The sequence below is a fragment of the Siminovitchia fordii DSM 16014 = CIP 108821 genome, assembly GCF_000374565.1.
GTDB lineage: Bacteria > Bacillota > Bacilli > Bacillales > Bacillaceae_C > Siminovitchia > Siminovitchia fordii.
Map to the genome: position 1 here is coordinate 207,982 of NZ_KB894687.1, position 57,671 is coordinate 265,652.

General features: G+C 41.3%; 61 protein-coding genes and 1 tRNA gene (1 of these 62 running past the window's edge). 39 read left to right on the plus strand and 23 right to left on the minus strand.

The window, feature by feature from the left end; genetic code table 11:
• The 14 genes from C509_RS0106785 to hisIE all read left to right on the plus strand — a co-directional run.
• On the plus strand, positions 1-876 hold the 3' portion of the coding sequence (locus C509_RS0106785; protein ID WP_018706162.1) for an ABC transporter permease. Its footprint begins 81 nt before the window's first position; only the last 876 of its 957 coding nucleotides appear in the window; its start codon lies beyond the left edge, outside the window; its stop codon occupies positions 874-876.
• A 214-nt stretch (positions 877-1,090) separates the two neighbouring features.
• Complete coding sequence (locus tag C509_RS0106790; protein ID WP_018706163.1) at positions 1,091-2,761, plus strand: peptide ABC transporter substrate-binding protein; 1,671 nt, start codon at positions 1,091-1,093, stop codon at positions 2,759-2,761.
• 133 nt (positions 2,762-2,894) lie between these two features.
• Positions 2,895-3,824 (plus strand): ABC transporter permease, encoded by a 930-nt coding sequence (locus C509_RS0106795; protein ID WP_018706164.1) that lies wholly within the window; start codon positions 2,895-2,897, stop codon positions 3,822-3,824.
• Positions 3,824-4,756: an ABC transporter permease gene (locus C509_RS0106800; RefSeq protein ID WP_018706165.1), complete on the plus strand. Its 933-nt coding sequence runs from the start codon at positions 3,824-3,826 to the stop codon at positions 4,754-4,756. Before C509_RS0106795 ends, C509_RS0106800 begins: the two co-directional genes overlap by 1 nt.
• 17 nt (positions 4,757-4,773) lie before the next feature.
• Positions 4,774-5,769, plus strand: a complete 996-nt coding sequence (locus C509_RS0106805; RefSeq protein ID WP_018706166.1) for an ABC transporter ATP-binding protein — start codon at positions 4,774-4,776, stop codon at positions 5,767-5,769.
• Between the two features lie 15 nt (positions 5,770-5,784).
• A complete protein-coding gene (locus tag C509_RS0106810; protein WP_018706167.1) occupies positions 5,785-6,777 on the plus strand; it encodes an ABC transporter ATP-binding protein in 993 nt (330 codons plus the stop codon).
• A gap of 212 nt (positions 6,778-6,989) precedes the next feature.
• The gene (locus C509_RS0106815; protein ID WP_018706168.1) at positions 6,990-8,114 is read left to right on the plus strand and encodes an ATP phosphoribosyltransferase regulatory subunit; all 1,125 of its coding nucleotides are present in this window, start codon (positions 6,990-6,992) and stop codon (positions 8,112-8,114) included.
• Positions 8,111-8,731 (plus strand): ATP phosphoribosyltransferase, encoded by a 621-nt coding sequence (hisG, locus tag C509_RS0106820; protein ID WP_018706169.1) that lies wholly within the window; start codon positions 8,111-8,113, stop codon positions 8,729-8,731. Before C509_RS0106815 ends, hisG begins: the two co-directional genes overlap by 4 nt.
• A complete protein-coding gene (gene hisD, locus C509_RS0106825) occupies positions 8,728-10,011 on the plus strand; it encodes a histidinol dehydrogenase (protein WP_018706170.1) in 1,284 nt (427 codons plus the stop codon). Before hisG ends, hisD begins: the two co-directional genes overlap by 4 nt.
• Positions 10,008-11,084 carry a pyridoxal phosphate-dependent aminotransferase gene (locus tag C509_RS0106830; protein WP_018706171.1) on the plus strand — a complete coding sequence of 359 codons (1,077 nt, stop codon included), beginning with the start codon at positions 10,008-10,010 and terminating at the stop codon, positions 11,082-11,084. Before hisD ends, C509_RS0106830 begins: the two co-directional genes overlap by 4 nt.
• Positions 11,065-11,652 carry an imidazoleglycerol-phosphate dehydratase HisB gene (gene hisB, locus C509_RS0106835; protein ID WP_018706172.1) on the plus strand — a complete coding sequence of 196 codons (588 nt, stop codon included), beginning with the start codon at positions 11,065-11,067 and terminating at the stop codon, positions 11,650-11,652. The genes C509_RS0106830 and hisB overlap by 20 nt, the downstream gene beginning before the upstream one ends.
• Positions 11,653-11,902: 250 nt before the next feature.
• Positions 11,903-12,601, plus strand: coding sequence for a 1-(5-phosphoribosyl)-5-[(5-phosphoribosylamino)methylideneamino]imidazole-4-carboxamide isomerase (hisA, locus tag C509_RS0106840; protein WP_018706173.1), 699 nt, complete (start codon positions 11,903-11,905; stop codon positions 12,599-12,601).
• Positions 12,598-13,359 carry an imidazole glycerol phosphate synthase subunit HisF gene (gene hisF, locus C509_RS0106845; protein ID WP_026319736.1) on the plus strand — a complete coding sequence of 254 codons (762 nt, stop codon included), beginning with the start codon at positions 12,598-12,600 and terminating at the stop codon, positions 13,357-13,359. The genes hisA and hisF overlap by 4 nt, the downstream gene beginning before the upstream one ends.
• Positions 13,343-13,999 (plus strand): bifunctional phosphoribosyl-AMP cyclohydrolase/phosphoribosyl-ATP diphosphatase HisIE, encoded by a 657-nt coding sequence (gene hisIE, locus C509_RS0106850; protein WP_033369790.1) that lies wholly within the window; start codon positions 13,343-13,345, stop codon positions 13,997-13,999. Before hisF ends, hisIE begins: the two co-directional genes overlap by 17 nt.
• A 286-nt stretch (positions 14,000-14,285) precedes the next feature.
• Here hisIE and C509_RS0106855 read toward each other — a convergent pair whose 3' ends face one another.
• On the minus strand, positions 14,286-15,419 hold the full coding sequence (locus C509_RS0106855) for a zinc-dependent alcohol dehydrogenase (protein WP_018706176.1): 1,134 nt from the start codon (positions 15,417-15,419) through the stop codon (positions 14,286-14,288).
• 121 nt (positions 15,420-15,540) lie between these two features.
• Here C509_RS0106855 and C509_RS26965 point away from each other — a divergent pair, with 121 nt between their 5' ends.
• Positions 15,541-15,702 carry a hypothetical protein gene (locus tag C509_RS26965; protein WP_245542444.1) on the plus strand — a complete coding sequence of 54 codons (162 nt, stop codon included), beginning with the start codon at positions 15,541-15,543 and terminating at the stop codon, positions 15,700-15,702.
• A 104-nt stretch (positions 15,703-15,806) separates the two neighbouring features.
• Complete coding sequence (locus tag C509_RS26970) at positions 15,807-16,115, plus strand: YetF domain-containing protein (RefSeq protein ID WP_018706178.1); 309 nt, start codon at positions 15,807-15,809, stop codon at positions 16,113-16,115.
• Positions 16,116-16,208: 93 nt separating this feature from the next.
• Here C509_RS26970 and C509_RS0106865 read toward each other — a convergent pair whose 3' ends face one another.
• The 5 genes from C509_RS0106865 to C509_RS0106885 all read right to left on the minus strand — a co-directional run bounded on the left by C509_RS0106865 (position 16,209) and on the right by C509_RS0106885 (position 20,007).
• Positions 16,209-17,099 carry a YitT family protein gene (locus C509_RS0106865; protein WP_018706179.1) on the minus strand — a complete coding sequence of 297 codons (891 nt, stop codon included), beginning with the start codon at positions 17,097-17,099 and terminating at the stop codon, positions 16,209-16,211.
• Positions 17,100-17,201: 102 nt separating this feature from the next.
• A complete protein-coding gene (locus C509_RS25465; protein ID WP_018706180.1) occupies positions 17,202-17,774 on the minus strand; it encodes a VanZ family protein in 573 nt (190 codons plus the stop codon).
• 13 nt (positions 17,775-17,787) lie between these two features.
• On the minus strand, positions 17,788-19,062 hold the full coding sequence (locus C509_RS0106875; RefSeq protein ID WP_018706181.1) for an FtsW/RodA/SpoVE family cell cycle protein: 1,275 nt from the start codon (positions 19,060-19,062) through the stop codon (positions 17,788-17,790).
• Complete coding sequence (locus C509_RS0106880; RefSeq protein ID WP_018706182.1) at positions 19,055-19,468, minus strand: PadR family transcriptional regulator; 414 nt, start codon at positions 19,466-19,468, stop codon at positions 19,055-19,057. Before C509_RS0106880 ends, C509_RS0106875 begins: the two co-directional genes overlap by 8 nt.
• A 2-nt stretch (positions 19,469-19,470) precedes the next feature.
• On the minus strand, positions 19,471-20,007 hold the full coding sequence (locus C509_RS0106885; protein ID WP_018706183.1) for a sigma-70 family RNA polymerase sigma factor: 537 nt from the start codon (positions 20,005-20,007) through the stop codon (positions 19,471-19,473).
• Between the two features lie 364 nt (positions 20,008-20,371).
• Between C509_RS0106885 and C509_RS0106890 the strand changes: the two genes are divergently transcribed.
• From C509_RS0106890 to C509_RS0106915, 6 genes are all read left to right on the plus strand, one after another.
• Positions 20,372-21,838 (plus strand): FAD-binding oxidoreductase, encoded by a 1,467-nt coding sequence (locus C509_RS0106890; RefSeq protein ID WP_018706184.1) that lies wholly within the window; start codon positions 20,372-20,374, stop codon positions 21,836-21,838.
• A complete protein-coding gene (locus C509_RS0106895; RefSeq protein WP_018706185.1) occupies positions 21,835-22,386 on the plus strand; it encodes an MFS transporter in 552 nt (183 codons plus the stop codon). Before C509_RS0106890 ends, C509_RS0106895 begins: the two co-directional genes overlap by 4 nt.
• Complete coding sequence (locus C509_RS0106900) at positions 22,367-23,833, plus strand: amidase family protein (RefSeq protein WP_018706186.1); 1,467 nt, start codon at positions 22,367-22,369, stop codon at positions 23,831-23,833. Before C509_RS0106895 ends, C509_RS0106900 begins: the two co-directional genes overlap by 20 nt.
• Positions 23,834-23,935: 102 nt before the next feature.
• A complete protein-coding gene (locus C509_RS0106905) occupies positions 23,936-25,324 on the plus strand; it encodes an alanine/glycine:cation symporter family protein (RefSeq protein ID WP_018706187.1) in 1,389 nt (462 codons plus the stop codon).
• Between the two features lie 118 nt (positions 25,325-25,442).
• A complete protein-coding gene (locus C509_RS0106910) occupies positions 25,443-27,041 on the plus strand; it encodes an FMN-binding glutamate synthase family protein (protein WP_018706188.1) in 1,599 nt (532 codons plus the stop codon).
• Between the two features lie 49 nt (positions 27,042-27,090).
• Entirely contained in the window at positions 27,091-28,233 is a 1,143-nt protein-coding gene (locus C509_RS0106915) for a DEAD/DEAH box helicase (RefSeq protein WP_018706189.1), read from the plus strand.
• A 217-nt stretch (positions 28,234-28,450) separates the two neighbouring features.
• Here the strand turns inward: C509_RS0106915 and C509_RS0106920 are convergent, their stop codons facing one another.
• Entirely contained in the window at positions 28,451-29,314 is an 864-nt protein-coding gene (locus C509_RS0106920; protein ID WP_018706190.1) for an endonuclease I family protein, read from the minus strand.
• Positions 29,298-29,570, minus strand: a complete 273-nt coding sequence (locus C509_RS23580) for a hypothetical protein (RefSeq protein WP_018706191.1) — start codon at positions 29,568-29,570, stop codon at positions 29,298-29,300. The genes C509_RS0106920 and C509_RS23580 overlap by 17 nt, the downstream gene beginning before the upstream one ends.
• Before the next feature lie 120 nt (positions 29,571-29,690).
• Between C509_RS23580 and C509_RS0106930 the strand changes: the two genes are divergently transcribed.
• On the plus strand, positions 29,691-30,944 hold the full coding sequence (locus C509_RS0106930) for a GTPase (RefSeq protein WP_018706192.1): 1,254 nt from the start codon (positions 29,691-29,693) through the stop codon (positions 30,942-30,944).
• Between the two features lie 576 nt (positions 30,945-31,520).
• On the opposite strand, the gene C509_RS26430 is transcribed toward C509_RS0106930, so the two are convergent.
• On the minus strand, positions 31,521-31,826 hold the full coding sequence (locus tag C509_RS26430; protein WP_169509187.1) for a hypothetical protein: 306 nt from the start codon (positions 31,824-31,826) through the stop codon (positions 31,521-31,523).
• Positions 31,827-32,055: 229 nt separating this feature from the next.
• On the opposite strand from C509_RS26430, the gene C509_RS0106940 reads away from it, so the two are divergent.
• Genes C509_RS0106940 through pabC form a run of 3 tightly spaced genes read left to right on the plus strand, consistent with a single transcriptional unit; the run spans position 32,056 to position 34,887 of the window.
• Positions 32,056-33,465 carry an anthranilate synthase component I family protein gene (locus tag C509_RS0106940; protein ID WP_018706194.1) on the plus strand — a complete coding sequence of 470 codons (1,410 nt, stop codon included), beginning with the start codon at positions 32,056-32,058 and terminating at the stop codon, positions 33,463-33,465.
• The gene (locus tag C509_RS0106945) at positions 33,462-34,043 is read left to right on the plus strand and encodes an anthranilate synthase component II (protein WP_018706195.1); all 582 of its coding nucleotides are present in this window, start codon (positions 33,462-33,464) and stop codon (positions 34,041-34,043) included. Before C509_RS0106940 ends, C509_RS0106945 begins: the two co-directional genes overlap by 4 nt.
• Position 34,044: 1 nt before the next feature.
• A complete protein-coding gene (gene pabC / locus C509_RS0106950; protein WP_018706196.1) occupies positions 34,045-34,887 on the plus strand; it encodes an aminodeoxychorismate lyase in 843 nt (280 codons plus the stop codon).
• Positions 34,888-34,926: 39 nt separating this feature from the next.
• Here the strand turns inward: pabC and C509_RS26045 are convergent, their stop codons facing one another.
• From C509_RS26045 to C509_RS0106975, 5 genes are all read right to left on the minus strand, one after another.
• On the minus strand, positions 34,927-35,082 hold the full coding sequence (locus C509_RS26045; RefSeq protein ID WP_018706197.1) for a hypothetical protein: 156 nt from the start codon (positions 35,080-35,082) through the stop codon (positions 34,927-34,929).
• Positions 35,083-35,195: 113 nt separating this feature from the next.
• Positions 35,196-35,336, minus strand: a complete 141-nt coding sequence (locus C509_RS26435) for a hypothetical protein (RefSeq protein ID WP_018706198.1) — start codon at positions 35,334-35,336, stop codon at positions 35,196-35,198.
• Between the two features lie 974 nt (positions 35,337-36,310).
• Positions 36,311-36,451 carry a hypothetical protein gene (locus C509_RS26050; RefSeq protein WP_018706199.1) on the minus strand — a complete coding sequence of 47 codons (141 nt, stop codon included), beginning with the start codon at positions 36,449-36,451 and terminating at the stop codon, positions 36,311-36,313.
• 188 nt (positions 36,452-36,639) lie between these two features.
• Positions 36,640-36,795, minus strand: a complete 156-nt coding sequence (locus C509_RS26440) for a hypothetical protein (protein WP_018706200.1) — start codon at positions 36,793-36,795, stop codon at positions 36,640-36,642.
• A gap of 12 nt (positions 36,796-36,807) precedes the next feature.
• Positions 36,808-37,014, minus strand: coding sequence for a YozQ family protein (locus tag C509_RS0106975; RefSeq protein WP_018706201.1), 207 nt, complete (start codon positions 37,012-37,014; stop codon positions 36,808-36,810).
• A gap of 1,705 nt (positions 37,015-38,719) precedes the next feature.
• Here C509_RS0106975 and C509_RS0106980 point away from each other — a divergent pair.
• The gene (locus C509_RS0106980; RefSeq protein WP_018706202.1) at positions 38,720-39,172 is read left to right on the plus strand and encodes a GNAT family N-acetyltransferase; all 453 of its coding nucleotides are present in this window, start codon (positions 38,720-38,722) and stop codon (positions 39,170-39,172) included.
• A gap of 371 nt (positions 39,173-39,543) precedes the next feature.
• Here C509_RS0106980 and C509_RS0106985 read toward each other — a convergent pair whose 3' ends face one another.
• The 4 genes from C509_RS0106985 to C509_RS27200 all read right to left on the minus strand — a co-directional run bounded on the left by C509_RS0106985 (position 39,544) and on the right by C509_RS27200 (position 42,567).
• Positions 39,544-40,086 (minus strand): hypothetical protein, encoded by a 543-nt coding sequence (locus C509_RS0106985; RefSeq protein ID WP_018706203.1) that lies wholly within the window; start codon positions 40,084-40,086, stop codon positions 39,544-39,546.
• A gap of 334 nt (positions 40,087-40,420) precedes the next feature.
• Positions 40,421-40,672 carry a GNAT family N-acetyltransferase gene (locus tag C509_RS26975; RefSeq protein WP_281168060.1) on the minus strand — a complete coding sequence of 84 codons (252 nt, stop codon included), beginning with the start codon at positions 40,670-40,672 and terminating at the stop codon, positions 40,421-40,423.
• Between the two features lie 18 nt (positions 40,673-40,690).
• On the minus strand, positions 40,691-40,849 hold the full coding sequence (locus C509_RS26980; protein WP_018706205.1) for a GNAT family protein: 159 nt from the start codon (positions 40,847-40,849) through the stop codon (positions 40,691-40,693).
• A 1,592-nt stretch (positions 40,850-42,441) separates the two neighbouring features.
• Positions 42,442-42,567, minus strand: a complete 126-nt coding sequence (locus C509_RS27200; protein ID WP_281168058.1) for a hypothetical protein — start codon at positions 42,565-42,567, stop codon at positions 42,442-42,444.
• A gap of 57 nt (positions 42,568-42,624) precedes the next feature.
• On the opposite strand from C509_RS27200, the gene C509_RS26445 reads away from it, so the two are divergent.
• The 4 genes from C509_RS26445 to C509_RS0107010 all read left to right on the plus strand — a co-directional run bounded on the left by C509_RS26445 (position 42,625) and on the right by C509_RS0107010 (position 45,060).
• Positions 42,625-42,858, plus strand: a complete 234-nt coding sequence (locus C509_RS26445) for a hypothetical protein (protein ID WP_169509189.1) — start codon at positions 42,625-42,627, stop codon at positions 42,856-42,858.
• A 348-nt stretch (positions 42,859-43,206) separates the two neighbouring features.
• Positions 43,207-43,821, plus strand: a complete 615-nt coding sequence (locus C509_RS0107000; protein ID WP_018706207.1) for a DUF3885 domain-containing protein — start codon at positions 43,207-43,209, stop codon at positions 43,819-43,821.
• Between the two features lie 425 nt (positions 43,822-44,246).
• Positions 44,247-44,471, plus strand: a complete 225-nt coding sequence (locus C509_RS24710) for a hypothetical protein (RefSeq protein ID WP_018706208.1) — start codon at positions 44,247-44,249, stop codon at positions 44,469-44,471.
• A gap of 238 nt (positions 44,472-44,709) precedes the next feature.
• Positions 44,710-45,060 (plus strand): DUF2200 domain-containing protein, encoded by a 351-nt coding sequence (locus C509_RS0107010; RefSeq protein WP_018706209.1) that lies wholly within the window; start codon positions 44,710-44,712, stop codon positions 45,058-45,060.
• Positions 45,061-45,446: 386 nt separating this feature from the next.
• Here C509_RS0107010 and C509_RS0107015 read toward each other — a convergent pair whose 3' ends face one another.
• Entirely contained in the window at positions 45,447-46,358 is a 912-nt protein-coding gene (locus C509_RS0107015; protein WP_018706210.1) for a DMT family transporter, read from the minus strand.
• Between the two features lie 491 nt (positions 46,359-46,849).
• On the opposite strand from C509_RS0107015, the gene C509_RS0107020 reads away from it, so the two are divergent.
• Positions 46,850-47,503, plus strand: coding sequence for a pyridoxine/pyridoxamine 5'-phosphate oxidase (locus C509_RS0107020; protein ID WP_018706211.1), 654 nt, complete (start codon positions 46,850-46,852; stop codon positions 47,501-47,503).
• 513 nt (positions 47,504-48,016) lie between these two features.
• On the opposite strand, the gene C509_RS0107025 is transcribed toward C509_RS0107020, so the two are convergent.
• Positions 48,017-48,089 (minus strand) — tRNA-Arg (locus tag C509_RS0107025).
• Positions 48,090-48,366: 277 nt separating this feature from the next.
• Here C509_RS0107025 and C509_RS0107030 point away from each other — a divergent pair.
• Positions 48,367-49,563 carry an iron-containing alcohol dehydrogenase gene (locus tag C509_RS0107030; protein ID WP_018706212.1) on the plus strand — a complete coding sequence of 399 codons (1,197 nt, stop codon included), beginning with the start codon at positions 48,367-48,369 and terminating at the stop codon, positions 49,561-49,563.
• Positions 49,564-49,665: 102 nt separating this feature from the next.
• On the opposite strand, the gene C509_RS0107035 is transcribed toward C509_RS0107030, so the two are convergent.
• On the minus strand, positions 49,666-50,244 hold the full coding sequence (locus C509_RS0107035) for a beta-class carbonic anhydrase (RefSeq protein ID WP_018706213.1): 579 nt from the start codon (positions 50,242-50,244) through the stop codon (positions 49,666-49,668).
• A gap of 685 nt (positions 50,245-50,929) precedes the next feature.
• On the opposite strand from C509_RS0107035, the gene queF reads away from it, so the two are divergent.
• The 5 genes from queF to C509_RS26055 all read left to right on the plus strand — a co-directional run bounded on the left by queF (position 50,930) and on the right by C509_RS26055 (position 55,417).
• The gene (gene queF, locus C509_RS0107040) at positions 50,930-51,427 is read left to right on the plus strand and encodes a preQ(1) synthase (protein ID WP_018706214.1); all 498 of its coding nucleotides are present in this window, start codon (positions 50,930-50,932) and stop codon (positions 51,425-51,427) included.
• Between the two features lie 11 nt (positions 51,428-51,438).
• The gene (locus C509_RS0107045; RefSeq protein WP_018706215.1) at positions 51,439-52,077 is read left to right on the plus strand and encodes a queuosine precursor transporter; all 639 of its coding nucleotides are present in this window, start codon (positions 51,439-51,441) and stop codon (positions 52,075-52,077) included.
• A 123-nt stretch (positions 52,078-52,200) separates the two neighbouring features.
• On the plus strand, positions 52,201-52,731 hold the full coding sequence (locus C509_RS0107050) for an NfeD family membrane protein (RefSeq protein WP_018706216.1): 531 nt from the start codon (positions 52,201-52,203) through the stop codon (positions 52,729-52,731).
• Positions 52,732-52,749: 18 nt separating this feature from the next.
• Positions 52,750-54,297: a flotillin lipid rafts scaffold protein FloT gene (locus C509_RS0107055; RefSeq protein WP_018706217.1), complete on the plus strand. Its 1,548-nt coding sequence runs from the start codon at positions 52,750-52,752 to the stop codon at positions 54,295-54,297.
• An 871-nt stretch (positions 54,298-55,168) separates the two neighbouring features.
• Positions 55,169-55,417 (plus strand): hypothetical protein, encoded by a 249-nt coding sequence (locus tag C509_RS26055; protein WP_026319741.1) that lies wholly within the window; start codon positions 55,169-55,171, stop codon positions 55,415-55,417.
• A gap of 35 nt (positions 55,418-55,452) precedes the next feature.
• Here C509_RS26055 and mreBH read toward each other — a convergent pair whose 3' ends face one another.
• Positions 55,453-56,460 (minus strand): rod-share determining protein MreBH, encoded by a 1,008-nt coding sequence (gene mreBH, locus C509_RS0107065; protein ID WP_018706218.1) that lies wholly within the window; start codon positions 56,458-56,460, stop codon positions 55,453-55,455.
• A 234-nt stretch (positions 56,461-56,694) separates the two neighbouring features.
• Positions 56,695-57,210: an acyl-CoA thioesterase gene (locus tag C509_RS0107070; protein WP_018706219.1), complete on the minus strand. Its 516-nt coding sequence runs from the start codon at positions 57,208-57,210 to the stop codon at positions 56,695-56,697.
• A gap of 186 nt (positions 57,211-57,396) precedes the next feature.
• On the opposite strand from C509_RS0107070, the gene C509_RS0107075 reads away from it, so the two are divergent.
• On the plus strand, positions 57,397-57,642 hold the full coding sequence (locus tag C509_RS0107075; RefSeq protein ID WP_018706220.1) for a hypothetical protein: 246 nt from the start codon (positions 57,397-57,399) through the stop codon (positions 57,640-57,642).
• Positions 57,643-57,671 lie beyond the last annotated feature (29 nt).

Consider the following 57,671-nt stretch of genomic DNA (forward strand, 5'->3'; position numbering starts at 1 on the left):
ATTTTGATTGCCAATGCTGGAATGACTAAGTATTTTGAAGGAAAAGAAAAACCGTCAGGAACGGACTGGAAGCAGGAATTGATGGCGGAAAACGAATCATTGCAGCAGGAATCAGAAGATATACAAATAATGACTCCGTCTATGAAGGAATTCATTCATAAACAGGTGGCTGTAAATGAATATCGGATTAAAAATAATATACCTCCAGCTTCTGGAAATACAGTTTGGACGTTCCTAAATGATTCGACGGCTCTGATTCCTTTTGCCGGATTGTTCGTGTTGATTATCGCAGCAGGAATTGTTGCCAACGAATTTTCATGGGGAACCATCAAAGTCTTGCTGGTAAAACCTTATAAACGGTGGAAAATACTGCTTTCAAAATATATAACAGTCAATTTTTTCCTGTTGCTCATGCTTGCAATATTGTTTGTTTTTTCTGGTATAGCTGGTGTTTTACTATTCGGAACAGGTGATGCAGCAGAGAATGTTCACTTGGTATATATAGACGGACAGGTCCAAGAGCGAAGTCTGCTTTTATTCTTACTCAAATCCTATGCTTTTAATTCTTTAAGTATCTTTTTGCTTGCAGCTATGGCTTTTATGATATCTGCGGTATTCAGAAGCAGTGCGCTGGCAATAGGTCTTTCAGTTTTTCTGCTTTTTACAGGCGGAACGGTAACGAATTTGTTGGCAAGTAAATTTGAATGGGCAAAATACAGCCTGTTCGCAAATACGAATTTGATGCAATATGTCGATGGGATGCCGTTGGTCGACAGCATGACGATGAAGTTTTCCGTGATAATTTTATTCATCTATTTTTCCATCTTTCACATTCTGGCATTTACGTGCTTTACAAGGCGTGATATTGCTTCGTAATCGTATAAAGTGTCCAAAATAAATTCTAGATCTATTACAAAATTTCAACGACAATTAATTTGATAGAATAATAAAATATTGGAAATCTTCCCCCTTTTTGTTATATTAGTGTTGTAACGAAAAAGCAAATGATTTGCAAATGGCATCATAGAATAGTAGTGGATAGGCAATTGTTTGCTGATCCGTTGCAAAATTTCGAAAAGGGGGAATAAACTTGAGGAAGAAGCGTTTTACATTATTCAGTTTTGTAACCGCATTCATTTTGCTTCTTGGCGGATGCTTCAGTGGCGAAACCGAGTCAAAGCCTGATTCTTCTGATGGAGAAAAATCCGGTGAAGAACAGTCCGATGGCAAAAAGGTTTTGAACCTGAACAACAATGAAGAGCCTGGTTCCTTGCATCCTGGTACAGCACAGGGAACACATGATTCGTGGGTCTTGGAGCATGCCTTTGAAGGGTTGACGAAGAAAACTCCCGAAGGAGAAATTGTTCCCGGAATGGCTAAGGATTGGGAGGTCAGTGATGATGGCATCACGTGGACATTCAATCTGAGAGAAGATGTGAAATGGTCCAACGATGACCCTGTAACTGCTCATGACTTTGAATATGCATGGAAGTATGCACTCAATCCTGATACCGCTGCCGAATATGCCTATCAATTATATTACCTTGAAGGCGGAGAAGAGTACAACAGCTCCGAGAACAAGGATGAGTATGCTGAGCTGGAAGAGAAAGTGGGGGTAAAGGCGTTAGACGACCATACTCTTGAAGTGAAGCTTGCAGAGGCGACACCTTACTTCCTTGATTTGACATCTTTTTATACTTATTATCCTGTGAATAAAAAGGTACAGGAAGAAAACCCTGAATGGGCACTGGAAGCAGACACCTATGTATCCAACGGTGCGTTCAAGCTGACTGAATGGAAACATAAAGAAAGCATGAAATTGGAGAAAAATGAAAACTATTACGACAAGGATAAGATCAATCTGGATGAAGTCAACTTTGTCATGATCGACAATGCTGATACTGCATGGCAAATGTATCAAGCTGATGAACTGGACCTTGTCTATCCATTGCCGCCGGATGTAACAGGTGAGCTGAGCAGCAAAGACGATCCAGAATTTGAACTTGCTCCGGATTTTACTGTTTATTATTATAATTTAAACAATGATGTAAAACCGTTTAACAATGTCAAGGTCAGAAAGGCGTTATCCATGGCTATTGACCGCAAGGCGATTGTTGAACACGTCCAACAAGGTGGACAGCAGCCTGCGTATGGTATCATTCCTCCCGGGATACCTGATGTTGAAGGAGATTTCCAGGAAAACTCCGGAGAATTGTTTAAGGAAGATGTGGAAGAAGCGAAAAAGCTTTTAAAAGAAGGACTTGCAGAAGAAGGCATGGATGAAATGCCTGAATTCAAACTGACATACAATACGGATGAAGGACATAAGAAAAACGCTGAAGCTGTCCAGGAAATGTGGCGCAAAAACTTGGGTATTAATGTCACATTGGAAAATGTCGAATTCCAAGTCAAGCTTGACCGAGAAAAAGCAGGGGACTATGAAATTTCCCGTGGAGGTTGGCAAGGAGACTATGTGGATCCAATGACATTCGTGGATCTGTGGGTAACAGGAGGCTCCTTCAACGATGCCAACTGGAGCAACGAAGAGTACGACAAAAATGTAAAAATTGCAAAAACTTCCATGGATCCAAAAGAGCGTATGGAAGCCATGCATAAAGCGGAAGAAATTTTAATGGATGAAATGCCTATTATACCGGTATATTTCTACACGATGCCTTTTACTGTCAAACCGCATGTAAAAGGGGTCTTTACACCGATCAACCGTTACCCTCAGTTTATTTATGCTGATATTGAAAAATAAACATGCATTGCAAAACTCGAGGTATGCCATTCTTGGCATACCTGGTTTTGGTCCAATTTTAGGGAAAAGACGGTTTTTGTTTCTTAGCTGCTGAATCATGCAAGAAATAAGCACTATGAAAGAGGTGTTAAAGATGTGGAAATATACACTAAATCGATTATTTTGGGCAATTGTCACAGTGTGGGTCATCATTACACTCACCTTTATCATTATGAAAATTATTCCGGGGAATCCATTTGCCAAAGAAGGACCGATGCCCCCGGCTGTATATAATAACTTGCAGCGCCATTACAATCTGGACAAGCCGGAAATTGTCCAATATGGTAACTATTTAAAATCTGTTCTCCAACTTGATTTTGGTCCATCGATGAAATCAAAGTCTATTACAGTCAATGATTATATTAAAAAGGGCTTTCCCGTCTCTCTACATCTGGGACTCCAGGCATTGTTGATAGCGGTTACGTTCGGATTGATCCTTGGAGTCATCGCCGCACTGAACAGGAATCGTTGGCCTGACTACACTTCAATGGTACTTGCCATCATAGGCTTGTCGGTTCCGAATTTTGTCTTGGCAACGTTTTTAATCCACTATGTTGCAGTGCAGTGGGAATTGTTGCCGGTAGCTACATGGAAGTCATGGGCGCATACAATACTCCCTTCGATCGCACTTGCTATGATGCCCATGGCTTTTATAGCCAGGCTCATGAGATCCAGCATGCTGGAAGTGATGAATCAGGATTATATTTTAACAGCCAAGGCAAAAGGTTTGTCGGGCAGTGTGATTATCATTAAACATGCGATAAGGAATGCCATCCTGCCTGTTGTGACCGTTCTAGGGATTCTAACTGCCAACCTAGTAACTGGAAGTTTTATCGTTGAGTATATTTTCGGGATTCCAGGCATGGGAGAAATGTTTGTAAAAAGTATCTTCAACCGTGATTACCCGGTCATATTAGGTTCTACCATCTTTTACAGCATCATTCTGATTGGATTGGTCTTTATTGTAGATATCGCCTATACATGGATTGACCCCAGAATCAAGATTGCAAGGGAGAGCAGCTGATGAGTAAGCAGGAACTGAAATTGACGGAAGAGATGTTTTTGCCCGCGGAAGACAATTATAAGGAAGCCGAGAAAATTGCCAGGCCTTCTGTTTCCTACTGGTCAGATGTATGGCAGAGACTGGTCGAAAACAAGCTTGCGATGCTCGGGTTGCTAGTGATTATTTTGTTGACCATCATGGCGATTATCGGTCCGCATTTGAACGGATTTACGTATTATGAACAGGATTTTACAAAAAAGAATGTGAGGCCTAACACTGAACATTGGTTCGGAACCGACTCAGCAGGAAGGGATCTGTTCACCCGGAGTTGGTATGGTGCAAGAATTTCACTGTTTATCGGGGTGATGGCGGCGCTGATCGACTTTATCATCGGTGTTGCGTACGGTGGTATTTCAGCCATTAAAGGCGGCCGCGTCGATAACGCCATGATGAGGATTGCCGAAATTCTTTATTCCATTCCATATTTGCTTGTCGTCATTTTAGTCATGATTGTCATGGAGCAAGGAATCTGGCCGATTATCATCGCTTTGTCGATCACAGGTTGGATTCAGATGGCCAGGCTGGTGAGAGGGCAGGTTTTACAGTTGAAGGAACAGGAATTCGTTCAGGCATCCAACGCAATAGGGGCGAAAATGGGCTGGATTTTACGAAAACATATGATACCAAATACGCTTGGTCCTATTCTTGTAAACATAACCCTTACCGTTCCGACGGCTATATTTGCAGAGGCGACCTTGAGCTTCCTTGGATTGGGAGTCCAGGCGCCGCAGGCAAGCTGGGGAACATTAGTCAGTGATTCGCTCGGAAGTATTCATGTAGGACATTTTTATCAGCTTTTCATACCAGCTATTTTAATCTCTTTGACGATGCTTGCCTTTAATGTATTCGGTGATGGGCTTCGGGATGCACTCGATCCTAAATTGCGAGAATAAGAGAGGTGGGGATCGATATGAAAAATATACTGGAAGTGAAAGACTTGCATGTTTCCTTTCACACTTACGCCGGGGAAGTGAAAGCTGTCCGCGGTGTCAATTTTAGCGTAGGACAGGGAGAGACAGTTGCCATTGTTGGAGAATCAGGATGCGGGAAAAGTGTGACGGCCAAATCGATTATGAGACTGTTGCCTTCGCCGCCGGTGCAATATAAGCAGGGATCGATAGAATTTCAGGGCAAGGACTTATTTGATGTTACCGAAAAAGAAATGCAGCGGATGCGCGGAAATCAAATCAGTATGATTTTCCAAGATCCCATGACTTCTCTGAATCCGACAAGCAAGATTGGAAGTCAAATTATGGAAGCTATTTTAAAGCATAATGACATCAGCAAAAAAGCGGCTATTGAAAAAGCCATTGATATGCTGAGCCTAGTAGGTATTCCTCAGCCGGATAAGCGGGTCCACCAATATCCCCATGAATTTTCCGGGGGGATGCGCCAAAGGGCCATGATTGCGATGGCGCTTGCATGCAATCCCCGTCTGTTGATCGCGGACGAACCGACAACAGCGCTTGATGTGACTATTCAGGCGCAAATATTGGAACTGATGAAAAAAATTCAAAAGGAAACGGGAACTTCCATTATTTTAATCACTCATGACTTGGGGGTTGTAGCGGAGGTTGCCGATCGCGTGGTCGTTATGTATGCCGGGCAGGTGGTTGAAACAGGGACAGTGAAGGAACTCTTTGCTAATCCGCAGCACCCATACACAATGGGATTATTGAATTCCATTCCACGATTGGACATGGATAAAAACCAGCCGTTGTCGCCAATTATAGGGACACCGCCTGATTTGATCGATCCGCCTGAAGGCTGCCCGTTTTATGCCAGATGCCAATATGCCATGCGTGTCTGCAAGAATAACGACCCTGATCTCGAGGAAGTGAGGACGAACCAATACGCTGCTTGTTGGCTTCATCATCCAATGGCCCAACAGAGAGCGAGTGTGTGACAAAGGAGGAAGCAGATGGCGCCGGAACTGAAAGAAAAACACTCTTTTGAACAGGGAAGCTCTTCTTCACCGTTGATTCAAGTGAAGAATTTGAAAAAATATTTTACAGTTGGAGATAAAAAATTAAAAGCGGTTGACGGTCTAAGCCTGGATATTTATCCGGGTGAAACCGTAGGGCTTGTAGGGGAAAGCGGATGCGGAAAATCAACCGCCGGCAGAACCATCATTAGACTTTATGAGCCGACATCCGGCGAGGTTTTATTTAACGGTGAAAATATCTATTCTAAAAATGAAAGGGAAATGTCAAAACTGCGAAGAGAAATCCAAATGATTTTTCAAGACCCTTATGCATCTTTGAATCCACGGATGACTGTCGAGGAAATCATTGGGGAACCGTTTGCGATTCACCATACAATGGGTGGAAAAAAGAAAAAAGAGCGCATCAAAGACCTATTGCGACTTGTTGGATTGAATGCCGACCATATTAGCCGTTTTCCACATGAATTCAGTGGTGGGCAGCGCCAGCGGATCGGGATAGCCCGTGCATTGGCCCTGGATCCGAAGTTCATCGTTTGTGACGAACCAATCTCCGCATTGGACGTCTCAATCCAGGCGCAGGTTGTAAATCTGCTAAAGGATTTACAAAGGAAAATGGGCTTGACCTATTTGTTTATTGCACATGACTTATCAATGGTCAAATATATATCAGACCGGATCCTTGTCATGTATCTTGGTAAAATGTTCGAACTGGCGGATAGTGAGGAATTGTATGATAATCCAATGCACCCATATACAAAAGCATTGTTATCATCGGTCCCGATACCCGATCCTGACTTGAGGCGTGAACGGATTATTTTAAAGGGGGATGTACCGAGCCCGATCGATCCCCCAAGCGGATGCGTTTTCAGGACGCGTTGCCCGGAAGCCATGGATGTTTGTGCAAATGTTTTACCCGAGTGGCAGGAAGTGAAGCCTGGCCACTATACCGCATGTCACCTATATCAATAATGCTTGTGGTGTTGGAGCGCGCCGAGCCCCCATCTTGGGGAGATGGCGCGCTCCACTTCATTGGTTATTTGTTTGTTTTTCAAATCCGACACGATTATTTTCCAATAAGAATTGACGAACAAATATTTTTTATGGTAAAGTAATACCAATTTACTGAAATCCTTTAGTTCGCTAGAGAGTTAAAGAATAATAGATTTGGGAAGTGACTTGTTATGTTTTTGCCAGCAGGAAGCAGGGATGAGATGGGGCCGGCTGTCAGCAATCGCTTTTCTGTTATGGAAAAGTTCAGGAAAGTGGCTGTATTGCGCGGATATGAACAAATATCGACTCCGGTCGTAGAATATGCATCGACTTTTACTAATGAATATGTGGATATGAAGTTGCAAAATATGCTGAAATGGTTCAATTCGGAAGGTGAGATCGAGGTATTGCGCCCGGATTGGACAACAGCTATTGCCCGGGCACTCTCTTCACAAGAGCACAAGCCTCAGAAATGGGCGTATCAAGGGTCCATCTTCAAGACTGACAGGCCGGGAATGGAAGACCATCAGGCTGGAATTGAGATCCTGCATATGCCGCCTTTGATGGGAGAGTGTGAAAGTCTCTTGATGGCTCATTCCTTTTTAAAATCCCTTGGAATAACGGAGTATGTGATTGAGCTTGGTCATACTGAATTATATGAAAGTCTTGTTCAGGAACTGGATTTGAAAACTGAAGATGCTGAACGCCTTCGCCAGGCTATGCATGATAAAAAACAGGATGAAGTATACGAAATTGCGTTTAACCATGGCGACAAGGAAGCGGCGAAAGAACTGGCGGCACTCGTTGATGCGTACGGCGGTATAGAAGTGATCAATGAATACGAGGAACGATGGAAAGACAAGAAAAATCTGATTGATATGCTAGCCCAAATGAAAAAGGTCGCGCAGATTTTGACCGAATCTGGGAGCAGCGATATCCTTGTCGACCTTGGCAGAGTGAAGAACCTGCCTTATTATTCAGGAATGCTGTACAGAGGGTTCTTGAAAAAAACACGAGCTGTCTGCTTCTCGGGAGGACGTTACGACAAGCTATATGACCGGTATGGGGGCGCTGTATCTGCAGCAGGACTCGCATTCGATGTGGATGTCCTTGCAGAACTATACAAGGATGAAGCCCCATTGGAAAGAATCTGCATAATTGCCGATTCAAATTCACTTGTTTTTGTCGAAAAATTGAGGCAGTCGTATAAAAATAGCATTGTAGATGTCCGGACGAAAGCGGCTGATGCGGATCAGTATGATAAGATAGTGGAAATAAAATTTATTGACGGAAAATATGAGGTGTTGGAAAAGTGAAACCGACAATCGCTTTGACAAAAGGGAGATTGGAAAAGCAATTTCTCGCATTTATACAATCTAAAGGCTACGATATCACTCCTTTGACCGATAAAGGAAGAAAACTTCAAATCGAGACAGATGATTTTTTTGCTGTTTTTGCAAAGGGAGTGGATGTCGCGACTTATGTTGAACACGGAATTGCCGATCTTGGAATTGTCGGGGAAGATATCCTGCTTGAATTTGAACCAGACGTCTATGATCTATTGCCGCTGCCATTCGGGAAATGCCGTTTGGCCATAGCCGGGGAACCTGAAGCGCCCCATTCATTCGGCAAGCAGAGGATTGCAACAAAGTTCCCGAACATTACAACGAAATATTTCAAGGAACGCGGAAAATCCGTTGACATTGTGAAACTGGAAGGTTCTGTTGAATTGGCTCCTCTATTAGGGCTGGCGGATAATATCGTGGATATCGTGGAAACGGGAAATACATTAAAGGAGAATGGACTTGTTGTCAAAGAGGAAATGATGTCTATTTCTGCACGCTGTATCGCAAACCGTAATTCTTTGAAACTGAAAAAATCCGTCTTAACGCCGCTCATCGACTCATTCCGTATCGGGGAGGCTGCCATATGATTCCAACATATACTGTAAGACAGTTCAAAGATACTTTTATTTCGACCAAAACAAAAAAACAACCTTTCGATGATAAAGTTTTACAGACTGTGAAAAACATCATGGAAGATATCCGGACTCGTGGAGATGAAGCGTTACAAGAGTACACGGAAAAATTCGATGGATACAGCGGTGACAAATGGGAAGTGACCAAAGAGGAAAGGAAAGCGGCTTGGAAGGAAGTATCCCCTGAAGTAATCGAATCGCTTGAAAGAGCGGCTGCAAATATCAAAAGCTTCCACTCTAAACAGCTTCAGCAATCGCGAATAATGGAGATGACAGATGACATCATTTCAGGACAGCTTTACCGTCCGATTGAGCGCGCGGGCATTTATGTTCCTGGCGGAAAAGCCAGCTACCCTTCTACAGTTTTGATGAATGCCATCCCGGCAAATCTTGCAGGGGTGCAAGAAATTATCATGGTTACACCTGTCAGAGGCGGAGACAGCATTCCTCCTGTTTTATCGGTTGCTGCCGATATAGCTGGAGTAAATAAGATCTATAAATTAGGCGGGAGCCAGGCGGTTGCAGCACTAGCATATGGAACGGACAAAATCCCTTCTGTTGATAAAATTGTTGGACCTGGAAATGCTTATGTAGCTGCTGCAAAATCACTTGTGTTTGGCGATGTGGGCATCGATATGATTGCTGGCCCTTCAGAAGTGGCGATTATTGCGGACGAAACGGCCAATTCCACCTTTATCGCAGCCGACCTGATCGCACAGGCTGAACACGATGAAAGGGCGCGCTCCTTCCTTTTTACAACTTCAAAAGAACTTATCGATGAAACGCTGGTAGAATTGGAGAAGCAATGCTCAGAACTTCCTAGAAAAGACATAGCAGAAGTCTCACTAACGAATGAAGGTGCCATTGTGTTAGTGGATTCTGTTGAAGAGGCTTTTGCATTGGTAAACGCTCTTGCTCCCGAGCATTTGGAAATCCAAGTGGAAAATGCACTACAACATTTGAGCAAAGTGAAAAATGCCGGTTCGGTTTTTATCGGTCATTACACACCTGAAGCGGTTGGCGATTATTTTGCCGGACCGAACCATGTTTTGCCGACAGTGGGAACCGCCCGTTTTTCATCGGGGCTGTCCGTTGATGATTTCGTCAAAAAAACAACGTACTTATATTATTCTGAAAAAGCATTGCGCAATGCGGCTCCATATGTGGAAACACTGGCCACAAAGGAAGAACTGGATGGCCATGCGCGTGCAGTGAAAGTGAGGCTGGAACTGTGAGAAAAACCCTTCAAGGATTGATTCCTTATAAAGTGGCGTCTGAACAGGCTGATGTGATCCGGCTTGACAACAACGAAGCATACACAAGTCTGCTTTCCTATATTGATTTTTCCGAGCTTGAACAAACGCTGTTGAACCGCTATCCAGATAAGAGCACGGAAGCATTGATCGAAGCGTACAGCAAATTTTCGGGATATCCCGCAGGAAACATTTTGGCAGGCAACGGATCGGATGAATGTATTACGCTGATTTCCCAATATTCCCTTGATCCAGGTGACTCTGTCATCGTTTTGGAACCCGACTTTTCTATGTATGAAAAAAATGCTCGGGTGATGGGGGCTAAAGTGGCGACCATCCAATTGAACGATGATTTTTCTTTACCGCTTGAAAAAATCAAAGCTGATATCCAAAGTTTAAAACCGAAATTATTATTTTTATCCAACCCGAACAATCCTACAGGCAGACTATATGGAAAAGAAGAAATCGAAGCATTGATCCAATCCATGAATCAGGCAGGCGGGATCCTTGTTCTGGATGAAGCTTATATGGACTTTGCGGGGGAATCGGCTTTTGCTAAAAAAGTGATTGATTATGACAACCTCATTATTTTGAGGACGGCTTCAAAAGCACTGGGTATGGCCGCACTCCGTCTCGGTTTCATTATAGCCAATGATCGGATCATCGAAGGAATCACAGCTGTTAAACCACCGTATAACGTAAACACTGTTTCCGCGCAGATCGGGACACAGCTATTGAAAAAACCGGAGCTTTTGGATCAATTTTTAATTATGCAGCTTGCACAAATTGCTGAGCTTGAAGAGATCATGAAAGAATTTACCGGTAGGGTGCCGGGTTCCATTTTATATCCGAGCAGCACTAATTTCATTTTAATGAGAACGGAAAGGGCCAAGGATATAGCCGATTTTTTATATGAAAGAAAAATAAAAATCCGTCTTTTCGACAATGGTTCTCTTGAAGCTGTCAGGGTTTCTGCGGGGACTGTGGAAGAACATTCGAAGCTCAAAGAGGCATTGATGAATTGGAGTGACAATCATGCGTCAAGCGTCAAGTAAAAGGGAAACAAGTGAGACGAAGATAGAACTTGCTGTTTGTCTAGATGACCCGACAGAGGTGGAGATCCATACAGGTGTTGGATTTTTTGATCATATGCTGACCGCTTTTGCGCGACACGGCAGAATCGGGCTTAAGGCCACTGTGGAAGGAGACCTGCATATAGACAGCCATCATACTGTGGAAGATACAGGGATTGTCCTGGGCAAAGCGATTAGAGAAGCGCTTGGCGATAAGCGGGGGATCGTCCGCTTCGGTACTTCTTATGTCCCGATGGATGATGCGCTAGGTTTTGTTTCACTTGATATAAGTGGTCGTCCGTTCCTCCATTTTGAAGGGGAATTTAACATGCAATCTTTGGGTAATTTCGATACGGAGCTTGTGAGGGAGTTCTTCCAAGCGTTTGCTTTTAACGCTGGAATCACGCTTCACGCCCGGGTTTTATATGGGGAAAACACTCATCATAAAATCGAAGCCCTCTTCAAAGCCCTGGGACGTGCTTTAAGGGAAGCAGTCAATATTGACCCCGAAATAAAAGGGGTTCTTTCAACGAAGGGCCTGTTGGAGTAAGAAAAGCCAAGGCGAATTATGAGGAGGCAAATCGACTTGGTCCTTACGCCGATGGCGCCTGGGCCATCTTAAAACGCCACATCCTGTGCGTCGCCTTAAAACGCCACGTTTTGTGGCATCGCCGACACTAGGGCTTCCTGTTGTCCGTTGGACTGGACATAACGGGGATACTTATTTCAAGAGAGGGATTAGCGTATTATATACATTCTTATTGTGTAAAGAATAAGCAAAACGATGGCAGGAGGAACATATGAAGATTTTACCCGCAATGGATTTAATCGATGGAAAATGCGTTAGGCTTTATCAGGGAGATTTCAACCAAACAACGCAGGTAGGGAGTGATCCCAAATCACAGTTACAGACTTTTATCAATGACGGGGCAGAAATCATCCATATTGTTGATTTAGATGGAGCACGCTCAGGAAAGCCTGAACAGCTGGAGTTAATCTCAAATCTTTGCGACAAGTCAACAGTACCCATCCAGATTGGGGGAGGAATCCGGAATTTGGAAACGGTTAAGGCGTATGTTGAAGCAGGAGCTGAACGAGTTGTCATCGGTACAGCAGCTGTAGAGGACGAAAATTTTTTAAAAGAAGCATTGAAAGATTACAAGAAAAATATCGTCATAGGAATCGATGCCCGCAATGAGAAAGTGGCTGTTTCCGGATGGGAAACCGAGACGGAAGTCGATTATATCGAGTTTGCCAAAAAGATGGAGGAACTCGGTGTCGAAACAATCGTTTTCACGGATATTTCAAAGGATGGTACAATGCAGGGCCCCAACCTTGCGCAGTTGAAAAAGATCAATGATGCAGTCGGATGTAAAATTGTTGCTTCAGGAGGAATCCGTAATCAGGCCGATCTTGATGCTATAGCAGAGCTAGGCATTGAGGAGGCCATCGTCGGAAAGGCTATGTATGAAGGCACGGTAAAATTAAGGAGGTCATGAAGATGAAAAAAATTATTCCTTGTTTAGACGTAAAGAATGGGCAAGTGGTGAAAGGAATCAATTTTGAAGGACTCCGCCAAATGGGCGACCCTGTGGAAATGGCCTCAAATTACTCCGAAAACGGTGCCGATGAACTGGTATTATTAGATATTTCAGCCACGACTGAAGGCAGAGACACGATGGTAGATGTTGTAAAAAGGGTGGCAGAGAAGATTTCGATCCCATTTGCCGTAGGTGGCGGAATCAAGTCACTGGAAGACATCGAACGAGTTTTGGGTGCTGGTGCCGATAAGGTTGGGATTAACTCGGCTGCTGTTGACCGCCCTGAACTGATTAAAGAAGCAGCTGAAACCTTCGGTTCCGAAAAGATTGTTGCTGCAGTCGATGCAAAGCAGTTCCCCGATGGCTCATGGCATGTCATGACCCACGGCGGATTGAAGGATGCTGGTCTCGATGCGGTTCAATGGGCCAAAATGCTTGAAGAGCTTGGAGCGGGTGAAATTTTACTGACGAGTGTTGACCGTGACGGTATGAAGGACGGGTACGACCTGGAATTGACAAAAGCGATCGTTGATGCGGTTGATATTCCGGTTACGGCTTCCGGCGGCTGCGGCAACACAGAGCACATTGTCCAAGTGTTTGAAAAGACGGATTGTGCTTCAGCCTTGGCTGCGTCCATTTTTCACGAAAATACAGTCAGCATTCCTGAGGTGAAAAAGCAATGCCGAGATAGGGGAGTGAATGTCAGTGACTCCTGACTTTTCCAAAGGACTTCTTCCGGCAATCGTTGTCGATGACAGGAGCGGTGAAGTTCTGATGCTCGCTTACATGGATGAGACAGCTTTTAATAAGACAATGGAAACAAAGGAGACTTGGTTCTATTCCAGGTCCCGTAAAGAATATTGGAATAAAGGGGCCACATCAGGAAACAAGCAGCGGGTCAAATCCATTCAGGCGGACTGCGACGGAGATACTTTACTTGTGAGGGTTGACCCGCTAGGCCCTGCATGCCATACAGGCGAAAAATCATGTTTTTTTGACACAGTCGGAGGCGAACATGAAAACCTGCCTTTGTCATCTGTCATTGCATCCCTTGATGATGAAATAAAAGAAAGAAAAGCAGACCCAGTTGAAGGATCTTATACAGCTTACCTTTTTGAAAAAGGAACGGATAAAATCGCCAAAAAGCTCATAGAAGAAGCTGGAGAAGTCATCATAGCTGCTAAAAATAAAGACAGAGAAGAACTTATCAATGAATTTGGAGACCTTTTTTACCATTGTCTTGTTTTGATGGCAGACCAAAATGTTCCGCTCGAATCTGTTTTGGCTGAACTGAGAAACCGCTCTTCCAGAAAGGGAAACTTAAAAAAAGAACGGCGTGAAATTCAAAAATGGTAACATGATCAGGTGAAGGGACCCCTTCACCTGATTCTTATTGGTTCTTTTGGATTTTTAAATAAACTACAAGGATCTGCAACCTGTCCTATCATTTTTCAAACCTGGTCGAGTCCGTCAAGTTTCGATTACGCTGGCTTCTGCGGTTATCAGTCATCGATGCGAGCAGTCCAAAGTTCAAAAATTGGTCATCGCTTCACTAGGCCAATTCCGGGGTCGACATCCCCTTTATCAGCCTTCGGAAAAGCCTGCCAAAGCAAACTTCATTTTTGAAGTGCCGCTCCCCTATTTACGGCTTTAGCACCACTTTTATACAATCATCTTCATGATCATTGAATATTTGATAGGCATGCGGTGCTTCTGTAAGCGGCAGCTTATGTGTAATGATGTCTGTAGGATCAAATTGTTCATGGGTGATTTTATCATAAAGCTCCGGCATGAAGTGTACGATAGGCGCTTGACCCATTTTCAATGAGATATTTCTTGAGAAAAGATCTCCTAATGGAAACATGTTATAGTTCATACCGTAGACCCCTGTGAGCTGAATAGTTCCAAACTTCCGTACTGCTTTTGTAGCGATTTGGATCGCACTCATCGTACCGCCCTGAAGCATCAACTTTTGCCCCACTTTTTCAAGGGGGGACTTTTTCCCATCCATCCCTACGCAATCAATAACAACTTCAGCACCGCCTCCAGTTAGGTCCTTCAATTCAAGCCCCATGTCATCATGTTGTGTAAAATTGAATGTTTCCACATGGTTCATTTTTTTGGCATGGTCAAGCCTATAGCCTACATGATCAATTGCAATGACTCGGTCTGCCCCCTCCATCCATGCGAATTTTTGAGCCATTAAACCGACAGGGCCGCATCCGAGCACGACAACCGAATCACCTTTTTTAATTCCTGCATTTTTCACGCTCCAATAGGCGGTGGGGAGAACATCCGACAAAAAGAGCAAAGAGTCATCTTCAAGTTCACATGACTCTGGAACGACAAATGGAAGAAAGTTTCCGAAAGGCACTCGCAGGAGTTCTGCCTGCCCGCCCGCATAATCTCCAAACCATTCGGAATATCCGAAATAGCCGCCAGTATCTTCAATGTCATTAGCATTATCGCATTGGCTCTCCATATTATTTTTACAATAAAAGCAGGTTCCGCAGGCAACTGTAAACGGAATGATCACCCGGTCCCCTTTTTTTACCTTTGTCACTTCAGGGCCGACCTCTTCCACAATTCCCATCGGTTCATGTCCAACGATGTAATCATCTCTCAGCTTGATGTTCCCGAGGTAAAGATGAAGATCCGATCCACATATAGCCGTTGAAGTAATCCGGACTATGATATCGTCCGGTCTTTCTATCTTGGGATCATCTACATTTTTAACTTCCATATTTTTAATGCCCTGGTAAGTTACGGCTTTCAATCGCTACACACCCTTTTATAAAATTCAAGCTTAGGATGCCCAACTTAATTTAGAACATGTTAATGGATGCATGATTTAATTGCCAATGCAAACAACAATGCCAGGGAATGGAGTTGATGGAATGAAGCTGTTTTGGGAGCCGCTCATTGTTCTTATAGCCGGATTGTTTTTACTGAAAGTGACCGGAAGAAAAGCGATTGCTCAAATGACTATGCCTCAGCTAATTGTCATGCTTTCTTTGGGGACCATTCTTGTACAACCCATGCACAGAAGGGAGTCGTGAAGACACTAGTTGTTGTGGGAATATTTGTTGTTACTTTATTTTTGCTGGAATAACTTCAAGTTAAAATAAATGGAGTTGAAACAATATTAACAGGTAAATCCAAAGTGGTAGTTCAAAACGGAACAATCAATGTACCTGAACTGCGAAAGCTCAGGATGAGCGTCGACCAACTGGAAACGAGGCTGAGGTTGAACGGCATTAGCTGTATTAGCAAAGTGGATGATATAAAAACTGCAACGATTGAGCCGAACGGGGAACTAGGGTACGAATTGAAGGACGAAGCCAAACGGCTTACAAAGAAAGAATTTAAAAAGTTGATGGATGAGTTCATGATCGGGGTGAAAGAAACACAAGCAACAGGCCCAAAAAGCAACGGACCAAATATTTTTGACGAGAATCAAGGGAGAGAATGACGATCATCCAAAGCAATTGCAATAGTAACCCTTAGAACATAAAAATCAGGCATTTTCCCTTTGCCTGATTCTTATTTTCTTGGTAATAGGTGCTTAGTGAATCCGCTTTTTCCTTGAAGGCCCACCGCGCACTTCGGAAATATTGCCGATTGCTAGAAAAGCAGCAGGATCATATTCATCGACAATTGATTTGAGCTTCGATTCTTCCAGCCGGGTGATAACACAAAAAATGACTGCTTTATCATTACCTGAAAATGCTCCTTCACCTTTCAAATAAGTGACACCGCGCCCCAGTCTCGCCATGATGGAATTTCCGATATGTTCAGCTTGCTCACTGATAATCCAAACCGATTTTGATTCATTAAAGCCCTCAACAACCAAATCCATCACCTTTGAAGCTATGTAATAGGTGATGATTGAATACATGGCACGATCCCAACTGAAAATGAAGCCCGCAGTGGCGAAGATGAAGAAATTGAAGAACATGACAACTTCTCCTACAGAAAATGGAAGTTTGTGACTCATCAGAATCGAGAGAACTTCCGTGCCATCAAGGGAACCACCGGCGCGAATTACAATGCCGACGCCTGTCCCCAAAATGATTCCGCCAAATACGGTATCAAGCAATAAATCATCTGTGACAACATAAGCATTGTGAAGGAGTACAGATGTTAAAGACAGGACAAAGATTCCGTATAGAGTGGCTAAGGCAAACGTTTTGCCGATTTGTTTATAACCGAGGTATACAAATGGAAGGTTTAATAAGAACAGGATAAAACCGACTCTCCAGTCTGTTAAGTAACTAATAATAATTGAAATGCCGGTTATGCCACCATCCAGAATATTGTTCGGGATTAAGAAAAGTTCAAGTGCAACAGCCATTAAAAAGGCTCCGATCGTCACGAAAATGACTCTCCAAAAAATCGACGTTTTTGATAGCTTTTTATGCTGTACCGCATTCAAAGCGGGATCGACAGATACCATATAATCAACCTTCCAATAAATTAAATTTATGTAAACAAGTAAACAGCATACTGTACCACCAAATGTGTATCTAGACACGAGTGCACTAAATTTCGTCAGCCTCTATTTAATAATTTTGTAAAACTTTCTTTCTAAATGCAACTTTTTTAACCCAATGCATAATAAAAAACCAATCATCCCTCCTGCTGTGTTTACGATCAAATCGTCAACATTGAAACCACGCGGAAGAATAAGTCCAAAATAACTAAAAAGAAGTTGGCAAGTTTCAATCGCCAAGCTTGTCAAAAAGACAAGGAGTGCCGCTATTTTTATATCATGTTTACGTAACAACAGGAAAGTATAAATGCCCAAGGGTGCCAGCATGATAAAATTGTAGAAGGTAAGCTTCACGGAATTCCAAAAAAACCAATCTGCACCGTTTATCTTATATAACCTGACCCAATCTGCAATGAAATAAAAAGGAACGGGCTGAATTTGAATTCCAGCATCTTCAGATAAAGGGGGAATGACGATTCCTCCCGTTGTAAGATCAAAGATGTTCAGCAAGTAAAAGATGAAGGTGTACAACATGATTCGCTGCATTAAATTATTCGTTCTATTTTTAATGAGGTCGTAAAAAACATAAATCATTAAAAAAATGGTGCCAAACGGCACCAATGGTATCGTATAAAACATGGATCATTCTCCTTTAGTTAATAGAAACGATTAGATTTTTCCGCCGGTAAACACTTAGCACGAGTCCGATCATGATTGAATTGATTACAATGGGTACTGCTCCGTAGCTGATAAACGGCAATGAAAATCCGGCAATCGGGACAAGGCCGAGCACCATTCCGATATTATATACAAACGGTACGGTGTATAGTGCTGCCGCTCCGACAATGAGGAGTTGACCGAAAGAATCACGAGTCTTACGGGAGATCCAGCACATTCTAACCATAACGACAGCGAGAAAAAGCACCATTACGACGGCAAATACCCATCCAAAGGAATAGGTTAGTGTGACAAAAACCATATCTGTATACATTTCTGCCATGTCAAATTTCTCCATTTGGGAAAATTGTCCAAACCATCCAGCTTCAGATAAATATTTTTTGAATTGTAAATAGAAATAGCCGTAAGTTGATTCGTATTGTTCTGGAAAAAGGAATCCCATTAATCTATCTCTCATATATAAGTTCTGCCAAAAGACAAGAAGGAACCCTGTAACCACGGTAAATAAGGCCGCAATGATTGAAGCAACCAGTTTTTTCGATTGGTTTCGTATTGACCAAAGATACATGACCACAACCATGACAACGTAGACAACTACATTAGTTACAGGACTGATAGGGATGTAAAAGACCAAAGATAAGAAGAATACCCCGGATATGAACAAAGTCCGGTTTGCATAACGGTGCAAAAATCCTGCCCATCCAATAAAAAGAAGCGGTATGACAATCAATGAATTTGCCAAAAGCGTGCCAAAGTGGGCAAATTGAACGCCATTTACGACCCTACTAGAAAAGCCAAGATGAAAAAACAGTACTAGTATAATCCCTGCTATGCTTAGCATAGGCCAATAAGTCTTCATAAGCTTTCTGTAATCAAACATCATCAATGTGAGCACAATCACGATTCCTAAAAGCACATCCAGTGATTTTTTGAATAAAGAAAACTGGAACTCATGATGAGTTATTAGCAAAGGCAGAAAGCCGACTAAGTATAATAGGAGAACGAGAGAAAGGAGGCTCCAGTCAATTTTGGGTCGATGCAGTTTGCCCATTTTGATTCCCAGTTTAACGGGGTCCCCCATCCGTTTTACTGCCTGACTTTCGGCTTCCTCACGGGAAAGCCCTGACTTTAACATGTTTCGAACCGCGGCTTCCAAATGCTGGTCGAGCTCCAAAGCGACAATCTTCTTGGCCTCTTTCGATTTAATCGGATCAGTCACTTGCTTTAAAAAAGCTTTTTTCTCACTCATACAAAATATCTCCCCCTAATAAATCTTTTAATGCCGGGGAATGTCTCTGTTGTTTCTCCTCCGCTTTCATCAATACCTTTCTTCCTTTATCCTGCAAATAATAGTATTTCAGATGATTATCCATCCATAAGGAGGCAATCCATTCTTTTTGTTCCAGCTCATGGAGGAGCAAATAGAGCGCCCCTTCTTGATTTATAAATTTCTTGATGTTCCGGCTTTCTAGCATCTGCAATAATTCAAATCCGGTTCTTTTTTCGTTCAGCAATTGGAGGGTGGCAATCAGAATCTCTTCATTGCTTTTTTGTTCTCTGTCAATGGCTTGATAAATGTTTTTGCGATGCTGCTCAGTAAACATCAATTCATTGGAAAGCTTCTTTTTCCCTAATCTTCTTAGTCTTTCTTCCATTTTTAAGAACCTCCTAAGCTGTCTTTTAACATGGCCGTTGCCCGACGAATCCTGGTTTTGACTGTATTTTTTTTAATACCCGTTAACATTGCTATTTCTTTGATAGACAGCTCTTCAAAATAATGCAGATAGATAGGTTCACGATATTTAACAGGAAGCTCTAAAACCGCCTTGATCAGATTTTTGTCTTCCTCTGAGCGTATGACCGCCCGTTCCACTGTATCGTATGAGGATACTGCTTCGGGTACTTTTTCATATGTAAGTAATACTTTTCGGTGATGCCAGCTTTTCAAATAATCCTTGCAATGGTTGATGGCGATTCTCCAAAGCCAGGTTTTGACGCTGGACCGGCCTTCGAACTTTGGAAGCGAATGATAGCATTTCACAAAAATCTCCTGTGTTAAATCTTCTGCAATTGCAGTGTTCACGACATACGAATAGGTAAGCTGTAAAATGTCCTGGCCGTAATCCGTCATGATCTGATCAAACAATATATCAATATCTGAAGTTTGGAGCCCTTCAGCAGCTATCTCATTCAAAGCTGTAACCCCCTTACCGTACTTAAACATTAGACGAGACGAATATATCGGTGGTTTCATTATAGCGGGTTATTTTTAACTTCATGTAGAAGTCTCCCAATTTTGTAAGTCCATTCAGTAGAGGGGCAATCCCGGCTGAATACTGTGAAAGCTTCCGGCGGATGCTACAGATTTTATTGAATGTAGCCCGGCAAAATGTATAGCAACTATGTCTTGGCACATTTGATTAAACCACATAACAAAACTAACGATAATTTCAAAGTATTACAATAAGGGGAATATTATGAGGAGCCCTTATCCAGATTGTTCCATATTTCTTTCTCATCAAGTAAACTGAATATAAGTGAAAATTGGGGATGTTAAAATGATGCGCGGAAAACAACTTCTCTTGAATAAAAAGACATTGGTTATACTACTCATTCTATTTATGGGGGGCTACGGTGCTTTTTTCGTGTACTCTTTTCAACATAAAGCTGACGATAAACATCTAATGACTGATGTGGGCCGCCTTGTTCCTGTTAAAGTGAGGGAAGTGGTTCAAGGACAAGAAGTCAGCCAGATGAAAGACCTTTTGATAGAGGCAGAAAAAAAGAATCTAAAAGTTTCAATTGCGGGCAAGCAGCACAGTCAGGGAGGCCACACTTACTATAAAGATGCGATTGTCATAGATATGACCACATTTAATAAAGTTCTTGAAGTGGATGAAAAGAAAAAGGTGGTCACTGTCCAAAGCGGAGCAACGTGGGAGGATGTCCAGGAATCAGTAAATCCTTACGGTTTATCTGTCAAAACGATGCAAGCGCCGAATATTTTCACAGTGGGTGGTTCCATGAGTGTCAATGTGCACGGACGTGATATCCGGTATGGCCCTTTAATCGAGAGCATCAGGGCATTTCGGCTTATGAATGCGGATGGAGAAATATTGAATGTAAGCAGGACTGAAAATGAGGAATTGTTCAGGTTGGTGAACGGGGGATACGGACTCTTTGGAATCATATTGGACGTCGATATTGAGCTGACGGACGACGTGCTTTATCGAGTGGAAAACGAATGGATCGATTATCATGATTATCCGGAATATTTTAAAGAAAAAGTATTGGCAAATCCAGTAGTCGAAATGCACAATTCCAGAATATCTGTTGCTCCCAATTACTTTTTAACGGAAATGTATGTGACAAATTACTATCTGGAGAAAGAAGGAAAGAAGCTGAAGGATTACAATGAGCTACAAGATGAAAAATTTGTGAGGCGGAATAAGTTTGCTTTTGGCTTGTCAAGGAATTTTGATTGGGGGAAAAACTTTGTCTGGTATGTGCAAAAGCATGCCTTTAAAGATGGAAAAGTGGAATGGGTTTCCCGAAATAATGTGATGCGTCCGGAAGTTAAGTTTTTGGATTATGAAGGAAAAAACGATACAGATATTCTGCAGGAATATTTTATTCCTGTTGATGATTTTCCAGTTTTCATTGATAGATTACGAGAGATTTTAGAAGAAGAAAACTTGAATGTATTGAACATTACCGTGAGATATGTTCCGAGAAACGAAGAAGCATTCCTTTCCTATGCGAACCAAGAAATGTTTGCACTCGTTTTTTTGATCAATCAGGGTACTTCTGAGAAGGAAATTGAAAAGACGGGAAAAGCTGTAAGGAAACTGATTGATCTTGTATTGGATTTTGATGGATCCTATTATTTGCCTTACTACCAATATCCATCAAAAGCACAAATGAAAGAGGCATATCCGAATGCTGACCTGTTTTTTAATAAGAAAAGGGAATACGATCCGAAGGAAAGGTTTATGAACCAGTTTTATGAGGAGTATGGCCGATGAGATGGATTATACTCTCACAAAGCATTGCAATTCTTGGCAGCAGTCTTGTTTTCCCTTTCTATTTGATATTTATTAAGGAGGTTGGCGGCGGATTTCTTCAATACGGAATCTCCTACGGTTTGTTTACAATAAGTTCAGCGTTTATACACGTAATAGTTGGTAGGCTTTCAGACCGGATGGGCAGGAAATGGTTTCTGCTTATAAACAGCTGGGGGATGGCCACATTACTCTTATTTTTCCCGATTGTTGTTCATATTTGGCAGGTATATATTTTGCAAGTATTGCTGGGAGCCGCTGGTGCAATGCAAAAAACAAGCGAAAAAGCATTGCTTGGGGATTTTACGAGTTCTTCCAATAGGGGGACAGCCATAGGGTACTATCATTTTTGGACGTCCATTTTTGCAGGGGCTGCTGTTATGCTTGGAGGTTTGATCATTGACCTTTTGACGATTGATATTATTTTTTATATCAGCTCTTTCATTCTTTTTCTAAGTGGTTTTTTGATTTTAAAAATAAAGGAGAACAACCATGGATATTTCAAAATTTAATAACAAGGACAACAACTGGCTGATGGAAGCTACAATTGACGACATGCAGGAAAAAATGACGGCGGGTGAAGTGACTTCACGGGACCTAGTGCAAAATTATTTGCATCGTATAGCGGTACACGACAAAAAAATCCGTTCTATTTTGGAGATCAATCCGGATGCCCTGCAGATAGCAGAAACACTTGACGAGGAAAGAAAAACAAAAGGGGTGAGGGGACCGCTACACGGCATTCCCATCCTTTTAAAAGACAATATCGATACTGGGGATAAGATGCATACATCTGCTGGTTCGCTTGCATTGGCGAAGCATGTGGCGTCAAGTGATGCTTTTATTGCTGATCGCCTGAGAAAAGCGGGAGCCATTCTGCTAGGAAAAACGAATATGACAGAATGGGCCAACTTCATGACAATTGGAATGCCTAGCGGTTACAGTTCAAGAGGCAGCCAGACAATGAACCCATACGGACCTGGTAAATTTGACGTCGGAGGTTCGAGCTCCGGATCTGGTGCCTCCATTGCATGCAATTTTGCTGCTGCTGCCATTGGGACGGAAACATCAGGATCGATTTTAAATCCATCATTGAAAAATGCGCTTGTCGGAATCAAGCCGACGGTCGGGCTTTTAAGCAGGCGGGGAATCATTCCCATTTCTCATAGCCAGGATACGCCGGGACCCATGGCAAGAACTGTAAAAGATGCAGCCTATCTAATTGGGGCAATGGCTGGGACTGACGAAAAGGATCCGGCTACACGTGCAATTCCGTCATCTGCAACCATAGACTATGCAGCAGTACTTCAAGAGAAAGATTTAAAGGGTGTCCGCATCGGGGTTGCGGGTGAGCCGTTCATACTGCGCTTAAGCAAGCATAAACTCAAGCTGATGGAAGAAGCCAAGTCCGCTTTAAAGGAACTTGGTGCAGAACTTGTGGAGGATGTTCAAATACCTTCTTCCAAACATATATGGGGTTTCGATCTTTTTACATATGAGTTCAAAGCCGGCCTCAATGCCTATCTTCAAGGTACCCGTCTACCGAATCAAATAAGGTCGCTTGCAGATATTATTCGATTCAATGAAGCCTATCCTGACAAGATGTTAAAATATGGGCAAAAGCTATTGGAGATGTCAGAAGAGACGAGCGGGACGTTGACAGAACCGGAGTATATACTCGCATTGGAACAGGATCTGCGTCTTTCAAGAGAAGAGGGAATCGACCATGCTCTGAATGAATATCGGCTGGATGCCATATTTTTTGGTGGGGACAGAGGATCAGTAATTGCGGCACGGGCTGGATACCCGACCGTCATTGTTCCCGCCGGATTTGTTCCAAACGGAGAGCCGTTCGGTGTTTCTTTCACAGGAACTGCTTTTAGTGAATCCGTTCTCCTGAAAATCGCCTATGCTTTTGAACAGGCAACACATTTACGGAAACCGCCAAAATTTGATTAACATTCTTTCATTCCAATTACCCTCTTTTTTTGAATGTTTATTCATCATGATGAAGGGTATTACATGTAGCAATACAGACGGAAAGGGAGAATGTGTTTGAGTATGGATGGTTTTATTAAGAAAGTGGAAGCCTTTTCAGACTGGTTATGGGGAATACCGCTTATTTCCATTCTTGTGATCAGCGGAGTGTATTTGACGGTTACCTTGAAATTCTTCCAATTCAGATATCCCATTTATATATTGAAACAAACAATGGGAAGTGTTTTTAAAAAACCGAAAGGAAAAGGGACACTTACACCATTCCAGGCATTGACTTCGGAGCTTTCGTGTACAATCGGTGCAGCAAATATTGTAGGTGTGCCGGCTGCTATCATGTTTGGTGGTCCCGGAGCCATCTTTTGGATGTGGGTCATTGCATTTATTGGAATGTCTTTGAAATTCTCGGAAAGTGTTCTTGCCATACGGTATAGGGAGAGGAATGAAAAAGGCGAATATGTGGGCGGCCCCATGTATTATATGACAAAAGGATTGAACATGAAGTGGCTGGGAATCTGGTTTTCACTTGCCCTTATGATCGAGCTTATACCCAGCATGATGATCCAAGGCAATTCTATTGCTTCCACTGTTTTTGAAACTGTAAAAATTCCTCCGATTTATACAGGTATAATCGCCGCCATCATTATTTCATTGGTCGTTTTCGGCGGAATCCAGAGAATCGGACGTGTGACTGAGCTGGTTGTACCATTCATGGCCATTTTTTACGTTGGATCGGCAATGTTGATCATGTTTATGAATATCTCCCACTTGCCTGGAGTCCTGAAGCTGATTGTGACTTCAGCTTTTCAGCCGATGTCGGCAATCGGAGGCTTTACCGGGGCGGCGATTGCTGAGACGATCCGCTGGGGCTTTGCCCGCGGGCTTTATTCAAATGAAGCTGGGCTTGGAACAACGCCGATTGCCCACGCGGCCGCCACGACAGACCACCCAGTCAGGCAGGGCTTTTGGTCCGTTATTGGTATTGTCGTAGATACGTTGATTATTTGCACTGCAACTGCTTTCGTTGTTTTATCATCAGGTGTCTGGACTGATAAAGGTGCTGCAGCAAATCCGTCAGGATTGACAACAATTGCTTTCACCCAATATTTTGGAAAGACAGGCAGTTATATTGTTACAATCGCCCTCATATTTTTTGTTCTCTCAACGATGGTTGTCCTGGTATTCTATGGAGCCAAACAGGCTGAATTCCTGTTCGGATTGAAAGCCGCAAGAGTGATGGAGGTTGTCTATGTGGCTGCAATCATATTGGGAGCCATCGGAGCAGCCCAGATCATATGGAGTTTCTTGGACATTGCCCTCGCTGCCATTCTGATCCCTAATGTCATCGCGGTTCTACTTTTAAGCAAAGAAGTGAAAGAGTTGAAAGAGGAATTTTTCACTTCGGAGAAATATTACTTGAAGGATGTCGAGGAGGAAAAAAGAAAAACAGGCTAATATAAGGTCTTATTCAAAAATCGGTATCTTTCTATGAAAATAGGGAGATGCCGGTTTTTTTATTGCCATTAATGGAAAAAGATATTGTAGATGATTAATAGAATGGATGGTGTTATTCATGAGTTCGACAGAATGGCTGGCATTCTTCATATTTTGTTTTTTGGCTCTTTGCATCTTGGTTCCATTGGTTCTTATTATTTGGATTTACATTTTAGATCGCCGGCAAAAAGTACACTCTGTTCTGAGAAATTATCCGGTACTCGGAAACGTCAGATATTTCTTGGAAAATATCGGCCCGGAGCTTCGACAATATTTATTTGCACATAACCGTGAAGGGAAACCATTTTCAAGATTTCAATATGAAAATATTGTAAAAGCCGGAAAGTATAAAGAGCGCATTATTGGCTTTGGTTCGGAGCGCGATTATGAAGAACCTGGTTTTTATATAAGGAATGCCATGTTTCCTATGCTGAATGAAGAATTAAGAATTGATCAGAACCCGAAAATCAAGACAATACTATATAATATTGACCATGAAGGCCTGTTTAATCGAAGGGAGCATCGGGAGGATGCCATTGTGGATCCGCACTATTTAGCAGGTGAGGATGCTGTCATCATCGGCGAACACACATGCAGATTCCCGTTTAAAGTAAAGGGTCTTGTGGGCCAGTCAGCGATGAGTTATGGGGCGTTGGGCAAAAACGCCATTACTGCTTTATCCAGAGGGTTGGGACTCGCAGGAGGTACCTGGATGAATACAGGAGAAGGAGGGCTCTCGGAATATCATTTGGAAGGTGACGTAGATATCATCATGCAAATCGGCCCGGCTTTATTTGGTGTAAGAACATTGGAAGGGGATTTTTCCTGGGAATTATTTAAGCAAAAAAGCGAAATGGAAAAAATCAAAGCGTTTGAATTAAAGCTTGCCCAGGGGGCAAAAACAAGAGGAGGGCATATTCTTGGGGAAAAAGTGACACCTGAAATTGCAGCTATCCGAAATGTCACTCCATGGAAAACGATCGATAGTCCGAATCGATTCCGGGAATTTCATGATACCGCCGGACTAATGGAGTTCGCTGACGAATTGAGAGAAGTCGGAGGAAAGCCTGTAGGGATTAAAATCGTTGTCGGTTCAAAGTCAGAAGCCGAAAACCTGGTCAGGGAAATAGCTGAATCTAGAACGCTCCCCGATTTTATAACAGTAGATGGAGGAGAAGGAGGAACCGGAGCAACTTTCCAGGAACTGTCGGATGCGGCAGGTCTCCCGTTGTTTACGGCATTACCCATTCTGGATGAAATGCTGAAAAAGTACAAGATCCGTGATAAACTTAAACTTATTGCTTCGGGCAAGCTGGTTACCCCCGATAAGGTAGCCTATGCACTCTGTCTTGGCGCTGATCTTGTAAACACGGCAAGGGGAATGATGATTTCTGTGGGATGCATCATGGCGCAGGTCTGCCATAATAATACGTGTCCTGTAGGAGTGGCCACAACAGATCCCTGGCTTGAAAAGGCACTTGTCATTGAAGAGAAGATGTACAGGGTGACAAATTATATCATTTCCCTCCGAGAAGGACTGTTCAATCTTGCTGCTTCCGCAGGGATTGCCTCACCTGCAGAATTTAGTGAGGAGCATTTAATCTATAAAAAAGAATCCGGTGAAATGTTGACCGGAGAAGAATACAAAAAGAATATACAGTCTCTCAAACAGGTATGAACCAAAAAGTCTGTAACTGAGACTGGGAATAATGAAATGAGGAATAAAGATGACCATGGCAATGGATATATTAGGCAGGTTAAAACCCGCGTTTAAGGACTTATGGAAAAAATCCGGTTTTAATGAATTGACAGCTGTACAAGAAAAAGCGATCCCCCTGATTATTGAAGGAAGAGATATGATCGTCCAGTCCCCGACAGGCACTGGAAAAACTCTCGCTTATCTTTTACCGGCCCTTGATCGGATCGATGAAACGAAGCAGATGACCCAGGCTATCATCCTTGCCCCATCAAGAGAACTTGTCATGCAAATTCATCAGGAAGTTCAAAATTGGTCGTTGGGATCTCAAATAACAAGCGCTGCGCTTGTCGGAGGAGCAAATATCAAGCGACAAATAGACAGGTTGAAAAAAAAGCCTCATATCTTGACAGGGACCCCTGGCAGGATCTTGGAGCTTATCCGGATGAAAAAATTAAAAATGCATGAAGTGAAGATGGTTGTTTTGGATGAAGGGGATCAACTCCTTAAAAAAGAGAATTTAGATACAGTCCGTACCATCGTCAAATCGACACTTAATGATCGGCAGCTACTACTTTTTTCTGCAACAAGACTGGAAGATCCCGATCAGGTGAAGGCCATGATTGGAAGGGATCCAGAAAAGCTTACGGCGGAAAAGTCAGTCTCTGTTCCAACTTCCATCGAGCACTATTATATGTTATGCGAGCTACGGGAAAAAACAAAATTGCTGGGTAAACTTGCAAAAATGGATGGCATGAAAGGCCTTGTTTTTATCAGATCTGTCGGTAATATGAATGTGATTGCGGATAAGCTTCAATTTGAAGGGGTAAAAGTTGAACTTCTTCACAGTGATTTGGGGAAACAAGAAAGGGAATCGGCCTTAAAAAGATTGCAGTCAGGTGAAATCAATATTTTGCTGGCCACCGATATTGCAGCCCGGGGGATTGATGTCATCGGCCTGAATCACGTGATCCAATATGATCTTGCGGAGGATGCTGCTCAATATGTACATCGGGCAGGAAGAACGGGAAGGATGGGGGCAGCCGGAACGGTTGTCAGCCTTGTCAATCCGAGAGATGAGCGGGAATTGAAAAAATATGCAAAAGAACTAGGTGTCTCCATTGAAAGAAAACGGTTGTTCAAAGGTCAGCTTGCTGATATTCAATCCCGTTAAGAAAAGTATTGGGCATACAGGGGTAGGCTTGTTACGAGGAGGAAGCTCCAAAGTCATCCAATCATTACCTTATGGAGCTTGACCGGTAAAGCATCAGAGCACCATCGGCACTAGCATTCCAGTCGTCAGAGCTAGTCAAAACATCTAGAGCTAGGCTGATTGATCATTTCTTTTTGGCTAATAAAAACGGTGACCGTATCACATAATAAGACAACTGTCACCATTTTAATGGGATATAAAGGATGTCTGCAAGCTCCGGAAAGTCAATAAATGGATTTCGGTTACCTTGAATATGATAGATGGCCTGGTTCCGATGCTTTTCATACAGGTCAGGGGGAAACTGCCGGTTCCAGTTCCTTAACAAGTTAAAATTGATCTTGCTTCTGAATCTTTTCTCAATAGATTTTGGGTATCGGAGCAGAAAATAGAGCATGGCCCTGGCAGCGGCGCCTTTTCCAAATTCCGGCTCGAATAGATTATTGGCAGCTACCCCGCAGCGGTTTCTGATTGTCTCTGCCGGTGACTCAGGGGTGTAATCCGGAAAATCGTAGTAAGGAAAATTGGAACGGACGGCGTTGCAGCTTGGTTCGCAGACAAAAAGATGGTGTAAGTCTCCTTTCATGGGTTCACGGCTGTTATACCAGGATTGCGGAACAATATGCTCGGCATTAAATTTGAGCTCTTCAGGGATCGGCTGGCGGAATTCTGTCTGATCTCTTTTAGCTAGAAAATCTTGGAACTCCTCGTGACGCCTTTTCACCTCAAAGTCTTTTCGTATCAAATCTGCAGGATCATTCTCCTTGCCGGAGTATATGCTTTTGATTGTGTAGTCAGGCCGCAGGTCGACCCATGTGTATAAGAATTGATCCTTGCTTATAAAATAAGGAAGCTTATTCTTGTGAGTACGTTCCACGAGAGAATGGAGCTGTTGGAATTTCGGTTTTCGGATACTTACCTTTCGGTAATATTTGAGTACTGCTCCCTGATCTTTTTTTTCATCGTAGTAGACAAGCTCTTCTTCTCTCAGTCTGCGAAGAGTTTTTTCCAGTTCTTCGAAGGATGGTTCAAGATGAACAGTCATGATATTCACTCCGGTCACGATCTGTAAAAGCCATTCTCTTAAAATAGGAATGTTCCATGCCAAGCTCTCGGTTCATCAATATTTCCATTTCTTCCAGATGGCCTCGCTCCACTACCGGATCTATATCCGACCACCGGACCGTATATACGAAATAGTAATCTTTTATCTGTCTGAAGATGACGTCTGAATGAATGAAGGGCTCAAATCGGGCCTTAATATTATAATGTCTCGTGTATGACCAGTCGATCAGTTCCATGATTCACCTTTCCTTCCTTCCATCTATTATAAACTTTAGGCGGAAAAACTGGAATACAAAGGTTCGATAGTTTTATTTTTGGGGAAACAATAAAGTAAGCCAAGCTCGGGAGGAATGACAATGAGTAAAGAAATGGGTTCAGGTTTCGGATCTGTTTTTTCAAATATTAAAAATCAAATTGATAAGCTTCCCTTGTCAGGAAAATCCAAGCAAAAAATGATAGCCAATCTCAGTGAATTGAAAGAACTTACGATTGAAGCACGGGAACCGCGGATAGCTTTGGTCGGAAGGAGAGGTGCCGGGAAGTCGTCGCTGATCAATGCATTATTCGGTGAAGAAAAGCAAATGGTCAGCTCTGTCCAAGCGGGGACTGGCCAGGGAAAATGGCTTTGGTATCCATCGGATAATGACAAGAAAATCAGACTGCTGGATTCACGGGGGTTGGGAGAAAGCGAGCAGCCGCTGGAATCAATAGATAAAGCTACAGCTGTTGAACAGCTGAAAAAAGAATTGAAGGCCGAACAGCCCGATGTATTCCTTTTTCTGATCAAAGCAAAAGAAACAGATGCACGGGTAGAAGAGGACTTGCTGGAATTGAACAAATTGCGCGTGTATATCAAGGAAATCCATCATTATGATGTTCCGGTCATTTGTGTTGTTACACAAGTGGATGAGCTTGACCCGCCTTATTATAAACAGCTGCCGTTGGACGCAAACCGGGAAAAAGCGAAAAATATTAAAACTGCGATGAAGTTGATGGAAAAGCGGTTTAAAAATAATGACATTCCTCTCATTACAACGATACCTGTCTGTACGTATGTTGATTTTGATGAGTCAGGAAATGTAGTATACGACATGCGTTGGAATGTCGACAAACTGGCGGAATATCTTGTGGAAATCCTGCCAAACGACGCCAAGTTGAAAACTGCAAAGGCGGCCAAAGCTGTTTCAGCTAAAAAAAAAGCGGCGAAAAAAATGATCGTGACCATGTCAGGCATGGCCGTACTGATCGGACTTGAACCGATACCTTTTGCTGATATGCCACTGCTCACTGGGCTGCAGGTTTTAATGATCATGGCTATTGCCTATATTGCAGGTAGGGAAATCAGTCGAGCGGCAGCTGCTGAGTTTATCGGTGCAGTCGGAGCCAATCTCGGAGTTGCATTCATGGTCAGAGAAGGCGTCCGCTCAGCGGCCAAGATCATCCCTGCTGCCGGAAATATGATTTCCGGGGCCGTGGCAGGTGCCGTCACCTATGGAATCGGACAGGCGAGTCTCACCTATTACCTTGAAGGAAATGATTTGAAAAGGGCAAAGGAAGCTTATGAAAGAGGTAAGAAACAGTTTCGAAAAGACCGGAAAAGTGGAAAGTAATGATTTAATGGGGCATTAATATCCGTGTTGAGTCGGGTTTTGATGTCTCTATTTTGCGTTGTCCGAAAAATAGCAAATACCTTTCAGTCATGGTTCGTATTGGAACAACCTCTTTAATGACCACTGGCTTAGGAGGTGATTTTCATTGCCACCTCAGTTCCCAGGATCATTTCAGCCCGATTGGTAGAGTGATTGCAACAGAGTAAAGAAGCGGATCATTTACTTTCAAATTGATAGAGATGCTGCTTGTCCTTTCAATTATGTTTGCTTTAAAATTTAGAGTAGAGTCTCCGTTAATTTTTGGAATATCGGATGCACTGCATATTCCGGTAAGGGAGGTCCCCGCTGCCAATACTTGTAGAATAGAATCAGTTGACCCCAGCTAATTCAGTGTACTCATTCATCGGTTCTTCGGTCTCTATTGGAAGGGCTGTCCATCAGCATTTAATACTTTCAGCTTCATGGATTGCCTCGTTTCTTGAATCAATCCTTACTTTTACTGATCAATACACCCGATTGTCAGATTAGAAAAGTCCTGAAGAGAAGTTCCTGGAATCACTGAAAAGCGATTTAGTCTTATGTTAGACTTACTGCCATTTTCGGACTGACGCTCATCAATCTTGCCGGTCCATCGATATTGGGATTCTGATTATTGCCGATGCACGTTTTTAATGGGGAAGCGATTGTCTTTTCCATAATATCGGAACCGCTATTGGAGCTGTCACCTTTGGAATCTTGAACGTTGATATTTTCAGTGTCGGCTGCGGGGGTTCCATACTTTTCATTGGAGTGGCTGAGGTTTAATGGAAAGTTCTTGGAGTGAGGGGGACTGTCGGGATATTGATGACTATTACAAGTATACCGATCATGAAGATGAAGCAAATGTGGAAAAAAGATGTCTGGCCGTGTAATGAGCTTTAATTGACTGGGGCCTTAGGGAGGACTTCTTTATCATATGCCTGCACGTCGTCGCTTTTACAGTTAGGGTTAAATATCCAGTTGGTTTTGTGCATCGCCACAGCTCACGTGGCAGGAACGGTTTGTTGACTATTGTTTTGTAACGGGGTTAAAAAACGCCGATTAATTTTATAGAGTAGGAAGTGGTGCTGTAATGGATCAGCCTGTGATTTTTGAAAAAATTCCGTTTGACCAGGAAAGATTTTTTAAGGCATATGTGAATTTGACCGCAAACAAAGAGCAGCATGTGCTTTTGGAAAGTGGCCGTACCGGAAGGTACAGTATTGCCGGGATCAATCCTTTTGCGGTTATTCATGCGGATGAGCAAAAGATTGAAATAAAAAAAGGTAATCAGACCGAAGTGGTTGAAGGTAAACCGCTGCAAGCATTGGAAAGGTGGATGAAGCAGTTTTACTTCCCACCTGTATCCGGATTGCCTGATTTCCAGGGAGGGGCTATCGGATATATAAGCTACGACTATGCATCGTGTATTGAAAAACTTCCTAATTTGGCTTCGGATGATATAGGGCTCCCCCTCCTTTATTTTCTAGTTTTCGATGAGTGGGCGGTGTTTGACCACGAAGACAAATGTCTGTGGTTGATGGCGTTGAATGGAGAATCGGCTGAAGAACATTTGACAGAATTAAAAATTGCATGGCTTGAGGCGGCAGACACGGTTTTGAAAAAAGAACCAGCTGATTTTCCAAATGTATCCGATTTGATGGACACGCAACTGTCTTTTACTGAAAAAGAATTTACGGATGCTGTTGAAAAAGTACAAGATTATATACGGGAAGGGGACGTGTGCCAGGTCAATTTGACAGTACGGCAATCGGAGAAGCTACTCACTTCACCGATCAATATTTATAAAAAGCTGAGGAAATTGAATCCATCACCTTATATGGGATATTTCCATACACCAGAGTTCCAGATTGTTTCGGGTTCTCCAGAACTTCTGATAAAAAAAGACGGGATAAAAGTCGGAACAAGGCCGATTGGCGGAACAAGACCGCGAGGAAGTGGCGAGGAGGAAGACATCCGGCTTGAAAAAGAACTGCTGTCCAATGAAAAAGAAAAAGCGGAGCACATCATGCTTGTTGATTTGGAAAGAAACGACCTTGGAAAGGTATGTGAGTATGGAAGTGTGGTCGTGGATGAATTAATGGTCATTGAAAAATACTCCCATGTCATGCACATCGTTTCCCATGTGAGCGGGACGTTATCCGAAGAAAAAAATGCTTACGATTTGATTGAAGCTGTCTTTCCTGGAGGAAGTATTACCGGGGCGCCGAAAAAAAGAACGTTGGAAATCATTGAAGAGTTAGAGCCTGTTAAGCGGGGCGTATACACAGGAAGCATGGGGTGGATCGGATTCAATGAAGATGTCCACATGAACATTGTCATACGGACTATGTTGATTAAAAGCGGGATCTGTCATGTGCAGGCCGGTGCAGGAATTGTGATCGATTCCAATCCAAAAGCTGAATATGAAGAGTCACTGAAAAAAGCAACAGCTCTTTGGAAGGCCAAAGAAGAAGCGGAGAAAAAGGGGGTATTTGCATGATCCTGATAATCGATCACTATGATTCTTTTACTTATAATCTCGTACAGGCATTGGGAAAGTTTGAAAAAGATATTCTTGTCAAAAGGGATGATGAGCTTTCAGCTGAAGAGATTGACCAGTTGAACCCAAGGTATATGATCATCTCATCCGGGCCTGGCAGACTTTCGACGGAAGGGGTCACAAGTGAAGCGATTCACCGTTTTTCGAGCAAAGTTCCCATTCTTGGTGTAGGACTCGGGTGCCATGCTATTGCAGAAACTTTTGGAGGGAAAACGATAAAGACAAAAAATTTGCTTCCAGGGAAACCTACAGGTGTTTTTCATGATGGGAAAACCATTTTTAATGGAATCAAAAAGCCTTTTTCGGCAACTCGTTATCACTCGTTGATGGTCGACAGGGACAGTATGCCTGATTGTCTGGTTGTTTCAGCATGGAGTTCGACAAAGGAAGTATTGGGAATCAGGCATAAGGATTACCCACTGGAAGGACTACAATTCAATCCCGAATCGATTATGACTGAAGCGGGAGAGAAGCTGTTGGAAAATTTCATTGAACATAACCGGATGGTTGTGAGTTGAAATGTATCTCTTTTTGAATGGGGAATTTATTAAACAAGAAGAAGCTCGCATCTCACCGTTTGACCATGGCTATTTATATGGGATGGGTGTTTTCGAGACATTCCGGACATACAGGGGAATTCCTTTTTTGCTTGATGAACATTTGGAGCGGCTGAATGCAGGGCTTGAGGAAATGAGGATTAAACGCGCTTTTGAAAGGGCGGAAGTGATGCCTGTCATTAAGAAGATATCAGAGCTTAACCGGCTGCCGAATTCCTACATAAGAATGAATGTTTCATCCGGGCCAGGACAAATAGGTTTACAGGTTGATCCTTATTTGGAGCCGACAGTCATTCTGTTTCAAAAGGAGCTTCCTCCGCTGAAACCGCTACGTGAAAAGGAAGCGGTAGTATTGACTATCCGCCGCAATACGCCAGAAACGAAAAGACGCTTAAAATCCCATCATTTTTTTAATAATATTGCAGCCAAACGGGAACTCGGGACTGATCCGGGGAAAGAGGGCATCTTTTTGACTGCTGATGGATATTTGGCTGAAGGTGTCACATCCAGCCTGTTTTGGGTAAAAAATGAGAAATTATATACCCCGATGATTGAAACTGGAATATTGGACGGAATTACAAGACAGTTCATTTTACGTCTTGCAGGCCAGCTGGGCATACCGGTAGAAGAAGGGATGTATAGAGAGCAGAAATTGGCTGAAGCAGAAGAAATATTTTTTACCAACTCAATCCAGGAAATTGTTCCTGTGAATGTCTTTGAAGGAAAAAGTTTGCCTGGAAAAAAAGGAACTGTTGTTCAAAAGCTGAACGCGTTGTATCAAAGGTTTGTTTCCGAACTTGAATAAAAAACTCCTGCCGAATTGGCAGGAGCTTTTAGTACGCAGTCAGTATCCACGTTTTCCCTCAAAATCCTCGGGAGAAGCAGGCCGATCCACTCTGCTTGCATCGTCAAAATTCAGGGCGGACCCAATAAAAAATACAAGGAATAAAGCGACTACAGCCAAAAAGATTACAAGTCCGATTAAAATTGAAATATCCATTCCAGTTCCCTCCTATTTATTTGATAGTGCGGAAACAATGAAGTTACATATGTATTCCCTTTTTCAATCCTTGTAAACATAAAAATCCTGTCATATGACAGGAAAGTTAACTGTTAGTCATCTTTCTTATCCGGTGGCAAGGAATCAATTGTGCGTGCATCATCGTAATCCAAAACGGTATGAATATAGTAGACGAGAAATCCGGCAATGGCAGCCAAAACACCTGTCAATCCAAGTGTGACCCATAATTGCATGAGCATTCCTCCTTGTTTAAATCTATGCCCATGCCTGGGATCTATTCCAATACAATAGAGGGAGTGCCTGTTTTATTGACATATAGATGGAATTTGGAATACGCGACGTTTAGCGCGAAATAAAAGGGGGGGTTCTGATGAGAGGCTCCAGCCAAAGTGTGAATTCTCGAAGAGTTAGGCGCAGGAGTGATTCCGATGAGAAATTCGGGGAGTGCCCGCTTAGTTTATAAATACTTTTGTCAGGATACTCTTCGGAAAACGGAAATCCTCTTAACTTTGTAAGGATACTCTTCGGAAATCGAAAATCCTCTTAATTTTACGTGGATACTCTTCAGAAAACGGAAATACTCATAACTTTGTCAGGATACTCTTCGGAAAACGGAAATACTCATAACTTTGCGAGGATACTCTTCGGAAAACGGAAATACTCTTAACTTTGTGAGGATACTCTTCAGAAAACGGAAATACTCTCAACTTTGCGAGGATACTCTTCGGAAAACGAAAATCCTCTTAATTTTACATGGATACTCTTCGGAAAACGGAAATACTCATAACTTTGCGAGGATACTCTTCAGAAAACGGAAACCCTCTTAACTTTACGAGGATACTCTTCAGAAAACGGAAATACTCTTAACTTTGCGAGGATACTCTTCAAAAATCGGAAATACTCTTATCTTTTGTCAGAATACTCTTCGGAAAACGGAAATACTCTTAACTTTGTAAGGATACTCTTCGGAAAACGGAAATACTCATAACTTTGCGAGGATACTCTTCGTAAAACGGAAATACTCATAACTTTGCGAGGATACTCTTCGTAAAACGGAAATACTCATAACTTTGCGAGGATACTCTTCAAAAATCGGAAATACTCATAACTTTACGAGGATACCCTTCAAAAATCGGAAATCCTCTTAACTACGACCGTTCCAGAACATAGGTAAACCTCCTGCAGAATTTTACAGGAGGTGGCTTTTTCAATTGTTTTTTTGATCTGAAGGCAAGTCGTCTATCGTGTTCGAGTCGCTTGAATCAAGTACAGACCCAATATAGTGGACTAAAAATATTGCTACCGCGCCCAATAAGATGGACAACCCAATTAAAACTCCCATTTGCACAATGATCCCCTCCACCCTTTTAATACAATGCCCGCTTTTCAAACATCTATTAATGAAAAGCGAAGAGGTTTCTCCGTTTATTAGATACTAGTATAGCTCATATTGTTGTTTCTCTCAAAGTTTATATCATTTAGATACAAAGAAATGAAAAACAGATGGCTTGAGTTTTTTACCATCTGTTTATAAGGTTATAAATCAGTTCTTTTTCCAGGCTCGTCTTTTCCGCCCGTGTCATTTCCTGTACTTGCTGTGTACCCGACACGATAAGAGAATTTTTTATCCAGGCGAAGCGCTTTGGGCATCTTATATTGCTCGCCGCTTTGATATTGTTTTCTTTCAGGCATGATTGATCCTCCTCAATCAAAAACTCTTTTTGAAATATTCTGATCTTCCCCATCCGTGTCTTCAAACTTAGGGGTGATTTGTCCTTCAGTGTAAACATCACTAACTTGTTCGTGGGTTGTGGCGAGTCCCTTAGATATTGAATCTTTCTTATCGGTGTCGTCTATGCTGTAAAACTTGCCGGCAAGTTTCATGCTCTTCTTATCAAGTTCCTTATCCAATGGATTCCCTCCTTTGTTTCCTTCACATATTATTTCCAAAAAAAGATTGACAAACACAAGAATTAATTACCATTGAAGATGGAGTGGACAGTACTGTCAAAAGGAAGTGTGGGAATCATTTATTTCCTAATACACTGGAGTCTTTTTTGCTTAAAAGGCTCTTAGCAAAATGTTTTCATTTTTTGATTAGCGAGCCTTGATTCCCCTTACTACAGGATAGATTTTTAACGGGTAGATCTGAGAGGGCTTTCTTTTATTTTGTCTGCATGGTATGATAAAAGGAATGCTTTTTCGAATAAACTTGAAATATCAAAGATGAAATAAATTACATGGCGTTCTTGATTAAATAATTAAGAACTTAATCACACTGGATCGACTACGGAGTCGTAAGGATGTATGAGAGGTAGGGCATACGTCGTTTAGGTTTTAAAATAAAAGAATTTTATCGCGGCAATTTATCTTGAGATATATAGTAATAACAAGTTTTAACAGATTCGTGAAGTATTAGGCACCTTAAGGGGTGCTTTTTATTTTTGAATAAACAACATGGTACGTTGGGAAAAATCATAAAATAAGAGAAGGAAAAATTTTGCATGATTAGGATGGAGCTAACCTAATAATCATGCAAAATGGCTTTGGAATTAATTTGATATGTACTAAATCGCCAATACAACAATACAAAGATTCACGAAATAAAACCCACGTCAAGTCAGCTATTAGTTCCAAGTATGATTAGGAGATCATACAATCGTTTTTCGAAACCGTAAAGAATGAACACTCTTCAGAAATTGGAGTCCCGGCAACACTACATCAATCGCTATTGATAGTGGATAGCCGGAAAGGAAAATAAAAAATATGCGCTCAACAAAGGCATTTGTGGGAACTGCTGATTAAAAAGTTGAGAGGTTAAATAAAATATATTTGTCGATAATGCAAATGTCCCCTCTTTGTGACATTTGTGCATACCTCCCCGAAATGGGGAGGGCCTTTTCATTTCTACAAGACAGTCTATCCAATCATTTCTCTTATATTTTAAGTAACTAAACGTGAAGAAAAGTCCCCATTTTGTGTCCGAGTTCAAAAGAACGGTAACTAATCGTGAAGAAAGATTCCCGCTTTATGTCCGATTTCGAAAAACCGGTAACTAATGGAGAAGAAAGGTGCCCGTTTTGAGTCCGATGTCGAAAGAACGGTAACTAATGGAGAAAAAAGGTGCCCGTTTTGAGTCCGATGTCGAAAAACCGGTAACTAATGATGAAGAAAGGTGCCCGCTTTGTGTCCGAATTCGAAAGAACGGTAACTAAAGGAGAAGCAAGGTTCCCGCTTTGTGTCCGAGTACGAAAAACCGGTAACTAATGGTGAAGAAAGATTCCCGTTTTGAGTCCCGTTTCGAAAAACTGGTAACTAAAGGAGAAGAAAGGTTCCCGCTTTGTGTCCGAGTACGAAAAACCGGTAACTAATGGAGAAGAAAGGTTCCCATTTTGTGTCCGAATTCGAAAAACCGGTAACTAATGATGAAGAAAGGTGCCTGCTTTGTGTCCGAATTCGAAAGAACGGTAACTAATGGTGAAGCAAGATTCCCGTTTTGAGTCCCGTTTCGAAAAACCGGTAACTAATGGTGAAGCAAGATTCCCGGTCAACACCGGGCTTTTATTATTCAAAAGGAATGATAAAATATAGAAAAAACTTTTAAATGGAGCATATTATGGATATTCGAAAATTAAAATTACATGAAGAACCTCCAATGGCTTTATTGTTATTGGCTGATCCCTCTCAAAAACATGTTCAGGAATATGTGAAAAGAGGGGAATGCTATGTAGCCGAGGTTGAAAATCAAATCATCGGGGTTTATGTACTACTTCCGACAAGGCCTAAAACGGTGGAATTGGTGAATATTGCAGTTGTGGAAAACAAGCATGGCAGAGGAATAGGGAAACAGTTATTAATGAATGCTATTCAAACAGCTAAATCAAAAGGATACAAAACCATAGAAGTAGGTACTGGAAATTCAAGCATAGGTCAATTGGCTCTGTATCAAAAATGTGGTTTCAGGATTACTGGTATTGATATGGATTTTTTTATTAAACACTACCCAGAAGAGATTTTTGAAAATGGGATACAATGTAGAGATATGGTTCGGTTATCCCAATATTTGTAAATTTAAAAGAAAAACTTGTTTAACACATCTTCATAGTTTTTTACTATAGACGAGTCAGGCATTAAAGCAGTTCGATTGGCAAGGAATTAAATTAGGTACGAACGACCAACTAACCAGAAAAACTTTAATACAAACCAGCAGATGCTAATCAAAAAGTGGAATCAAACACTGTTTGGAGGATATATAAGCTAGACGATTGGATACTGCACTTTCTGGTATGAGGGCCTGATATGGAATAGGCCCAATCCTGATCTCAGGATTAACACGTGCCGTGGCAAAGTAGGTCTGGACTGATGAGGGAATTAGGTAAAATAAAAAGCCCGCGTATTTGGCGGGCTTTAAGTTTGAAAGATTTCGGAGTTTAACTATAATTACTGCGCTTTAGCCTTTTTCGGCCAAATAAAGTTGGAAATAGCGATAAGGAAATCAATACCCAGAATAAGGGACCATAATTTCCAAAAGTCACCTAATACTTGAGTTCGAGAAGGATCGTTAATAAAGTAAATCAATCCTTGCAAAAAGATGCTTCCAATAATATAGGCAATTACATGCTGTCCCCAACTTTTAAAATAATGCTTCGCATAATCAAAGCCGTATCGCTTTTGTGGTTTTGGACCTTTCTTCATAACATAATAAAGAAAGTGTTCATCTGCCCATTTAATCATACTTTTTCCAAACGCCACTGAAACTCCTATATAAATCGCGGCAATGGCATGTGCTTTTGTAGCAGTAGCGCCCCGGTAAAGGTCTATACTTGTCGTGATTAGCAGAAGAAGATCAATTACTGGAGTCAAAGCTAGAAAAAATAAACCGAGTTTTTCTAATCTTAAAAAATATCGAGTTACTAGACCTAGAATAATAAAGACCCAAAATCCAATTTCACTTGCGACGATCATCCAAGCTACGAGATTCATAGAAGACCTCATTTCTACATATTCCAAAGTTACTATTAATTTTAATGATGACAAACCTTACAAGACTTTGCCTTTCAAGAAAAAGTTGCCCCTTCTTGGGTAAGAGCAGGAGGATCTTTTGCTGGAAATCCAAACGTCCGTTGAGACGGTTTTAAAAATTGGATTTAACCTCAATTATCATATGGGATAGCAACCTGCTGTAGCTGCTAAGTAATCTAAACATAAGAAACAATCCCGATTAACCCTAAGGACTCATAAAAAAATCATGTAATCCGCTGGTATGACTACACAAAATACGAAGCTGTTGAAAAGTTGCCTACTTTATTTGCCTACTTTATTGAAGTTCTAAATGGATTATTGGATAAGGGCGACCAGCATCATCTGTCGGGTCTTCACTGATAATCGAAAACCCATTTTTCAAGTAGAAACTTTTCGCATTCAGATTGTCTTTATTCACATCAACGGTTATCACATTATAAACGTCAATTAATGCCTGAAGAATTTGTTTTCCATAACCTTTTCCAGTCTTATTAGATTTTAAAAATAACATTTCTAAGTGATTTTTATTTACAGCTGAAAATCCAATTAATGAACTGTCAACATACTAAAGCTGGACATCAAGTTGGGGTAGATATAAGGAGATTTCTCTTTTAATATCTTGTTTATCATTAAAGCTTAGAAAACTTTGAGTAGCTGTTACAGATTTTTCCCGAATATTTATTATATCTTCATAATCATCAGATATTGCTTTTCGGTTATACATATAATCAATCTCCTCATTTTTTTACTATCACGCTCCTTTATTGAATTTATCCTAGGATTATAATGGTGTATTTCCAATCCTCATGTTTGTACATTTTAATGACTCTTTTCAATTTAATTGATAATTTAGCTTCCTTTTTATATTAGAGGAGGTAGCGAATATTTTCAATAATAAATAGGCCCGGGGCTGACCTGACTTTAACTGTGAGCGTCCAAATGCAACAACCGATCCCAGTCACCGGTATGGCTGCCCATGTGCAAAAAAGCCGCTTCCCACAGTTCTTTGTTACTAGGTATTTCGATCCGGTTTTTTTCTGAGAAAGCTTTGAAGTACGTGTTCAAAATATGTTAATATGATCAAACCAGTGTGTAAAAATATTGGTTTTCTCATTGGCTAAAAATATATGTCTTGCGATACGTCTGCCATCTGAAATATTCATTATGAAGATGACAAACGGATATGAAACCAGAAACAAGGTTGCCTAGAAATGCAAAAGAAGGCATACTATTTATGTTGATTATGTCAATCATTTCAGTTAATACTATCGCTCCCATTATTATAGGGTTGGAACGCGGCTTTTAATTTAGATACATTAAAGCTTATTCTGATTAATGTGGGTTAAGGTCATTTTAGCAGTAAGGTTAGTTGCGGGACCGATTGTTGGAGATGCTCCCTAAACTCGAGGGACAGACCGATTTAACGCCAGAGTATTATTAAATATTTTATTAACTATCCATTATTGGTACTTGGGGTGGTTCGAAACAAATTAGCTTGGAATCGTTTAAGAACTTTCTTCATCTTTGGTCTAGAAACTTTGGTGTAGCATTTTGGATAAAATTAATCGTCGCACAGCCGATCGCAAGATTTGCAAAACAACTACATGCAAGCCGATGCGAAAAACTGAGAGTGTAAATACTTAAAACACTAAATAAACAGGCTTCCTTTTTTATAAAATTGGACTCATTTTGATCAATCTTTGTTCAAAATGTGTTCTTTTCATGTGCCGCAAATCACGTTTTTAAACAAAATTAACCAATTGCAGGAATAGAATGTGATCAATAATTGAAATTGAAGTAAAGCTTGATTATATAGCTGAATTATCGGCTTGAGAGTCCACATATCTAACCATCCCCAAAGATGGATGCCTTTGGGGCATAAGTAAAACTCGAATTCCTATGGTCGAGCAACTACTGAAATTCAAAGAGTCAGTCTGTAAGAACTGTGATGTCGTTGATGGCTTCCAGGTAATATGATATATGGTCAATGCCGTATCATAATGTGTTCACAATCACTCCAGGTCGTTGCAAGTGGAATATTTATGTGGATTCAGGTTTGGGGATTAAATAAAAGTGAAATGTCAATAATGTATAATGCTCCCCATATGCATCTGCACGTCCCTCTCAATTAGAGAGGGATTTTTTATTAAAAAATCCTCATTTCTATCAGACAATTCATCCAGTCATATACGGAACTCTACAATATATTAATAACGAGTCGGCCGGCTTAAATCATTAAGAGGAGAGATGTAAATGTCGTTTGAACATGACTTTGTTGGCGGCGAAAGAGAAAGACGGAGAAGGCGGCGGGAAAGGTTAGTTTGTAGATGTCGAGAAGTATGGGATTGGGACTGGGATGATTGTGATCACGATCACCATCACCATCACCATCGTCATCATCATGGTCGCGAGCGATTCATTTGCCGCTGCAGAGAGAGACACGACGACTAATTAAAAACAGGCCCGGCGCTGACCGGGCTTGTTATCATGGTATGTGCGATGCCAGAACCAAATGGGCAAAGTTGGCATAGAGTTGAAAAAGGATGCTCAACCTGTAACGAAAAAGATTTAGAGGATTTCAAACAAACGATGATTAATTTAATATTGAGTAATTCTCAACTTAATCATAATGATGAAACATTAAACTTAAACAATGAGGGAGAAATTAAGAATATAGCACATAAAGAGGCCCCGCCAAAGGATTACAATAATCTACATAACGAGCTTAAGTAAAAAAACTGAGGAGTCACTTATATAGATTTTTCACTTTGAGAATTTATCACAAACGGGAAAATCTGAAGTAAAGATCCCCTTTGAAATTAAGTATTGTGAACCAGGGTTATCCTGCATATTGAAGAATTAACTTATAATGCTTAAAAGACCTGATATTATTATAGAGGGAGGATTGCGTTGGCTTTGAAACAAGTATATAAAACTACTAAAAATCTTAACGGAATCCCCAGTTAAACGTATTTCAGGTCGCGGCGGATTAAAAAAGTATTCATCCCCTTCAATTACGCCATAATAATTTTGAATACTAAGAAGTGAAAAAACAGAAAAAAGGTGCTGTTATGCTGTTAGATGATTATATATAAGATGTTCCCTACTTTAAAAATCAAACCACCACTTTTTTATAATTGGACTTCAGGTATTCGATTTGAGTTGGGTAACCCTAAAGAACATAATGAAGTAAATTACATGAAACGTGTTTATTTCCGTTCCTTATCTCTATTCAGAAGACTACACTCGGCTAATGATGAAATTTTTATTGTAGCTGATATTCATCATGATAACGAAGTTTTTAGATGGCGTAAAATAAAGATATTTAAGCACTATATAAAATCCAAAGAAGCTTTATTCAGGCTACAACATCAAACTATTCCTTATGTTTTTGAAGATGTGTATGACAGAATAGATTATTACACCCATAAATATATACTTAAATGTAATGTTTCTGATGTAAAATATTCTCAATTGATAAAGGCAATCTGCAATCATGATATGGATATAAAACCAAAAATTCATCATGATGTATTTTTTATCAACATCACTAAAGGAACAATTTTTCATGTTTATGACGACAGAGGTTGTGACGTTATTGCATCCAGTAAAGAGTCAATTAGGTATTTGTATGAAGAATACAATGATTGGATCTTAAAATACGATAAGGCAGCCATTGATGAACTATTTCAATAACATTCACAATCAGAAACTTTAGTTTCACAACAATTGTGCTGTATTCGGCAGACTTTTTTAGGAGTGATAATTTTGACAGTTCATCAATATTGCTTCAAGCAGGGAGATTCCAACTGGTGATTTTGGACAAACCCGTAGGACACCAAAGTTGATTTTTTTGGTATATCAGTATGGGATTTAGATGGTTATGGTGAAATAAGAGGGAAATTTTCCAATCCTTTTGTGTATCATCTGGGTTGTCGTAATACCAGAAAGTGTCATAGAAATTTTTTTAAATGAAAACCTTTTTTGAAAGTTGGACAGTATTCAACGATCGGGCATTTTTATAAAGATAAAGGTTAGGTGGAAGCTCAATTGAAAAAAAATAATGAGCATCAAATGTCGGCTTTACTCAATTCAGACCAACGGGTGTAAAGCATGAATACTTGGTTGATTTGCAAAATAAACAGGTAACCGGAACAGTTTCATACAATGATAAAATTCATATGACTGTTCTTGTGGATTTAAAGTTTGATAAAGTGGATGTTGAAGGAAGTCTTAAAGAGCTAAAAGGAATTTCAATGGATAAGGAATCCTATATAAGAATGTTTGCGAGAGAAGCAAAGTTCTTTGTTGACAAACAATATTTCGAATCCCAAGGAATACTTTGAGCAGTTTAAATAATTCCTTATTCAAATAATGGGGGGTTTGTGACTTTTCCTTAAACATTGACAGTATGTAAAGCATCGTTTCCCTTTACATCTTCGTTTTTCATCTATATTTGGTTCCATTGATAGATTCAGTCTAATTGTAAAAGTTCTGCTATCGGGCGCGTATTGGGTAATCGGATAATCGTGAGGAAACCTCAAAAAGCTTCCTAATTGAACATACAGAAAAGGAGAATGTATCATGACCAAACATAAGATTTATACAATGAGTGTCGCAAGTGTCTATCCCCATTATGTTACGAAGGCGGAGAAAAAAGGGCGTACGAAAACAGAAGTCGATGAAATCATTCGTTGGTTAACAGGGTATAGTCAGGAAGAGTTAGAAGCGCAACTGGAAAAAAAGACAGACTTTGAGACCTTCTTTGCGGAAGCTCCCCAATTGAACCCTTCTCGGACCTTGATCAAAGGTGTGGTCTGCGGTGTTCGGGTGGAAGACATTGAAGAACCAACTATGCAGGAAATTCGCTATTTGGATAAGTTAATTGATGAGTTGGCAAGGGGAAAAGCCATAGAGAAGATTTTGCGGGGATAATAATAAAGATTCTGTTTCCAGAAAATAGCGTCTTAAATTATCTGGGCGCTTTTCAGGAATGGGATGGGGATCTTTTTATGTATTGGGCCATATTCATGAATAACAGATTAGACAAAAATTGTACTAAAGCAAATGGTGCAGGTTAGTTTGACAAGAACAAAAGAACACAGATCATATAATTCATCTGTGTTCTAAAGGTTTTTGAGCACTACTTTGATTAATCCCTATTCTTATCCCAAATCAACCCCCAGTTTGTATGCAGGTTTTTGTGTTAAAGGGAACGTTAATGCTCTGATACATTCAAGAACACGCATATCTAGCTTTTGAAGATCCTCAAAGTTGCCATAGTTATGCCGCCTGAAGTTTGATTATTTTTTTCGCATTAATTATTGAGATGAAGAATGGCTAGGATGGTTCTGTTCTTCTTGGCTATCTTTGATAACGATTAAGACCCCAAAGAGAATTAAAACAGAACCTATCCAAAAGGTTATACTAATCGTTTCACCTAGTATTAACCATCCTAATAATGTTCCAACAACGGGTTGAAAGAAAAAGAAAACTCCCCCACTAGAAGCATTTAGCATCTGTAATCCACGATTCCATAATAGAAATGCGATAGATGTCGATATTACACCCAAATACATTAATCCTCCCCAAATGGTGGGATTAATGAGATCATTTAAATCAATTTGTGGCAGCTTTGGTATAACAAAAGGAGTTAGAACAACAACAGCGATTAAAGCAGCATGGGCCGTAACAACAATTTGCGAATAATCACTAGGCAGACGCTTTATGAGTACGGACATTAACGCCCATGTTAATGCTGCTATAATAAGTGATACTCCACCAAGCGTGCTAGACACATTAATATCATCAATTCCAACAATGATAATTACACCAATAGTGGCTAAACTAACTGAAATAGCCTTCTTTGAACTTAAACGTTCTTTAAGGATTAAACTAGCAAACAAAACCATAAAGGCTGGTGTTGTAGATGTTATAATAGCCCCCATTTGTGCAGTGGAAAGCATTGTACCTGTTTCTTGAGTAACAATGGAAATGACGTACCCAATAATTGCAATAGCAATTATAATGCCAAAGTGATGTCTTTTAATTCGCCAATTCTGTTTAGTGACCAGTCCAATTATAACTAATGCAACAAGTGCTATTAGATATCGCATCCATACAAGTTCTAATGGTGGTATGACTGCCACTACTACTTTAACGACAACATACATACCTCCCCAGATACTCGAAGCTAATATTAAATATAAGGAACCAATAAGTGTATTTTTCATTTTTGTACCCTCCGTTTTTTTAGGCTTGTATATGCCTTAACGGAGAGAAGCAGCCGTTCAATTCTCTCCGTTAAAAGCGGGAGAGTGCTACTGGTACATCATTTTCAAATAAAGGTGCATAATACATACAATTCAACTCCTTATAAGAAATAAATAACAAATTTAGCATAGCAAATATAATTTCTAATGCAAGTTTCCGTATTTCGTATAACTTTCACTGATAAATATCAACCTTTTAAATTAATAATCACCTAAAGGTTTTTTCACCATCTAGAATTAAGAAATTTGTCCAACTTAAGGGTTGGGATGTTCTCATCAATGTATTAGATTCTCTTAATAAGGAACATCATACATTAAAAAAACATGTACCATTATCCTTATCAAATAGGATCAATCATTGGTAAACAAATATATAAGTCGCTTCTAAAAATACCTAAATAAAAAATCTACCTTTCTCTTGAATACAGAAATTAGGAAAAAGGAGTGTACATATGAAAAATACCCGTAATTTACTGAGAAACCTCAAATCTTTGGAAGGGCCATTTCCAAAATTTGATCCTGCAAATGTTCCTTCAAATCCAAATGAGCTCTTTCAAGAATGGTTTCATATTGCTATAAAAAATGGTGTTCATGAACCTCATTCCATGACACTTTCTACCATCAATTGTATTGGGCAACCTGATGCAAGAGTACTCATTTTAAAAGATATGGATGAAGACGGATGGTACTTTGCTTCTAGCTCAAACAGTATGAAGGGACAACAATTGAAGATGAATCCAAATGTTTCTTTAACTTTTTATTGGTCTTTGATTGGTAGGCAAGTTCGAATACGAGGAGCGTCAATGAGGGGAGGAAAGGAGCAAAGTGCAAAGGATTTTTTAGAAAGAGGGGAAATTGCACGAGCCATTGCTCTTCTAGGAAAACAAAGTAAAGTTTTGCCTGACAGTAAAGTCTTAGAGGAATCATTTATACAGCAAATTGAGCGGATGAAAAATGAACCTAATATAGTAGACCCTAATTGGTGCTTATATAAAGTAAGAGCAAGTGAGGTGGAATTTTGGCAAGGAGATAGAGAAAGAAAGCATATACGCTTATTGTATCGAATGGAAAATAACACATGGATCAAAGAACTTCTGTGGCCATAGTTTACAACACTTAAGAAGTAAACATTGGGGACAACTCGTCAGAGAATTTTTTCATAAATGGGCCCAATTGTAGAGGAATCTGGAGACTTTATCATACCATGAAAATTTAAGCCCGGTCAGCGCCGGGCCCTTTTTCATGGTGTGAGTTCGTGGAGCATAAATAGTATATGCAATTCATTGTTATTTAATTACCTTGCATAAATGTTCTGTTTCTGGATATCTGAAGCTTACTTTTGATGTATTCAAGAAGATCCCCGTCTTCCTCATCATAAAGATAACTATAAAAACATTAAAAGTGAACAATCTCTCGCCTTCTGTGGATTCGTTATATTTTTAAATTCATTCAAATCTGTGTTAGGTTTAGGTTCACCTGTCATGGTGCGTAAACGGGGAAATCTGATGTGTCACTTTGCCAGGCTAAAGGTGACCTATCCGTGACACTTTGCTTTTTAAAACAAAAACAGCAAGGGAGCGAAAACGCTGAAACCCTTGCTGTTATTGGCTTTGTAAGTACGGCCCCGACAGGAATCGAACCTGTGACGCACGGTTTAGGAAACCGACGCTCTATCCTCTGAGCTACGGAGCCATGGTGTAAAGTGGGAAAAGCACATGTATTATTATAATATAAATCATCCTTCTTTAAAAGTATAAAAATTGGTTTGGATAATTTATGAAATTTTCTTTCTAAATAAATACCGTCCAAGAAACTCTCCATCATCATAATAATTCTCTGATCAACTCATTTTTTCATTATATTATAAACAAAGGTCGGTCGAGCAAATGTCTGCTTTGTCTTTTTGGAGGTAGAGAATCTGTGATTTTTTGTAATTTTCGTATAATGGATTTATTAGGAGGGGATTGGCTTGAACGCTTTTTTCAATTTAAGAACGCCGCCATTGATTACATATGGCTCTGGTTCTTTTAAAAAAATTAGTGAAGTAGCTGCATTAAAGGGGAAGAAAGCTTTAATCATTTCTGACAAAATGATGGAGCAGCTTGGGAATGTGGACCGATGTGTAGGTTTTTTGGAAAAGTGTAGGGTGAGCAGTGTCGTATATCTTGGAGTGGAGACGGAACCAACTGATCAATATGTGGCGGAAGCTTTGCAGATGTTTAATGAAAGCGCTTGTGATCACATAATTTCCTTGGGCGGAGGAAGCTGCATTGATACGGCAAAAGCAGTTTCCGTTCTTGTTGGAAATGACGGGAATATTGATGATTTTGCAGGTGGAAAAAGAGTGGCGGATCAGCCTCCGATTCCGCATATCGCTATTCCAACTACAGCCGGTACCGGCTCCGAAGCAACTGATGTTACGGTTATAACCAATACATCGAATCAAGTTAAATTGATGATCAAACAGCCGGCCTTCATGCCGGCGGCAGCAATCGTGGATCCTGAATTAAGTAAATCTTCTCCGAAACATGTAACTGCTGCAACTGGAGTAGATGCTCTTAGTCATGCGATAGAGGCATATTTGTCCAAAAAGTCCCATCCAATGACAGACATGCTTGCTTTTTCTGCAATGGAATTGATTGTAAAAAATATTCGGGATGCTTATACAGACGGCTGTAATATGGAGGCAAGGGAAAAAATGTCTCTGGGATCTTTGGAAGCAGGTATGGCATTTACCAATGCATCTGTGTGTCTCGTACATGGCATGTCGAGACCCATTGGGGCATTGTTCCATGTTCCGCATGGATTCTCAAACGCCATGCTCTTGCCAGCAGTACTGGAGTTCAGCAGGGATTCATGTGTGGAAAGACTTGCCGATTTAGGAAGGGTTTTTACACTTGATAAGGATTTATCGGATGAAGAAGCAGCAGACATTGCGGTAAATTCAGTGAGTGGGCTTTGTGCTGATTTAAATATCCCTAATCTAAAAGGATGGGGGATTGACGAAGAGGCATTTATCCTGGCAGTGGGAAAAATGGCAAAAGATGCTATGGATAGCGGGAGCCCCGCGAATAATCCAAGGGTACCTACATTGCAGGAACTGCAAGAACTTTATTTGTACTGCTATGATTATCAATTTTCCGGAAAGGGTGCGGCGGCAAAATGAAAGGAACGGATTCGGACAGCCCATCTGTCCGATCCATTCCAACTTGGGATTTAAATAAAGTTCGCTCCATATAGCAGCAGAAATTGATAACCTGGTCAATTCCTATCTAACCATCGGCTTCGAATCATAACCATTGACGACTAAGTCCAGTTTTCCGGTTTTCGGATCAATGACTAGGCCGTGTACAGGGACCTCATCTGCCATCAGAGGATGGTTCCTGATCATGTTGACGCTATGCTCGACGCTCTCTTCGACACTATCAAAGCCGGTCAGCCATTCATCCAGGTCAATACCGGAATTTTGAATGATATCCAAGGTCTCTTTGCTGATCCCACGTTCCTGCATTTTATCGAGGACATGTCCGCTTTCAATAGCACTCATTCCACAATCGTGGTGCCCGATGACGTAAACTTCGTCGGCTTTCAATTCATATACGGCAATCAGCAGGCTGCGCATGATACTTCCGAACGGATGTGTTAGAATGGCTCCTGCATTTTTAACTACTTTGACATCGCCATTTTTCATATTCATCGCTTTATGGAGAAGCTCGACCAAACGAGTGTCCATGCATGTGAGAATTACAAGCTTCTTATCAGGAAATTTCGTTGTTGAATAGGCTTCATACATTTTTTCTTCAATAAATATTTTGTTGTAATCAAGGATTTCATTTAATAAGGACATTTGTCATTTCCTCCTGTTAAAGATTTTTTTTTATTTTATCGAAGATTGGACAGAAAAAACAGCATGACGCACACCACCCCCTACCTCTCCAATGGATAAAAGCTGCAGGGGAGATGGAAAAATGCAATAAAATGCCCATGATACCTGCCCGTCATGTCCATTTTTATTTCAAGTATTCTACCGCTCAGTGGTGACCCGGCGAACAAGCACATTAAGATAAAAACGAATGCAGTCTTCCTCTTCACAAAATTAATCTGCTTATTGAAAAGGGGAATTCTTTAAGTGGATGGTCTGTTTATGTATGGTAGCGAGTTGTCAAATTCAAAGTGTTCGTCCGCTTTTTAATAGGAAAAGTGCTGCCGGCCAAATGCTTCCTTTTGAGAAAGATCGGGTTCAGTTCGGAACCTAGGGCCTACCGCATCATGGAAAGGTTTACAAACGAAGTGAGTTCATGGTTGCTCTCCTTTACAATGTCGAAAAAATGAATAGTTGACGCATGTTCTTGTCTTCAAGTATCATTATTGATGGAAATAATGATAAAAACCCGGATGGGAAGAGGTTCATAGCGTTTAACCCTCTATAAAAAACTATGGCTTAATCAACACTGCCATATCTGCGCGATATGGCTTTTTTAATGCCTGGCTTTTTGAACCCTTGAACGGGTAATTCTTGGGAGGTTTTTTGAATGGCTGGAAGAAACGAAGATACATTGAAAGAATTATCATTGCTCGGGAATCAGAATACAAAATATTTATTCGAATATTCACCTCAGGTTCTGGAACCCATCGATAATCTGCATGCAGACCGGGATTATTTTATTAAATTCAACTGTCCGGAGTTTACGTCTCTTTGCCCGCAGACAAATCAGCCTGATTTCGCGACAATGTACATAAGCTATATCCCTGATAAAAAGATCGTCGAAAGCAAGTCACTCAAGCTTTACCTCTTCAGTTTCCGCAACCACGGAGATTTTCATGAAGACTGCGTAAATATCATCATGAATGATTTGATTGATCTTCTTGATCCCAGATATATAGAGGTATGGGGCAAGTTCACTCCAAGAGGCGGCCTATCCATCGATCCATATTCCAATTACGGCAAACCCGGAACAAAATATGAACAGATGGCAGAATATCGTCTGATGAACCATGATTTGTATCCGGAAAAAGTGGATAACCGATAGGGGAGATCGGAATGCTTCTGTATTTGAACGGTACTTTCGTCGGTTTGTTGATTCTATCCAATATACTTGCCGTGAAACTTATTAGCCTGGGAAACTGGGTTGTGCTGCCGGCAGCGGTCATTGTCTATATTTTCACTTATCCCATTACAGATACAATCACAGAAGTTTACGGTAAAAATGAGGCCAGGAAGACGGTCATGGCCGGATTGTTCACACAAATTCTTGCCGTTTTGTTCATCTATGTCACTATTAAACTTCCACCGGCACCCTTTTATGAAAATCAAGCTTCATTCGAAACTATTTTTTCAGCCGGATTCCGCGTCACTTTGGCAAGCCTGCTGTCGTTCCTTATAAGCCAGAATCTAGATGTAACTGTATTCCATCGCTTGAAAAAAAGACACGGGGAAAAGAAATTGTGGATCCGGAACAACGCCTCGACTATGACGAGCCAGTTAGTGGATACAACAATTTTTATTACGATCGCTTTTTATGGAACCATGCCGCTCGGAGCATTACTCGCTCTCATTTTAACCCAATATTCTTTTAAGTTTATCGTGGCCGTCCTGGATACACCGCTTGTTTATCTCTTGGTGAAAATATGCAGGAGGGAATCTGATAAACATTCAATCGAAGAATCGGCCTCAGCATAATTTTTTACAAAGAGCGAAACTTAATATGCATTCAAACGTATGATTACTATCACCATTTTAAAAGAGAAAAGGGCGGGATGTTTACTAGAGATACCTTAATATTTTAAAAAAGGATGGATGGCTATGACTCTGTTCGGTGTACCGATTGAAACCATCTATTTGATCTTGTTGATCGCCTCAGGCAGCCTGACAATCTTGTACTTGTTCTTTGGGGATGTCCTGGAAGGGCTGGGGGAAGCGGCTGGATTTTTAAATCCTATTCTAATATTGGCCTTTATTACTTTTTTTTCCGCAGGCGGATATATTCTTGAAGCGGTCACTTCCCTGAACAGCTATATCATCATGGGAATTGCCGCACTTGCTGCGCTCCTGTTGGACACCATTCTCAATATCTTTGTTCTCGTTCCCATGTCTTCCGCGGAGCAGTCATTGAGCTATACGGAAAAATCCTTGGAGGGCAGAATAGGAAAGGTGAGCATTTCCATTCCCGAAAAAGGTTTTGGAGAAGTAGTGATTGAAAGCTACAGCGGAATGATTTCCAAGCCGGCAGCCAGTTTTGAAAATAAGGCTATTCCGCAAGGGGCTGAAATACTGGTGATCGAAGTGAAAGATGGTGTATTGAACGTTATGCCATACAAAAAGAATTTTACTTAGACGAGGGGGAATTGATTGATGCCTTTTGGTGTAATGATTGTATTATTAGTCGTGGTTTTTATTCTTATTGCTCTCATTGCCGTATTTATCACCAAATATCGTACGGCAGGTCCTGATGAAGCTTTGATTGTGACTGGAAGCTACCTTGGTGGAAAAAATGTCCATGTGGATGATGCAGGAAATAAAATTAAAATCATCCGGGGCGGAGGTGCCTTTGTCCTTCCAGTGTTCCAGCAGGCACAGCCTCTCAGTTTACTGTCAAGCAAGCTTGAAGTAACTACGCCCGAAGTATATACAGAACAGGGAGTTCCTGTGATGGCGGACGGAACGGCCATCATTAAAATCGGCGGTTCCATTGGGGAAATCGCAACAGCTGCTGAACAGTTTCTAGGAAAAACAAAAGAAGAAAGAGAAAATGAAGCGAAGGAAGTACTTGAAGGACATCTTCGTTCCATACTCGGTTCCATGACGGTCGAAGAGATTTATAAAAACCGGGATAAATTTTCTCAAGAGGTACAACGTGTTGCTTCACAGGACCTGGCTAAAATGGGTCTTGTCATCGTCTCATTCACAATTAAAGAAGTCCGCGATAAAAACGGCTATTTGGATTCCCTGGGTAAACCGCGGATCGCACAGGTAAAGCGCGATGCGGACATCGCAACTGCAGAAGCGGAAAAAGAAACGCGCATTAAACGAGCGGAAGCCGCGAAGGAAGCGAAAAAAGCAGAGCTTGAACGTGCAACAGAAATCGCGGAAGCAGAAAAAGTCAATCAGCTGAAAATGGCGGAATTCCGCCGTGATCAGGATACTGCACGGGCGAACGCTGACCAAGCGTACGACCTTGAAACAGCTCGCGCCAAGCAGGAAGTAACAGAACAGGAAATGCAGATTAAAATCATTGAACGGCAAAAGCAGATTGAATTGGAAGAAAAAGAAATTTTGCGTCGTGAGCGTCAATATGACTCAGAGGTCAAGAAGAAAGCCGATGCTGACCGATATGCTGTAGAGCAGGCTGCAACAGCCGAAAAAGCGAAACAGATTGCTGAAGCAGATGCCCATCAATACCGAGTGGAAGCAACTGCCAAGGCTGAAGCGGAGCGAATTCGCCTGGATGGGGTAGCAAAAGCAGATGCACAGCGGGCACAAGGGGAAACTGAAGCAGAAGTCATTCGCCTCAAAGGGATTGCCGAAGCAGAAGCGAAACGTAAAGTGGCGGAAGCGTTCGAGCAATTCGGGCAGGCTGCCGTGTTGGATATGGTCTTGAAGATGCTTCCTGAATATGCGAAGCAAGTGGCTGCACCTCTTGGAAACATCGATAAAATTACGGTTGTTGACACAGGCGGACAGGGAGAAGGCGGAGCCAATAAGGTTACCGGCTATGCGACCAACCTGATGGCAACCATGCAGGAATCTTTGAAAGCTTCTTCCGGCATTGATGTCAGAGAGCTTTTGGAGAACTTGTCCGGAAAAGGAAATGTTCGGACCAGCATCGATGCATTGACTGAAGAGGTACGGGGTTCAAGTATGAAGGAAGACATTGTTAAGGAAGAAGAGTCCATGAAATAAAAAAAGCTGTCCGGAAAGTCACTACAAAAGTGAATTTCTGGACGGCTTTTTTATATACTGGGAAAAGATCAATGAATTCTAAACAAAAATTTATTATTTCGGCGGCAGAGATACCATTAGTGCCTGTATTTACAGTAATTCTCGTAGCTCGGTCACTAATGGCAGCTAAAGGTCCCCGTATTTACGGTAAATCTCGAAGGTCGGTCACTAATCGGGTCAAAAGGTGCCCGTTTTTCTGGTAAATCCCGTGGCCCGGTCACTAATGGCGGTTAAAGGTTCCCGTACTTACGGTAAATCCCGAAGGTCGGTCACTAATCGGGTCAAAAGGTTCCCGTTTTTAGAGTAAATCCCGTGGCCCGGTCACTAATGGCAGCTAAAGGTTCCCGTATTTACGGTAAATCTCGAAGGTCGGTCACTAATCGGGTCAAAAGGTGCCTGTTTTTATGGTAAATCCCGTATCTGGGTCACTAATCGCCGCCAAAGGTTCCCGTATTTCCAGTAAATCCCTTAGCTCGGTCACTAATCGGGTCAAAAGGTTCCCGTTTTTCTGGTAAATCCCGAAGGTCGGTCACTAATGGCGGTTAAAGGTTCCCGTATTTGCGGTAAATCCCGTGGCTCGGTCACTAATCGCCGCCAAAGGTTCCCGTTTTTAGAGTAAATCCCGTGGCCCGGTCACTAATCGGGTCAAAAGGTTCCCGTTTTTAGAGTAAATCCCGTATCTCGGTCACTAATCGGGTCAAAAGGTGCCTGTTTTTCTGGTAAATCCCGTATCCGGGTCACTAATCGCAGTTAAAGGTTCCCGTATTTACGGTAAATCCCGAAGGTCGGTCACTAATCGGGTCAAAAGGTTCCCGTATTTACGGTAAATCCCGTGGCCCGGTCACTAATTGACGTAAAAAGAGCCCGTTATCGCGGAAATCCAAAGAAGCACTTGGCTGAAAAAGATCATAACGTTGTGCATTGGCAGGAATATGAAAAAGGAGGACATTTTTTTGCAACCATACCAATGATGCCGGAAATTAATATCCCTAATCGCAGTAAAAATAGCCCGTTTTACGGTAAGTTCCGGAGAGCGGTCATCAGTCTCTCTAAAGAAAAGATCCGCGCTCTCTTTACCTGATTAAACGGGCTTACTGGATGTTCCTTCGAACACTATTATTTTCCAACAGTTTGGAGCTGATTTATGAATTTCAATGCCCTTCCAGTACCTATTGCCACAGATTCCAATGGGTTTGGGGCAATATGGACAGGAACAATGATTTCTTCACTCAGCCATTCCTGCATGCCATTCAGCAGTGCACCTCCACCGGATAAAACCACACCATGGTCAACTATATCCCCACTTAATTCGGCTGGGCAATTTTCCAATGTAGCCCGAATTGCTTCCAAAATATGAAGCAATGACTCTTTCAATGATTCCTGAACTTCATAGGAACTTAAAGTGATCGTTTTGGGGAGACCCGTAACAAGGTCCCGTCCGCGGATATCCATTTTTTTCTCCGGATGGTCAACAAGTGCATAACCGATTTCTATCTTAATGTTTTCTGCTGTCCGCTCTCCGATCAATAGATTGTAGCTTTTTCTTACGTGTTGAATGATATTATCGTTCAACAAGTCACCGCCGATACGGACGGTATTGCAATTAACAACCCCACCATAAGAAATGATGGCTACTTCTGTTGTCCCTCCGCCAATATCAACGACAACATTTGCAACAGGCTCCTCAACAGGAAGGTCGGCTCCAATCGCTGCGGCAACCGGCTCCTCGATCAAATGAACATTCTTTGCTCCACAAGATTTGACGGCATCATGGATGGCACGCCTTTCAACAGAGGTAGCCCCCGATGGTGTACAAACAACCACATCCGGTTTGCGGATAGTAAATCCCAATGTTTTGCCTGCTTTTTTCATTACGTGCTTCAACATTTGGCTGGTGATGTCAAAATCAGCGATGACCCCGTCTTGGAGCGGACGGACGGCTGTAATATTGGCAGGTGTTTTGCCGATCATTTCTTTTGCATCCGCTCCAAACGCAACTACTTGCTTTGTATTAGTATTAACCGCCACAACAGACGGCTCGTTCAAAATAATCCCTTTGCTTTTTGTATAAACAAGAACATTGGCTGTTCCTAGGTCAATCCCGATTTCAGTACTTGAAAACATATGTACCACCTTGCCTTTACTTGTAATATCCTAGATTAAGTATAATAAATTTATAGGGATATTTCTTGCTGTTTTTGGCAAGTGGAAGAAATTGTTACAGACAAAAAAGCCCAAAAACCGACATAAGCGTTGATAATTCACTGATTTTGTTATTACCTTGACGGTGGCTGTTATATAAACTTAAACTTCCTGTAAAATTATAGCGGAATTGTAATCATCCAATATATTCCTGTATTACAGGCTTAAATTTGAAAAAAAATCAGCCAAATCTTTGCTTTCTTTTTTCCTTTGTTGGCGATTGGCTGCCCGGCCTTTGGCTGTCTCATTGAGCCAGCGTTCTTCTTCCGACTCAGGGATCGCCTTTGGTACAGGGCTTGGACGACCATTTTCATCCAAAGCGACGAATGTAAGGAAAGAAAAAGCCGCAAGTGATTTTTCACCTGTAATCAAGTGTTCAGACAAGACCTTTACAAATACTTCCATCGATGTCGTACCGCTCCAGGTTACGATCGCTTCCATTGTAACGGCATCGCCTATCCGGATAGGTTTAAGAAAATCGACAGAATCCGTTGATACCGTGACGACCGGTTTGCGAGAGAACCTGGCTGCAGCAATGGAAGCTACATCATCTACATCAGACATTAACTTTCCCCCAAATAAATTGCCATGATGGTTCGTATCAGGAGGGGATACGTGGCTTGTTTTTATAGTCAGTGATTCTTTCATTTTTTTACTTGGCTGTTGTTGCATTCTTTTCACCTCTTTGATGTCAAACTGCTATTCATTATACCCAATAGTCAAAAATAGTGTATATTTCGTGTTTATTATTACATATTTAAGGGTAAAGATGAGTGTGCTTTCCATTCATTTTGACTTTAGGCGTCTCTGGCCACCGTGTTTTTGTGAATATTTTTAAAGAAGAGGGGAGATGTCACAATGGATAAGCTGCCAAAAAGAGTTATGTACAATCCAGATGGTTCCTCTATGATGAAGCGATGGGACGATTCAGTAATTGTCAATGGAAAACAAGAATCAGCCTTTGCAACTAGGAATCCTGTTGGATCGGGTAACGGCCAAAAAGGTTCTGCGAATATTCAATTGTTGGACGAGCTAGATGACTTCGAAGAACGTTATTTGGATGAAATAGGATATAATTGGGCAACGGAAATTGATTATTATTAGGTTTTTTACATGCTTCATGTTATGCTCCC

Bases quoted from the DNA above. Each gene is read 5' to 3' on its own strand.
- queF (WP_018706214.1), top strand. From the start codon at position 50,930: ATGGCTGGAAGAAACGAAGATACATTGAAAGAATTATCATTGCTCGGG.
- C509_RS26965 (WP_245542444.1), top strand. From the start codon at position 15,541: ATGAAGCTGTTTTGGGAGCCGCTCATTGTTCTTATAGCCGGATTGTTT.
- C509_RS0107020 (WP_018706211.1), top strand. From the start codon at position 46,850: ATGAAAAATACCCGTAATTTACTGAGAAACCTCAAATCTTTGGAAGGG.
- C509_RS0106880 (WP_018706182.1), bottom strand. From the start codon at position 19,468: ATGGAAGAAAGACTAAGAAGATTAGGGAAAAAGAAGCTTTCCAATGAA.
- C509_RS0107035 (WP_018706213.1), bottom strand. From the start codon at position 50,244: ATGTCCTTATTAAATGAAATCCTTGATTACAACAAAATATTTATTGAA.
- C509_RS0106805 (WP_018706166.1), top strand. From the start codon at position 4,774: ATGAAAAATATACTGGAAGTGAAAGACTTGCATGTTTCCTTTCACACT.
- C509_RS26440 (WP_018706200.1), bottom strand. From the start codon at position 36,795: ATGCCTGAAAGAAAACAATATCAAAGCGGCGAGCAATATAAGATGCCC.
- C509_RS0106930 (WP_018706192.1), top strand. From the start codon at position 29,691: ATGAGTAAAGAAATGGGTTCAGGTTTCGGATCTGTTTTTTCAAATATT.
- C509_RS0106890 (WP_018706184.1), top strand. From the start codon at position 20,372: ATGATGCGCGGAAAACAACTTCTCTTGAATAAAAAGACATTGGTTATA.
- C509_RS0106940 (WP_018706194.1), top strand. From the start codon at position 32,056: ATGGATCAGCCTGTGATTTTTGAAAAAATTCCGTTTGACCAGGAAAGA.
- C509_RS0106800 (WP_018706165.1), top strand. From the start codon at position 3,824: ATGAGTAAGCAGGAACTGAAATTGACGGAAGAGATGTTTTTGCCCGCG.
- C509_RS26045 (WP_018706197.1), bottom strand. From the start codon at position 35,082: ATGGATATTTCAATTTTAATCGGACTTGTAATCTTTTTGGCTGTAGTC.
- hisF (WP_026319736.1), top strand. From the start codon at position 12,598: ATGAAGATGAAAAAAATTATTCCTTGTTTAGACGTAAAGAATGGGCAA.
- C509_RS26445 (WP_169509189.1), top strand. From the start codon at position 42,625: ATGCCAGAACCAAATGGGCAAAGTTGGCATAGAGTTGAAAAAGGATGC.
- C509_RS26435 (WP_018706198.1), bottom strand. From the start codon at position 35,336: ATGCAATTATGGGTCACACTTGGATTGACAGGTGTTTTGGCTGCCATT.
- C509_RS0106920 (WP_018706190.1), bottom strand. From the start codon at position 29,314: ATGACTGTTCATCTTGAACCATCCTTCGAAGAACTGGAAAAAACTCTT.
- C509_RS0106900 (WP_018706186.1), top strand. From the start codon at position 22,367: ATGGATATTTCAAAATTTAATAACAAGGACAACAACTGGCTGATGGAA.
- C509_RS0106810 (WP_018706167.1), top strand. From the start codon at position 5,785: ATGGCGCCGGAACTGAAAGAAAAACACTCTTTTGAACAGGGAAGCTCT.
- hisD (WP_018706170.1), top strand. From the start codon at position 8,728: ATGATTCCAACATATACTGTAAGACAGTTCAAAGATACTTTTATTTCG.
- C509_RS0106865 (WP_018706179.1), bottom strand. From the start codon at position 17,099: ATGGTATCTGTCGATCCCGCTTTGAATGCGGTACAGCATAAAAAGCTA.
- C509_RS0106895 (WP_018706185.1), top strand. From the start codon at position 21,835: ATGAGATGGATTATACTCTCACAAAGCATTGCAATTCTTGGCAGCAGT.
- hisIE (WP_033369790.1), top strand. From the start codon at position 13,343: ATGTCAGTGACTCCTGACTTTTCCAAAGGACTTCTTCCGGCAATCGTT.
- hisB (WP_018706172.1), top strand. From the start codon at position 11,065: ATGCGTCAAGCGTCAAGTAAAAGGGAAACAAGTGAGACGAAGATAGAA.
- C509_RS0106985 (WP_018706203.1), bottom strand. From the start codon at position 40,086: ATGAATCTCGTAGCTTGGATGATCGTCGCAAGTGAAATTGGATTTTGG.
- C509_RS0106910 (WP_018706188.1), top strand. From the start codon at position 25,443: ATGAGTTCGACAGAATGGCTGGCATTCTTCATATTTTGTTTTTTGGCT.
- C509_RS0107055 (WP_018706217.1), top strand. From the start codon at position 52,750: ATGCCTTTTGGTGTAATGATTGTATTATTAGTCGTGGTTTTTATTCTT.
- C509_RS0107015 (WP_018706210.1), bottom strand. From the start codon at position 46,358: ATGAAAAATACACTTATTGGTTCCTTATATTTAATATTAGCTTCGAGT.
- C509_RS0106875 (WP_018706181.1), bottom strand. From the start codon at position 19,062: ATGAGTGAGAAAAAAGCTTTTTTAAAGCAAGTGACTGATCCGATTAAA.
- C509_RS0107000 (WP_018706207.1), top strand. From the start codon at position 43,207: ATGATTATATATAAGATGTTCCCTACTTTAAAAATCAAACCACCACTT.
- C509_RS0106915 (WP_018706189.1), top strand. From the start codon at position 27,091: ATGACCATGGCAATGGATATATTAGGCAGGTTAAAACCCGCGTTTAAG.
- C509_RS0107050 (WP_018706216.1), top strand. From the start codon at position 52,201: ATGACTCTGTTCGGTGTACCGATTGAAACCATCTATTTGATCTTGTTG.
- C509_RS0107070 (WP_018706219.1), bottom strand. From the start codon at position 57,210: ATGCAACAACAGCCAAGTAAAAAAATGAAAGAATCACTGACTATAAAA.
- C509_RS0106905 (WP_018706187.1), top strand. From the start codon at position 23,936: ATGGATGGTTTTATTAAGAAAGTGGAAGCCTTTTCAGACTGGTTATGG.
- C509_RS0106815 (WP_018706168.1), top strand. From the start codon at position 6,990: ATGTTTTTGCCAGCAGGAAGCAGGGATGAGATGGGGCCGGCTGTCAGC.
- C509_RS0107045 (WP_018706215.1), top strand. From the start codon at position 51,439: ATGCTTCTGTATTTGAACGGTACTTTCGTCGGTTTGTTGATTCTATCC.
- C509_RS0106795 (WP_018706164.1), top strand. From the start codon at position 2,895: ATGTGGAAATATACACTAAATCGATTATTTTGGGCAATTGTCACAGTG.
- pabC (WP_018706196.1), top strand. From the start codon at position 34,045: ATGTATCTCTTTTTGAATGGGGAATTTATTAAACAAGAAGAAGCTCGC.
- C509_RS0106945 (WP_018706195.1), top strand. From the start codon at position 33,462: ATGATCCTGATAATCGATCACTATGATTCTTTTACTTATAATCTCGTA.
- C509_RS23580 (WP_018706191.1), bottom strand. From the start codon at position 29,570: ATGGAACTGATCGACTGGTCATACACGAGACATTATAATATTAAGGCC.
- C509_RS0107075 (WP_018706220.1), top strand. From the start codon at position 57,397: ATGGATAAGCTGCCAAAAAGAGTTATGTACAATCCAGATGGTTCCTCT.
- mreBH (WP_018706218.1), bottom strand. From the start codon at position 56,460: ATGTTTTCAAGTACTGAAATCGGGATTGACCTAGGAACAGCCAATGTT.
- C509_RS26980 (WP_018706205.1), bottom strand. From the start codon at position 40,849: ATGTATAACCGAAAAGCAATATCTGATGATTATGAAGATATAATAAAT.
- C509_RS0107010 (WP_018706209.1), top strand. From the start codon at position 44,710: ATGACCAAACATAAGATTTATACAATGAGTGTCGCAAGTGTCTATCCC.
- hisA (WP_018706173.1), top strand. From the start codon at position 11,903: ATGAAGATTTTACCCGCAATGGATTTAATCGATGGAAAATGCGTTAGG.
- C509_RS25465 (WP_018706180.1), bottom strand. From the start codon at position 17,774: ATGTTTTATACGATACCATTGGTGCCGTTTGGCACCATTTTTTTAATG.
- C509_RS0106980 (WP_018706202.1), top strand. From the start codon at position 38,720: ATGGATATTCGAAAATTAAAATTACATGAAGAACCTCCAATGGCTTTA.